The sequence below is a fragment of the Candidatus Dadabacteria bacterium genome (genome assembly GCA_009840385.1).
Lineage (GTDB): Bacteria > Desulfobacterota_D > UBA1144 > Nemesobacterales > Nemesobacteraceae > Nemesobacter > Nemesobacter australis.
In genome coordinates this window covers 1-55,062 of the sequence record VXNX01000011.1, presented here as the reverse complement: position 1 = coordinate 55,062, position 55,062 = coordinate 1, and the positions used below count along the sequence as shown (strand labels likewise).

At 50.3% G+C, this 55,062-nt stretch carries 46 protein-coding genes and 1 pseudogene; 21 read left to right on the top strand and 26 right to left on the bottom strand.

What is annotated here, in order from left to right; all coding sequences use genetic code 11:
* The 7 genes from F4X55_04440 to F4X55_04410 all read right to left on the bottom strand — a co-directional run.
* The coding region (locus F4X55_04440; GenBank protein ID MYC40245.1) for a hypothetical protein at positions 1 to 1,101 on the bottom strand (1,101 nt) is incomplete at its 3' end.
* A gap of 40 nt (positions 1,102 to 1,141) precedes the next feature.
* Positions 1,142 to 2,233, bottom strand: coding sequence for a hypothetical protein (locus F4X55_04435; GenBank protein ID MYC40244.1), 1,092 nt, complete (start codon positions 2,231 to 2,233; stop codon positions 1,142 to 1,144).
* A 444-nt stretch (positions 2,234 to 2,677) separates the two neighbouring features.
* Positions 2,678 to 3,490: a hypothetical protein gene (locus tag F4X55_04430; protein MYC40243.1), complete on the bottom strand. Its 813-nt coding sequence runs from the start codon at positions 3,488 to 3,490 to the stop codon at positions 2,678 to 2,680.
* 464 nt (positions 3,491 to 3,954) lie between these two features.
* Positions 3,955 to 9,069 (bottom strand): hypothetical protein, encoded by a 5,115-nt coding sequence (locus F4X55_04425; GenBank protein ID MYC40242.1) that lies wholly within the window; start codon positions 9,067 to 9,069, stop codon positions 3,955 to 3,957.
* 285 nt (positions 9,070 to 9,354) lie between these two features.
* Complete coding sequence (locus F4X55_04420) at positions 9,355 to 9,918, bottom strand: hypothetical protein (GenBank protein MYC40241.1); 564 nt, start codon at positions 9,916 to 9,918, stop codon at positions 9,355 to 9,357.
* 200 nt (positions 9,919 to 10,118) lie between these two features.
* Positions 10,119 to 16,238, bottom strand: a complete 6,120-nt coding sequence (locus F4X55_04415; GenBank protein MYC40240.1) for a tape measure protein — start codon at positions 16,236 to 16,238, stop codon at positions 10,119 to 10,121.
* A gap of 175 nt (positions 16,239 to 16,413) precedes the next feature.
* Positions 16,414 to 17,403 carry a hypothetical protein gene (locus F4X55_04410; GenBank protein ID MYC40239.1) on the bottom strand — a complete coding sequence of 330 codons (990 nt, stop codon included), beginning with the start codon at positions 17,401 to 17,403 and terminating at the stop codon, positions 16,414 to 16,416.
* A gap of 271 nt (positions 17,404 to 17,674) precedes the next feature.
* On the opposite strand from F4X55_04410, the gene F4X55_04405 reads away from it, so the two are divergent.
* Positions 17,675 to 18,625, top strand: a complete 951-nt coding sequence (locus tag F4X55_04405) for a hypothetical protein (protein ID MYC40238.1) — start codon at positions 17,675 to 17,677, stop codon at positions 18,623 to 18,625.
* 15 nt (positions 18,626 to 18,640) lie between these two features.
* Here F4X55_04405 and F4X55_04400 read toward each other — a convergent pair whose 3' ends face one another.
* The 12 genes from F4X55_04400 to F4X55_04345 all read right to left on the bottom strand — a co-directional run bounded on the left by F4X55_04400 (position 18,641) and on the right by F4X55_04345 (position 30,182).
* A complete protein-coding gene (locus F4X55_04400; protein ID MYC40237.1) occupies positions 18,641 to 20,680 on the bottom strand; it encodes a hypothetical protein in 2,040 nt (679 codons plus the stop codon).
* Between the two features lie 80 nt (positions 20,681 to 20,760).
* Entirely contained in the window at positions 20,761 to 21,288 is a 528-nt protein-coding gene (locus F4X55_04395) for a hypothetical protein (GenBank protein MYC40236.1), read from the bottom strand.
* A 57-nt stretch (positions 21,289 to 21,345) separates the two neighbouring features.
* A complete protein-coding gene (locus F4X55_04390) occupies positions 21,346 to 21,933 on the bottom strand; it encodes a hypothetical protein (protein ID MYC40235.1) in 588 nt (195 codons plus the stop codon).
* Entirely contained in the window at positions 21,923 to 22,159 is a 237-nt protein-coding gene (locus tag F4X55_04385; GenBank protein MYC40234.1) for a hypothetical protein, read from the bottom strand. Before F4X55_04385 ends, F4X55_04390 begins: the two co-directional genes overlap by 11 nt.
* A 13-nt stretch (positions 22,160 to 22,172) precedes the next feature.
* The gene (locus F4X55_04380; protein ID MYC40233.1) at positions 22,173 to 22,514 is read right to left on the bottom strand and encodes a hypothetical protein; all 342 of its coding nucleotides are present in this window, start codon (positions 22,512 to 22,514) and stop codon (positions 22,173 to 22,175) included.
* 305 nt (positions 22,515 to 22,819) lie between these two features.
* A complete protein-coding gene (locus F4X55_04375; GenBank protein MYC40232.1) occupies positions 22,820 to 23,380 on the bottom strand; it encodes a hypothetical protein in 561 nt (186 codons plus the stop codon).
* Positions 23,381 to 23,774: 394 nt separating this feature from the next.
* Complete coding sequence (locus F4X55_04370; protein ID MYC40231.1) at positions 23,775 to 24,275, bottom strand: hypothetical protein; 501 nt, start codon at positions 24,273 to 24,275, stop codon at positions 23,775 to 23,777.
* Between the two features lie 88 nt (positions 24,276 to 24,363).
* Entirely contained in the window at positions 24,364 to 25,725 is a 1,362-nt protein-coding gene (locus F4X55_04365) for a hypothetical protein (protein MYC40230.1), read from the bottom strand.
* Positions 25,726 to 26,063: 338 nt separating this feature from the next.
* Positions 26,064 to 26,597, bottom strand: a complete 534-nt coding sequence (locus F4X55_04360; protein MYC40229.1) for a hypothetical protein — start codon at positions 26,595 to 26,597, stop codon at positions 26,064 to 26,066.
* Positions 26,598 to 26,714: 117 nt separating this feature from the next.
* Positions 26,715 to 28,076, bottom strand: coding sequence for a methyl-accepting chemotaxis protein (locus F4X55_04355; GenBank protein ID MYC40228.1), 1,362 nt, complete (start codon positions 28,074 to 28,076; stop codon positions 26,715 to 26,717).
* Positions 28,077 to 28,193: 117 nt separating this feature from the next.
* Positions 28,194 to 29,609 carry a hypothetical protein gene (locus tag F4X55_04350; protein MYC40227.1) on the bottom strand — a complete coding sequence of 472 codons (1,416 nt, stop codon included), beginning with the start codon at positions 29,607 to 29,609 and terminating at the stop codon, positions 28,194 to 28,196.
* 3 nt (positions 29,610 to 29,612) lie between these two features.
* Positions 29,613 to 30,182: a hypothetical protein gene (locus F4X55_04345; protein MYC40226.1), complete on the bottom strand. Its 570-nt coding sequence runs from the start codon at positions 30,180 to 30,182 to the stop codon at positions 29,613 to 29,615.
* Between the two features lie 196 nt (positions 30,183 to 30,378).
* On the opposite strand from F4X55_04345, the pseudogene F4X55_04340 reads away from it, so the two are divergent.
* Positions 30,379 to 30,456: pseudogene (locus F4X55_04340) on the top strand (PEP-CTERM sorting domain-containing protein).
* Positions 30,457 to 30,873: 417 nt separating this feature from the next.
* Here F4X55_04340 and F4X55_04335 read toward each other — a convergent pair.
* From F4X55_04335 to F4X55_04325, 3 genes are all read right to left on the bottom strand, one after another.
* Positions 30,874 to 31,461, bottom strand: coding sequence for a hypothetical protein (locus F4X55_04335; GenBank protein MYC40225.1), 588 nt, complete (start codon positions 31,459 to 31,461; stop codon positions 30,874 to 30,876).
* Positions 31,462 to 31,474: 13 nt separating this feature from the next.
* Positions 31,475 to 32,884, bottom strand: a complete 1,410-nt coding sequence (locus tag F4X55_04330) for a hypothetical protein (GenBank protein MYC40224.1) — start codon at positions 32,882 to 32,884, stop codon at positions 31,475 to 31,477.
* 66 nt (positions 32,885 to 32,950) lie between these two features.
* Complete coding sequence (locus tag F4X55_04325; protein MYC40223.1) at positions 32,951 to 33,526, bottom strand: HTH domain-containing protein; 576 nt, start codon at positions 33,524 to 33,526, stop codon at positions 32,951 to 32,953.
* Positions 33,527 to 33,939: 413 nt separating this feature from the next.
* On the opposite strand from F4X55_04325, the gene F4X55_04320 reads away from it, so the two are divergent.
* The 10 genes from F4X55_04320 (at position 33,940) to F4X55_04275 (ending at position 39,716) form a co-directional block, all read left to right on the top strand.
* Entirely contained in the window at positions 33,940 to 34,218 is a 279-nt protein-coding gene (locus F4X55_04320; GenBank protein MYC40222.1) for a hypothetical protein, read from the top strand.
* A 69-nt stretch (positions 34,219 to 34,287) separates the two neighbouring features.
* Positions 34,288 to 34,635, top strand: coding sequence for a hypothetical protein (locus tag F4X55_04315; protein MYC40221.1), 348 nt, complete (start codon positions 34,288 to 34,290; stop codon positions 34,633 to 34,635).
* Between the two features lie 14 nt (positions 34,636 to 34,649).
* Positions 34,650 to 34,928: a hypothetical protein gene (locus F4X55_04310; protein MYC40220.1), complete on the top strand. Its 279-nt coding sequence runs from the start codon at positions 34,650 to 34,652 to the stop codon at positions 34,926 to 34,928.
* Positions 34,929 to 35,161: 233 nt separating this feature from the next.
* Entirely contained in the window at positions 35,162 to 35,374 is a 213-nt protein-coding gene (locus F4X55_04305) for a hypothetical protein (GenBank protein MYC40219.1), read from the top strand.
* Between the two features lie 173 nt (positions 35,375 to 35,547).
* Entirely contained in the window at positions 35,548 to 36,531 is a 984-nt protein-coding gene (locus F4X55_04300; GenBank protein ID MYC40218.1) for a hypothetical protein, read from the top strand.
* Positions 36,532 to 36,860: 329 nt separating this feature from the next.
* On the top strand, positions 36,861 to 37,520 hold the full coding sequence (locus F4X55_04295) for a hypothetical protein (GenBank protein MYC40217.1): 660 nt from the start codon (positions 36,861 to 36,863) through the stop codon (positions 37,518 to 37,520).
* 31 nt (positions 37,521 to 37,551) lie between these two features.
* On the top strand, positions 37,552 to 37,968 hold the full coding sequence (locus F4X55_04290) for a hypothetical protein (protein MYC40216.1): 417 nt from the start codon (positions 37,552 to 37,554) through the stop codon (positions 37,966 to 37,968).
* Positions 37,969 to 38,134: 166 nt separating this feature from the next.
* Positions 38,135 to 38,512 carry a hypothetical protein gene (locus tag F4X55_04285; GenBank protein ID MYC40215.1) on the top strand — a complete coding sequence of 126 codons (378 nt, stop codon included), beginning with the start codon at positions 38,135 to 38,137 and terminating at the stop codon, positions 38,510 to 38,512.
* 247 nt (positions 38,513 to 38,759) lie between these two features.
* Positions 38,760 to 39,062 carry a hypothetical protein gene (locus F4X55_04280; GenBank protein ID MYC40214.1) on the top strand — a complete coding sequence of 101 codons (303 nt, stop codon included), beginning with the start codon at positions 38,760 to 38,762 and terminating at the stop codon, positions 39,060 to 39,062.
* Between the two features lie 12 nt (positions 39,063 to 39,074).
* Positions 39,075 to 39,716, top strand: a complete 642-nt coding sequence (locus F4X55_04275; protein ID MYC40213.1) for a hypothetical protein — start codon at positions 39,075 to 39,077, stop codon at positions 39,714 to 39,716.
* 474 nt (positions 39,717 to 40,190) lie between these two features.
* Here the strand turns inward: F4X55_04275 and F4X55_04270 are convergent, their stop codons facing one another.
* Positions 40,191 to 40,943: a hypothetical protein gene (locus tag F4X55_04270; GenBank protein ID MYC40212.1), complete on the bottom strand. Its 753-nt coding sequence runs from the start codon at positions 40,941 to 40,943 to the stop codon at positions 40,191 to 40,193.
* A 466-nt stretch (positions 40,944 to 41,409) separates the two neighbouring features.
* Here F4X55_04270 and F4X55_04265 point away from each other — a divergent pair, with 466 nt between their 5' ends.
* The 9 genes from F4X55_04265 (at position 41,410) to F4X55_04225 (ending at position 50,535) form a co-directional block, all read left to right on the top strand.
* Positions 41,410 to 42,030 (top strand): hypothetical protein, encoded by a 621-nt coding sequence (locus tag F4X55_04265; protein MYC40211.1) that lies wholly within the window; start codon positions 41,410 to 41,412, stop codon positions 42,028 to 42,030.
* Positions 42,031 to 43,569: 1,539 nt separating this feature from the next.
* The gene (locus F4X55_04260) at positions 43,570 to 44,094 is read left to right on the top strand and encodes a hypothetical protein (GenBank protein ID MYC40210.1); all 525 of its coding nucleotides are present in this window, start codon (positions 43,570 to 43,572) and stop codon (positions 44,092 to 44,094) included.
* Positions 44,091 to 44,651 carry a hypothetical protein gene (locus F4X55_04255; protein MYC40209.1) on the top strand — a complete coding sequence of 187 codons (561 nt, stop codon included), beginning with the start codon at positions 44,091 to 44,093 and terminating at the stop codon, positions 44,649 to 44,651. The genes F4X55_04260 and F4X55_04255 overlap by 4 nt, the downstream gene beginning before the upstream one ends.
* A 197-nt stretch (positions 44,652 to 44,848) precedes the next feature.
* The gene (locus F4X55_04250; protein MYC40208.1) at positions 44,849 to 45,139 is read left to right on the top strand and encodes a hypothetical protein; all 291 of its coding nucleotides are present in this window, start codon (positions 44,849 to 44,851) and stop codon (positions 45,137 to 45,139) included.
* 155 nt (positions 45,140 to 45,294) lie between these two features.
* Positions 45,295 to 45,708: a hypothetical protein gene (locus F4X55_04245; protein MYC40207.1), complete on the top strand. Its 414-nt coding sequence runs from the start codon at positions 45,295 to 45,297 to the stop codon at positions 45,706 to 45,708.
* 395 nt (positions 45,709 to 46,103) lie between these two features.
* Positions 46,104 to 47,777 carry a hypothetical protein gene (locus F4X55_04240; GenBank protein ID MYC40206.1) on the top strand — a complete coding sequence of 558 codons (1,674 nt, stop codon included), beginning with the start codon at positions 46,104 to 46,106 and terminating at the stop codon, positions 47,775 to 47,777.
* 54 nt (positions 47,778 to 47,831) lie between these two features.
* Positions 47,832 to 48,173 carry a hypothetical protein gene (locus F4X55_04235; protein MYC40205.1) on the top strand — a complete coding sequence of 114 codons (342 nt, stop codon included), beginning with the start codon at positions 47,832 to 47,834 and terminating at the stop codon, positions 48,171 to 48,173.
* A 1,087-nt stretch (positions 48,174 to 49,260) separates the two neighbouring features.
* Positions 49,261 to 49,866 carry a TIGR02391 family protein gene (locus F4X55_04230; protein MYC40204.1) on the top strand — a complete coding sequence of 202 codons (606 nt, stop codon included), beginning with the start codon at positions 49,261 to 49,263 and terminating at the stop codon, positions 49,864 to 49,866.
* Between the two features lie 87 nt (positions 49,867 to 49,953).
* Positions 49,954 to 50,535, top strand: a complete 582-nt coding sequence (locus tag F4X55_04225; protein MYC40203.1) for a hypothetical protein — start codon at positions 49,954 to 49,956, stop codon at positions 50,533 to 50,535.
* A 34-nt stretch (positions 50,536 to 50,569) separates the two neighbouring features.
* Here the strand turns inward: F4X55_04225 and F4X55_04220 are convergent, their stop codons facing one another.
* The 3 genes from F4X55_04220 to F4X55_04210 all read right to left on the bottom strand — a co-directional run bounded on the left by F4X55_04220 (position 50,570) and on the right by F4X55_04210 (position 54,904).
* Positions 50,570 to 50,932, bottom strand: coding sequence for a transposase (locus tag F4X55_04220; protein ID MYC40202.1), 363 nt, complete (start codon positions 50,930 to 50,932; stop codon positions 50,570 to 50,572).
* Positions 50,933 to 51,197: 265 nt separating this feature from the next.
* Positions 51,198 to 52,529 carry a hypothetical protein gene (locus F4X55_04215; GenBank protein MYC40201.1) on the bottom strand — a complete coding sequence of 444 codons (1,332 nt, stop codon included), beginning with the start codon at positions 52,527 to 52,529 and terminating at the stop codon, positions 51,198 to 51,200.
* A 98-nt stretch (positions 52,530 to 52,627) separates the two neighbouring features.
* The gene (locus tag F4X55_04210; GenBank protein MYC40200.1) at positions 52,628 to 54,904 is read right to left on the bottom strand and encodes an N-6 DNA methylase; all 2,277 of its coding nucleotides are present in this window, start codon (positions 54,902 to 54,904) and stop codon (positions 52,628 to 52,630) included.
* Between the last annotated feature and the right edge of the window lie 158 nt (positions 54,905 to 55,062).

Here is a 55,062-nt window from a genome sequence, read left to right as displayed (position 1 = left end):
TTCGGGGTTGCCTTGGGTGGCGGCGTCTTCGGCTAACGTGATCTTCGCCGTGCCACTCCCGGACGCGGGGGCAGTCCACGTGATCCGATATACCTTCGCAGAGACTTTCTTCAAACCTGACAGTGTGCCGACATCTGCGGTGAAATCATCGAGGGCGATCCCCGTAACATCTTTGTTGAACGTTGCTGTGACGGTTGCGTCACGAGCTATATTCACCAAGGTCGGCACTGCTGTGAGTGTGACCGTTGCGGGTGTCGGATAGGTGAGGCTGAGCGTGGCTTCGGGGTTGCCTTGGGTGGCAGCGTCTTCCGCTAATGTGATCGTCGCCGTGCCACTCCCGGACGCGGGGGCCGTCCATGTGATTTCATAAATAAGGTCGGAGACTTTCTTGAACCCCGACAGCGTGCCGACAGTTGCGGTGAAATCTGCCGCATTTATTCCCGTGACCGCCCGGTTAAACGTCGCTGTGAGTTTCACAGTGCCGCTATAATCTATGATATCGTCTGCGTCGTCATCGGTGAATACTACGCTCACAGGCGAATACGTGATGTCGACGGTTTCTTCGGTATTGCCTTCCGTCGCGGCGTTCTCGGCAAGCTTAACGGTGACGGTGCCGCTCCCCGATGACGGCATCACGGCGTCGATCGTATAGCGCGATGCATCTGTGGAATCCGCCTGAAAATTTTCAAGCGTTACGGCAGTGCCATCGGCATCGGTGGCGGAAAAATCGGCAGCCGTCACCCCTGTCACATCGCTTTCAAAATCAGCGGTGAGGGTGACCTTCGTGCCAGGCTCGGAAAGCGTCTTGCTTGCAGTAAGGGTGACGGCTATCCCGAAAGTCCCCCATTGCACCGACCCTTCTTTGTTCCCTTGAGTGGCGGCATCCTTGGCGACCGTTATCTTTAATCCCAGCTCGCCCGAGTCGACGTTTACCCAAAGAAACGTAGTGTTCGATAAAGAAACCAACGCGGAGATCGTTCCGCCTTTGACGGTAATATCCGACTGGGTCACCCCTGTTACGACTTGATCCCAAACTATTCTGACGAGAAAGCCCCGCTGACCTGCTCTCGGGGTGCTGCTGCTAAATGAAAAGCTTGCCATTTGCTGTTTCCCTTACGCTCAACAAAACAGAAGGGTTAAATCACTTGACTTGTTTCCAAGCGGTGTCCCGTTCTTTTGCTGACACCCGCTGCTCTGCTTCTCTTGAAGTCGCCCGAACTGACGGCTTCCCTGACTTGATGAACTCTTTTGGATTGTTCCGTTGCTTAATTGCAGAAACTGCCACAACTATCGGGTCGGCTTCCGACGCTTCCGCCTCACGCATATCAGGGGGATCCATCAGTGCATCACTCTCATCAAGATACGCAGGTCTTGTCGATAAATCATACGCCCATTCTACGCCTTCTATGAAGTTGATAGCCGTGTCCAATGCACCCCAAAATCCCAATTGCTTGAGTCCTATGTAAGCCGTGCCGTAGACCGCCGCACCTGTCAAATAAACAGAAGTAAACTCAAGCGGACGCTCCCAATTCGGTGTATTTGGATCTCCCCAAGCGTCTATGTCAGGATGCCTTGAAGTGCCACCACTCCATGAATCGTTGTATTCTTGGTGTCTCGTCCAAAGCGTCCCTTGCAACTGATAATCAATCGTCGGGTGTGAATCGCTGAAAAGGAGAGACCACTCAAATTTCATACCTTCTGGACTCACACACTCTATTTTCCATCGATTCCCTATAGGCGTTATTTTCCGACCCCGGTACACAAAGGGTTCGCTGCTCCCCTTACCTGCAATTTTCCCTTCAAGGATTATGCTGTCGTCCTTGTCGGGTTTCAGCCAATAGCATTTATACGGCTTCGTTGTTTCACTTATGACTTGCGGGATATGATATTCTCGTTTTTCCCCGCGCCGTCCAACACTCCAAAACTTGCGAGGTAACCCTATATCCAACGGGAGCTCAGCAATCTCTGTAAGCAATGCTTCTATATTCGCGTATCGACGTGGACGCAAATTCCATAGCGGTGCCATTTCATATTTATCATTGAGTTCCGGCCTCGGCCACGGTTCGCCTTTCGCTGGACGCTTAATAACCTTGTTTCCGTAAAGGTCGGAACGCCAGTTGTTACCTGTATCCGTCAACGCCTTCGGGATGTCCACATCCACCCTGTTAGGTTCAGGTAAGACGATTTTCATCCGCGCTTCTACAAATTCTTTTGTCGGTATTTTTAATTCCATTGTTTTTTTACCTCCAGATTTTATACCACCTCTAAAAGTTTATATCGCATTAACCGAGATATTCATCCAGACCCGGTAGGTGCGGTTTCATGAAGATTAATTTATTAATTCGGTAATTATCGTAGGGGCGGGGTCCCCCCGCCCGTCCCCGTTTGTAGTAGGGCAACCCTGCGCAAGTCGCGTGTGGACTTGCGGGACAATGCCCGTCTATTACCGATTTATTTTCTGAAACTTCATCTAACCGCACGGAACATAACCAAAAACGGTAGGAAACCCTTTTATAGTAGATTCTAAAAATAAGTTTACACTTGTAGCATAGGCTGTTAGCCTGTGCATCCGTGAGATGCCCGTTTACAAGTTCAGGTAACGATGTGAGTGTGTAAGTAATTATGGGATCTACTATAAGAGAAATCATCAATTAGAAATGGTATAACTTCCGCCGTTTCATTGTTCGGAGATGCTGAAGTTCAATATCTCCCCACCTGTTTTATCGTCTGTTCTGTAGCGAACCGGCACCCGTTCCCCTACGAACGTCGCTGGGAAAATCCGCCAGGGGAATCGCGACGGCTCCTGTGCATGTACATGATTCCGGTTCTCCGACCGCCAATACAAAAACTCTTTGGGCGTTTCCAAAAGCGTTTTCCCAGGCACGACCTTCACGGCGTATTCTATCTCCCATTTATCGCGCCCCGCCCCCAGCAGAGTCCCGTAACCGAGACTGCCCCCGGGTGCTGAATGAATCTCGCCACTCCGATCCACAAAGTCGGCGTTGATCTCCGTAAAGTCACCGTTCGCATCTATGGAAATCCCGAACTCCAGGAGCATCACCTCAGCGATCTTGACGTCCGTCCCCGTGAACGTCAGCCGCACCGATGTCGCCGTGAAATGCGCATCCAACAGATACAAGTCGTGCTGGAACCCGTTCACGAGGGTGTTGACATCCGTGCCTTCCCAATTTTTCACTGTTGCCGGCATCCTGCGATTGCTATACCCCGATCCAGAGCCACCGGTAGGCGTCGCACTGTGCCCTTCAATCCCGATCCCCTTCACGAAGACAGCGTCCACCCGCGTCGGGTTCCCGTTCACTGCGATGTTGATGTCGTAATCCGTTTCCGTCGAAAACGTCCTGTAATCGTTGTCCGAAACCGCACGGATGATATTCGCTGCGTTCCCATGCTCACTGACCCGCACCCCGTCATCCAAATAGCTGACGCATTCCTTAAAGAACAACGCATTGTGTAAAGAGAAACCCTTCATCTATCAACCCCTCCTGACCGAACCGCAGGGCATTTTTTTAACGATTGCTCTTGGGCTGCTGCGTCCGTTGTCCTTGCAGAGTCCCAATTGCGAACAGACCTTTCATAACCTAAAGTAGGTTTCTTAACTTAACCGAAAACCATCGTGGAACGAAGTGGAACGATGCCCAGACGCACATAGTTTAAAAACCAATTTTAGATCGGCGTTGACAACGGAAACGCCGCCCAGACGCACATAATTAAAAAACCGAACCGCAAGGAAAGTTTATAGTGGATCCGAAAAATAAATGGACACTTTCCGCCCCCGGTAGGTTCGGTTTCCTAACCGAACCGGCACAGGATGTCCTATTAATTCTAAACTTTACTATAAAAACCAAAGCGCGTAGCCTGCAACAACGGCGCAGGCGGATATACGCAAAGGGACATAAAAATTATTAACCTACCTCACCGAACCGCAAGGAAAGTTTAAAAACCGTGCCAGCGGATAAGGGTACCTGCGCCATCCGCGAAAAACGAAGTCCCCGCACCATCCGTCGTCCGACGGGGTGCTTGCACGGCGGGTTTCACTTCGAGTGCCAACGGCAACGTGATCACCTGCCCCTCAGCATCCATCGCCGTATAAACGTAATCCGTCTCCGGCATCACCGCAACCGGCGTCCCGCCGAGCGTCCGGGTCCTCGGATCAAACCGCAACCCTTTCCCGAGCGCCGGTGAAAAGGCATAGGTAAACGGGTTCCCGATCGGACTCATCCCCGCAGGCAGCACGACAGGCGTCATCTCCGCATACTGCACCAGCGTCAGTTTCGGGAGTTGAGACACCTCAAAAGTCGGAGCCACATCGAAATAGAGTGCATCCCCGAAATAGAGCGGCGGATTCCCTGCACCGTCCACCAAAAGCGGGGTCCCCGCACCATCCGTCGTCAGATAATGCCGTGTCAGGTCCGCCATCCGCACGACTTCCGGCGTAACCACAGGTGTCACCTGCCGCCCCCGAATCGTCGTGAATTCGCTACCCGTCCGCACCGACATCACCTGCATCGCGATGAGATACCCGTCAACTTCCGGGGCATCCGCGAGATACTTAAAACAGACAATCTCGCCTAAGTTCACGGCATAAAACGCACGCACCCGGACATTGATGAGATACGCTAAATCCTTGAAACGCTCCAGATACTGCTTAGAGATAAACTCGACCCAGGGCAGCTCGTGTTCCGTTGTGCTTAACGCCAACTGCAACGGGTTCGACCCGAATTGCGACTGACTCGCTGCGTCTAACACTCGACTCCGCACAGGCGAGCCCTCTTCAATCGAGTTATACAGGTGATCGGAATCCAAAGAGACGGTTACCTCCAAATACGGTTCGGACGACCGAATCGTGTTCCGCGCCTCAATCGGTCTATGGACAAACGTAATCAGCGAATCCTCCGCATGTGTGGCGATACGTGTCGCCAGTTCACCGCGCGAGATACCCGTGAAATGCGTCGCTGTTCGACCCGTATACCGCACCAATTCCGAACCGATGAGCAGATACCCCGTCGTCGGGAACGCATGATTCGCAAACGCATACGCTATTTCTGTGTCGGCTTTCCCTACATCCGCCGCCACGAACGCGCCGCGGGCACGCCGGTTCTGTAAACTTAAGATATTCTTGTCAATGGAGACCGTCGCACCAACGGTCGTCGCCAGCGATGTCAAGACCTCCGAGATAGCACCCGATGTAGGGAGCACCGGCACTTTGTAACGGTATTTCTTCCCAAACGAGAACCATTGCCAATTCTCAGGTCGAGACGCATCGCTTTCGGGCTGCCCTATCGAGGCAGGATCCCCGTATCCCATCACGAAATGTAAATCGTCGTCGAAACTCAAGCCCCGCATCGGGAGATGTTCGCGGTAGGCACGATCGTTGTCAAAATAGACGTTCCCAAGTGTTTCGATCTCGCCTGTCGCGTGGATACGTTTCAAAAAGCCTTTCGCCTCGGACGCATCAAACGCAACATCGCGATTGCGCGCCGCAAACAGATAAGACACCGCAGGCGACTCTACGAAATAGATATACCCGTCGTGTTTCGTGAGCATACACGGTCCATACTGCACGAAATCATACTTCGCTAATACCTGGAGCTGCAACGTCACCTGATTATACCGATACAGTATCACACCCGCATCCGTGCTGATGTCCCGACCGTTACGACTCACCGGCACGATCAGGTAGATGTTATGCCCATCCACAAGCACTTCATGCACCCCAAGCCACGCACCGTCTTCGTCGTTAAACGCCCCGAACTGATACAGCAGTGCTGTCCGCTCGAAAACCGTCTCTGTTGTCCCGTCTGTCCATTTCTCGATCGTCAATGTGCTGGTCGTGTCCGTCCCTTCTACCGACGCAAAGAAGACCTCCCCAGCATCCGTCACATCGAAAGCGAAATTCAGGTGGTTCTGATACGCATCTTTATTGTGTGTGAAGAGTGCCGATACACGCCCGTCCGGTTCCCGACGCGCCAGACCGAATTCTGTCCCCTTCGCATACCGATACACGAAACTCCCATCTGTCCCTTGAGACCGAAACCCGCCGCGCACGCCATGCGTGATCCCGCGCCATGTGTAATCCAGACCGCTCACACCGACCCAGTAATGTAATCCCATCTGTGGACGGAAGTCTGTCTCTTTCTCGATAAGCGTCTTATAGCGATGCACGCTCTGCTGGTATGAGACGATCTGCGTGTTCTCGGATACACTCGCGTCATACCCCAGAACCACCGATTGTGGAGTTTTCGGCGCAGGGTCCACGCTCCGATCGAAGTCCGTCGCATCCGTTACGATTACCGCGAAGGTGTCAAAATCTGAACTCGCGAAACTCACGACTGCGAGTTCCGGATCGAATTCATATAGAACCTGGTGCGTCTCCTTTTTTACGTCGTAGCACACCAACGCATCCGATATATAATTGACAGGGTTCGAGAGCAGGTAATAAAATGCCTCGTTCTCAGCGTCTACGATCCAATCTACTGGATACCGCAGCAATCTACCCCGTTCTACTGGGAAGGCGAGGTTCCCGTTTGAACGGATATGCGCCGCGCCTGTCGCTTCGGGTTCCGTGGCGTGCACCGTCAGTAAGATGGGTTCCTGTTTGACGAGTTTCTCTACGGCTGCCTGCGGGGAGAGATACCGATGCGGGCTTTGCGTTTTCACCAATACGGGGATCGGGGTCCTGTCTTCTGATACCGATAGATACCCGCCCTGGGTTCGCACCTCCGACTCGGTCATAAATGCCGTGTCGTCTTCCGTTACGCCTTCGGGCGCGTTCTGGATCGCTTTCAGGGTCAATCCCGTTGTGTGAACGTCTGCAGCCGACCCCTTCGGGATCATCGCTCCAAACGTGTCTTCCACCGTATAGCGTCCCTCCGCAACGGAAACCTCCTGCGTCTCTTCATCGGCAGCGGTGAGCGCCAGTAGCTTCGGCACACCCGCAACCGTATCGGAGACCTGGAGGTTCTTCAAAACATAACTCGAATCTATGCACTGTAAACCGACACTACCTACGCCTAACCGGTCATCCACTTCGAAGATAACGCCTTTAAAAATTTCTTTCGACTGGACGCTCCCATCGGGTAACCGGAGATTCACAAACACTTGCACCTCGTTGAGATACCCGCTCTCGTTGAGCGAATGCGTCTTCCAAAACGAGTCCGGGTTCGTTTCATTGAAATACCCGCCGTTCTCGGAATCGCTACGCAGTGTCACCACGCACCGTCCACGCGTGAACTGGTTCAGCCGCACCCAGTCTAAGTTGTTGCTTATCTCCGGGAGGTTCTCGCCATCGAGGTGTGCCGTTACGTCTATCCCCTCGATAAAGACTTCATACCCCTGAACGTCCGTTATGGATACCGATTCCGGTTCCGATAGCACGGTTACCCCAAATGCTGCGTCCGCAAAGAACCCGCGTCGCGTTCCTGCACGCAACGATACTTGATGGGTCCCGGTGATGTCTGATCCCGATGCGACCCGTAGCACACTGTCGTCTACCAATTCCAAACCTTCAGGCACCCTCGACCCATACACCCATTCTACGAAATCCGCGCCCTCTACATACTCCAAAAGGTTGACTGCTTGCGTAGCAGCGAGCGTCATTGTAGATATTTCTTTCCAGACAGGGACCTCTGCCCCCGTGACGCTCACATAGAAGCTACAGGCGTTCAACTCGCTACTCCCGACGCTGTTGATGCCCCGTAATTGCACATACCCCGCCCCGTCAATAGGCGCGTCTTCCGAAATCACCAAATATCGGTTCCCTTCTATGGATAACCAGTCCGGTTTCTCGGAACCGACATCGAAGACCACGTCTGTCGCGTTGTGCATGAATTTGAATAGGTCTAACCGTTCTCCGGGGACAACTTCCTGTGGATAGATCGCACCAATAGGCTGCGGCAACGTCCATACCGAGACATCAAGATACTGTAGATCGCCACGCGCGTTATACCGAAACAGCAACCCTCGAAAATAAAACAGAGACAGCGGCGCAGGGGTGATGAATTTGCTCGGCATCGGTATCCACCGACTCGGCACGGATTGATACGCATCATCGTAGACACGGATGTAATGGTCCCCGGTCCTCCGACTTTCAATAAACACTGCATCGGGACCACTCGCCAGATGCCATAACGCCTTATCCCCCAGGGGCTCCGCCTGTTCCTCCTCGGAAAGTGATACCGATGCCAACGGGGTCGCTTCTAAATCCAGGTTCTTCGCGATCCCGACATGGACGCTTTCTATCGGGAGTTCCGTGATTTGAGTCGTGTCTTCAGCCGTCGCCGAGCGTCGGACAATGAGGAGCCGCCCATCTTCTGTCAACGTCCATGACCGAGTGGTACCTGTGTTTCGCAGGATGTCCGCGGAGTGCCAGATCGGTGTGTGATCCTTGTAGAGGATGAGTTTCCGGTGTAAAGCGACGAGAAACGTCTCCGCATCTAACCGGAGTGCCAGGGTGTTTTCTCCGGTGGCTGTTGCTAGGCTTGTCTCGCGTGCTGCGATCCGGGTCCCACCCCAATCGTAGACATGGATATTCTGACGATACCGTAAGTAGATATGCTCGTTATCGATGGACACGATCTGGTGGTATGTTTGCAGGCCACCGGTGTCAGGGGCAGCATCCGCGCGAAACAGCGTCCCCCACTCCGATACCGGAAAATCATCGCTGTAGCCGACCGTCGCCACTGTTTCAGGGTTACCTTCCGCGACGCTATCCGCAAGCACCCGCACCGTCACCTGCCCCGCACCGCCAGACCCCGGAAACCGCAAGGTCGCCCCGTAGACGCAGCCCTTGCCCGTCAGCCCACCCACAAACGACACCTCCTCCGAGATGTCGTTGCCCCGGGCATCTTCAGCCGCCAACGTCACAGTCGTCAGCGAGAAGTCTGTCACATTCGCCTCAAACACGAACAGCACCGGAATATCGTTTTTCTCTAACGGGTCGGGCGGATCCGCGCGCAGATCCACCTCCGTCAGATACAATCTGGGAAGGCTTAGGTCCCTCGGTGCCCTCGGCAGTGGAAGTGTAAGAATTTGCAGTGTCGTGGTTTCCATATTGCCCCCGTAGGGGCGGGGTCCCCCCGCCCGTTCCCTATACCCTGTGCATGTTAAACCTGTCGCATAAACTTTAGTCTGTGCCTCTTGCCCCCGTAGCATAGACTGTTAGTCTGTGCATGCCTCTTTGTAGCACAAACTTCAGTTTGTGTTCTAAGAACGCTTGTGTTCCTTTTGCGTCCCTCCCCACCGCTTGCGTCCCTCCCCACCGCTTGCGGGGGGGGATAAAGGGGGTTTCCCCTGTGGGAGGAGTTTCCAACCCCGACCCCCTCCCCTTCTTCCCCCCTACGGCGTTTTCAAGCGCAGCTCAAGTTTATGTCCAACCACCTTGTAGGTATAAGTATTGCCCCTAGGTGGACCATAGACCAAAAAACTTGTGTCAGACGCTTTCCAAAGCTGACGCGTTGAAGTTGCGGAACCGATCCGAATGATCTCACCCCCTGCTTTTTGTGTGGCAAACCATTTCCCTTTTGTGACGAACTGCTGGTATTGATGGTAAAACCGATCCGGATTGGGGCTGGTAAACCGGGATCGTCCTAGAAAGAACGTAAACCCAAAATACCCATCATTGAAATTGTGGCGGGTTACGCCTGTCTTGATATCCAACTGAACAGGCGTGCTTAGACTGACGGCAGGCAGATCGCCTGAAGTTGTCCGTTCATATAGCACCACATCTTCAACCGTGATTTGCAACGGGTTCACCGCTTGCAGTGCCTGATGCAACAGTGCGATCCCTAACTGCCGCGCCCTGCCGCCCGCCGTCCCATCGGAGATCGCACCCAGAATCGCTTTCGCAAATTCACTATCAGAAAGCGTCGGTTCATCTTTTAGCGGTCTTTGCTGACTCATTGTATCCCCCTCTCTTCGTAGCGCAAACTTTATAGTTTGCGTCCTTTCTTGACTGTAAGTCTCCTGTTCTCGTAGGGGCGAGGTCGCCTCGCCCGTTTCCTGAGAATAACCAAAGCGCGTAGCTCGTAATGTAATGGAGAGCGGATCTACGGAGAGGCACTTCATCTATCAAACCCTCCTGAACGAACCGCAAGGTAAAATTAAATATTAACGCGAGCCGTCAACTGCTCCGTCCGAGACTGTTGCTCCAACAGAATATTGTCGTTCAACGTCACAGGCACCGTAATCTCAATCGTTTGCGGGGACGCAGCGGCAGGCCCACCCGTAGAGGCGAGGTCCCCTCGCCCCCCCGACACATGCACCGTGTTCCCCGACACACTGATCGTATCCGCAGTCAACCCCGACGGAGGCGCGGGCTCCGAAAACATAGATACCGCGTCTTCGATTTTCGCTGTCAATTCTGACGGGTCTACCGTTAGGTCTCCCATATCCAGGTTTCCTTCCGCAGTGCCTTGCGAAACCGCTGCGGCGAGCGTCGATTCCGTTTCCGGTGAAAGCGTGATGCCTAACGTGTCGCCGTCCAACGCATTCGCAAGCACATCCTTGAGGGCTGCCCCATCCGGTCCCAACCCTACACCCTCACTTGCCAGACTAAACACGAATTCAAACGTCTCTTTCAACCCTTCGCTGAGCAGATTGAAATTGCCGACCGCACGCGTCAGTTCCGCCAAATCCAGATCAGACAGCCCTTCCACCGTTGCCCTTAAATCCGCCGCAGGTGCCCCGATCGCATCTACAATATTACTGAATGTCTCCGAGACCGTCTCAATACGCCCCAAGGGTTCAACAATATCCGGCAACGTCCCAACGGCTGCGTTTGCTGCCGTCGCTGCATCTCTTGACGCAATCGCCGCATCGTTTGCGGCTGTCGCTGCATCTTTTGACGCAACCGCGGCATCTGAAGATATCCGCACCGTCTCCGATTCAGGTTGCAAGAGCGGCGCGAGTGCCTCGCGCAGTGCCATCGCCGTCGCTTGTGCCTCTGCTTCGATGTCCGCAGTCCGTTCAGCCGTCTGTTCTTCCAAATCCGCGACCGATCGCTGGTTCTGTAGATACTCATCCAGTCCGCGCCGTCCAAACACCCGTTCAATAAAGTTCTCATCCGTCAACGCACCGCTTTCTAACTCTTGCCGATAGAAGTCGTATCCTGAACTCCCCGGGGTCAGGATACCGAACTCCGTTTGGAAGTCCTGGACATCCCGATGCAGCTGACGGTTCAAATCAAAAAGTTCCCGCTGATACGTGCTATCTGACTCCACTTGCTGCTGTTGCGCCCCTGACAACTCACCGAACTCCGTATCGAACAACCGCCGCGCCGTCTCTGTTTGTAAATCTTGGAGATCGCGCTGATATTCCCGGTGGATGTCCTCTGCCGTCTGATTCCGATCCCGTTGTAAGTCGTCAAGGTCTTCATGGAACTGTTCTTCCAACGCAAGAAGACGGTCCTTGTGATCTTCGTTCAATTTCTCAATCGCGTCTAAACGGTCTGCCTCGTTCTCTATCTGCGCGTCGCGCACCTCTTCAATCTCATCTTGCCGACGTGCCTCACGTGCGATCGCATCCTCGCGGAGTCGCTCTATCTCGGCTTGCGCACTCTCTTCGTCCCGGAGCCGATCCCGCGTAAACTGGTTCTGGGCAGTCGTCGCTCTACGCAACGCTTGTTCACGCAGCAACTGGTTGTCTTGGCGTAAGTTTTCCAGTTCTGTCTCTGATAACGCTAATTCATTGATACGTTTCAGCTCATTGTCATAGAAAGCATCGATCGCACGGATCAGTGAACGCCTCGCATCTTCAAAGCCTCGTTCCGTCGTCGCACCTGTCAGATTGAAACGCGCCCGGGCAACCGCGTTTTCCAATAGATTCGATTCAGGGGTATCTTCAAGACGCGTGCGTGGCGGTGCGACCTCTGCTGTAGGGGTTTCTGTTGATGTGGGGTCTTCTGTGGGGTCTTCCGTCGGGACTTCAGGGACCGGGATTCGACGGACGGCTAATGCCGTGCCTTGTAGAAATCCTGAAGCCTCTGTAAATGCGTTCTCTAACGCAAAACCGATATCCTCGAGATTGGAAACCAACCGCAGATTCGCATCAAAAAGTCGATCGGTGAACTCGTTGGTATACCTTGTCCGCGCATTCGCTAACGCATCCTCCGTAAAGATACCCACACCCGCTTCTATGAACGCTAACTGCTGATCCCGATACGCGGTTTCTGCCGCACCGAGTCGCGTATACGCCGATGTGATGGTTTCCGCCGTGCTGTCTTCGCCTAATAAACGGATGGCGTTCTCTGCGGACGTAATATCGCCTTGCAATGTGCGAAGGATGTCTCGCTGTTGTGCCGAGAATCGGAAAACCTCTGTCGGGGGTTCCTGTTCGAGAACTTGGGGTGTTTCCGTTGGAAACCCGTCTCCAATCGACTCCACAACCGCCTGCTCAGGTGCCTGAACGTCAACAATCTCTTCAGGAATCCGTTGCACCTGGAGTGCCGCCCCTGAAAGGATGCCCGACATGTTTCGGATCGCCGTCACTAACTGGAATCCAACGGCTTCCAAAGCATCTAAGAGTTCGCCGTTGGCATCTTCAATCTCGTTCCCGAACTGCTGACCTGATAGGGTCAACGCCCGTTGTCTCGCGTCTTCCGTGATGTGCGTCGCGTTCGTGATGAAAGCAACGATTTGCGTCTGGACTGCCGCCTGCGCAGTCGCTAAATCCGTGTAGGCATCGGTAATCTCTTGGGGCGTGCTGGTGGCATCGAGGTCATCCACAACGCCTTGGGCGATCGCGACGGTTTCCTCAAGGGGTGCTAACACCTGCCGCTGCTCCGGTGAAAGCCTGAAAATGTTTTCGAGTGCCTCGGTCGCCGATGCTACTGTCTCTTCAACCACCGCGCCGACATCCGCAACAACATCCGCAACAACATCCGCAACGCCCGTCCCTTGGGCTGCTGCGACTTCCGCCTCATACGCCGTTTCACCATACTGCGCACGAGCGACATCTTCTATCGCTTGTCTGTCCGTGCCAGTGGCTTCAGCGATCTGACGCGCAGTCAACTCACCGCTTTGTCCCTCGCTTTGGAGCTGACGGATGGTGTTTAGTTGCTCGTTCCGCGCGTCGTTGAGCTCCTGGATGACATCAAATTGTTGGGTGCCGAACAGCGCATTGAAGATGTTCATCGCTTCCTGCTGCGCATCGAAAAATTGGTTCGTCGCATGCAGTGCCCTGTTCCTGAAATGGTCGACATTCTCACCCGTGGCAAGCGCGTCTTCATAATCCGATACCGCGGCGTTCATCGCTTGCTGCAATTGCGTGGCGATCGGGTCAAAGATGTTCCGAAGATGTGTTTCGATGACATCTATATCCGTAATGCCGATCAGTTGCTCCAAAAGCGACTGGATAATCTGTCCATCGAAGTTCGTAGTCCCGCCAGCCGTCTCTTGCGCCGATCGAACCCCCCGCGCAAAATGCCTGACGTTCGCCAATTCTGCCTGATTGTCCTCGAAAGCGTCCCGGTTGCTCGCTTCAAAGTCTCTGCGCGCCTGCCTCGCTTCTTCGCCTTGTCTGAAAATGTTGTAGGGGAGTAGCACGGCTTGGGAAATGTCGCCTTGCGCAAACTTTGCGAGACTCTCGACGTTCTCCGCAACATCCGATAACGCACTCCCGGAATCAAACGCAACATCCGCAAACGCCGTCGCAAGTTTACCTAACGCATCAATCGCCTCTCCGATCGGGTCTTCTAAATCTCGGAACTTGTCACCCGCATCCGCCGTGCCGTCTGCAACTTCAGCCACGACTGTATCTAAACTCTCAAAAGCACGCTCGGTGAGTTCCGCACCCTGTTTCGTTTCATCCAGCGCAGTCGTCAAGTCCTCAACAGCAGGGGTTGTCTCTCTGTCTACGATATCCGTAAAGTCGATATGACTTCTTTTTGACGTATCCAGGGCATCACTGTAATCGTAAAGCCGTGCCTCCGCTTGCCGAAAATCCGCAGTCCCTGTCTTGACGGTCTCGCTGACTTGGTTTAAAGGACCAAGCGCGGCGTCCGCCGCAACCGATGTCGCTTCCAACTCAGCAACATACGCCGCAAGCGGATCGTCTAACCCATCAAAGAACCCAGCCGTGTGCAACGCTTCTAACTCGGCTTGATGGTCGACCACCGAAACCGTCGCTAAGTCGACCGCTGTCGTGTATTCACCGACTTCACCCGCCGCAACTCGCCAGAAATCGTCGAAACCTTCTAATTCTTGGTTGAGATTCTCAAATTCCTGGATATGCCGCTGCGCCGCTGAAATCACACCCAAATATTCTGTGAACGCAACCGCGGCAGTCTTGACGGCTGTTCCCTGTTCTTCTGTCGCGGCTGTCGTTGCATCCGTCCCGTCTTTCAGTGTGCCTAACCGGGATGTCGCCTTGTCGATCTCCGTGTTGAGTTCAGATTGGCGATCTTTCGCAGCACCCAATTGACGCTCATATTGCTGAATCGCAGGGTTCGTCTCACCGACTGCCGTGTCTTTCGCATTCTGGAGCAGCCCTTCATACCGTTCGATCTCCGCATTCGCACTCCGAAGCTCTGTCTGTAAGTCCGAAAGCCGCGCCTGCTGCTCCTGTGCTAACGTCGCATTTTCACCTAACGCCGCCGATGCACCCCCGAACGCCATCTCCAGTTTCTCGATCTCTGCTGTCAATTCCGGGACACGCGCACGTGCCGTTTCAAGCAGCCGCGCAAACTGTTCCGTTGACTGATTCGAGATACCAGCTGCCGATGCTTTCCGCAGCTCTTCCTCATACCTCGCGATATTCGCAGTCGTCTGCTCCAGTTCAGTTCGTAAGTCCTTGAGTCTCGCACGCCCCACATCGCCTGCAGTCGCATGCTCTCCGAGTGCCGCCGTCGCTGATGCCACCGATTGCGTCAACCGATCCGTCGACTCGGACGCTTGGTCCCCCTCGTCGCGCCAGAAACTTATGAACTCTACAGTCTCTGCTACCCCGCTGATGAAAGCCGCCAGATGCTCCGAAAGTTGTGCTATTCCTGCCCCAAGCACGCCTACGGCATACGCTGTCCCCTGTATCAAAGGATTCAAGAGATTCACCAGCGCACCCGTAAGTTCTAAGACTTCGGCTAACAATCCGCCAAGTGAACCCGCTAATGCACCAACAGGGGGTCCCAGTATCCGAGTCAACGCACCCCCGAGCTCCAGCAACGCCTCAAACAAGGACTGCGCACCCGCAACGATCTCCTGTATCGGTTCCGGCAACGTCGAAACGTCTTTCGTGCCAACACGAACCACATCCAAGAATTCCGATAACACACGCGCAGCATTCGTAACGGTCGGGAGGAACAGGTCCCCAATTGCCGCTTGGGTCAGCAGTATCGAGTTCTGGAGTGTGTCCATTACAACGATATAACTGTCCGCGGGTGGTGCCTCAAAACGTCTTGATAACTCGTCAAACGTCGGGATCAACAGATCCCGGATGCTCCCGCCAACTCTCCGATACGCCGCATGCAAGCCCTCGATGTTCGCTTCTACACCGTGAACATCCGCCAATGTTTCGAGAAACGAAGGAATTTGTTGCACGATGGTGCGAAAGTCTCTGAAATCGACTTTTCCCAGTTGCACTGCTTGGATCAGCTGCTCCATCGCCAGAGAAGCCGTCGACGCATTGCCACCTAACGACACAATCGTCTGACCGACCGTCAACAGGATCTTGTCCGTGTCCTCCGCACCTAACCCCGCCGCACGGAGTCTATTGGAGTAACGCGTTAACGATTCAAAGTTCAACCCCGGCAAATTCGCAATCTCAATCAGAGACTCAAGCCGTTTCTCTGCTGCTTCCGAACTCCCTTCAATCTGTGTGATCGCCCGTGTGTATTGCTCTAACCGACCCGCGGCTTGAATGCTTTCAATCCCGAAACGACCGATCTGCTGCGTCGCCACCGCAAACCCTAACGCCCCCAGCACGCTCCCCGCGCCACTCAGCGAACGCGTAAATACACCAACCCCCCGGTTCGCGAATCCGATCGCACCCGTGAGTTCTGTTGCACCTCTGCCCGTGCGCCGAACCTGATTCCCAAGACTCCCGACTTCACGCGCCGTTTCACGCGCCTCGTCGCCCAGCTTGTCAACGCCCGTCGCCGCGTTCGTCGCAGCACCCTGCGTCTGACCCAATTGTTGACGCAGTTCACGCACCTCACCCTGGAGTTGCTCGATCTCGTTGCGGGCTTTCCTTGAGTCGACCCTGAAGCGAATTTGTACATCAGCAGGCATAGTAAATCCTTGTAGCGTGGACGGGTCATCTGCCCCGGGGGTTACGTGTAGCACAAACTTTCCAGTTTGTGGCACTTTCTATTTCTTCCGTTTTTTGTTGATTTCCTGACAATATGCGCTAAAAAACAAGTTATTATACGAAAGCTTGTAATTTATATCACGCCCCGGACACATTTCATCCGCGGGCGTTGTCCCCAGTTCCTTGAACATTGCGAACTGGTTCGCCATCCGAATTCTCGCTTGTGGATGTGTCTCCAGAAGCTCGTAGAAATCGTCGAAGAGATGCCACCCCCGCGGCTGGGACATTGACAACACGATGCGCCTCAAAGAATGTGCGCAGGAATCTCTCAGAGAGTAAGCCAACGGGATACGGCACATTCTCATCCGACCCATGGGAGGGGTTTTCAACCCCGATGTCCTCCGTATACGAGAGTTGCGGATCCACAATCATCGCTGGTACTAACGCACGACGCCTCGCCGTATTCCGTACCATCTCCGCAGACAACTCTTCACTCGACATCTCTAAATACTTCTTCTGTTTCCCGACCGGGTAGAATTCAAACGTTTCTCCGCCCGTGATCGCAAAGGCATCCGCAGGCACCCCGCGACGGACGGTCACTTGATAGATCGCATCGGTTTCGAGTTGATTCACCACAGAAAACGCCTCAGCAAACGAATCCAGCATCACGCGAGACCGCGTCTCAATCGGAATCCCTTCACCCCGCCCTCGATACGAAAACTGGGGATCTACTATCATGCCGGAGAGCAGCAACCGTGAGAGCTCTATATTCCGTTCCTCTTTCACGACCGGATCCTTTTCCCTATCCGCGTACTCCGTCATTAAGCGCAATTGCTGAATTTCGAGTTCTAACGGAATTCCATCACGGACTGACACTTGGAAGAATGAATCCTCAAAAAAAAGCTCTACTGTTTTGATGGGCTTCCCCAGCGTCTCTAAAACGTCTCGCGTGATTTTCGGGGCATCCGAGGCCTCTACCACCCTTGCCGACATCTCACGAAAATTCACTTCTACGAGAGCCGTTTCCCGCTCGTCGTGGTCAAAAATATCGGGCGTAAAGGTGGGCAAATCCGAGGCCTCTACCACCTGGGCAGCCCTTCGCGATGAGATTCGAGCATCTAATTGGGATTGAATATCTTTGTTCATAGATTCCTTGTAGCATAGGCTGTTAGCCTGTGCAGCATAAGGCATCACCTGCTAAAGTGCGCCGCGCCTTCGTGATTTTTTCTCTTGCAAAATAGTGGGGAAAATGGTATACTATAGGAAGGTAGTGGAAAGGGGACGTAACCCCTCCCCGCTGCCAGAAACAATCAACTTTTGCGCAAACATCGGAATCTTGCTTTGGCACTCTCATTTTAACACACTTCCTTTTGAAATGTCAAGCGAGGCCCCCAAACCTACAGGAGCTTGACATAGTATGGGATCCATCTATAAAATTACGAACACTCTCAGCGGTATGGCATACATCGGTAAAACTGTCCATGATGCCGAGAAAACTCGAAAACGCAATCATCTGAGTGGCAGGGGCAATAAACCCCTTAAGGACGATATTGACAAATACGGAGAAGATGTTTTTACGTTTGAGATCCTCCATGATGGTATCATCCCTGAATTCTTGGATACCCTTGAGCGGGAAGAGATTGCGAAACACAATACCATGAAACCATATGGCTATAATCAGAACAGAGGCGGTGGCGGTGTCTGTTCGCATTCAGAAGAAACTCGTCAGAAGATGTCTGAGGCACTGAAGGGCAAACCCGCATGGAATAAAGGTAAACCCCATTCAGAAGGAACCCGTCGGAAACTTTCTGAAGCAAACATAGGCAAAACGCATTCAGAAGAAACTCGTCAGAAAATATCTGAAGTCACCGCAGGTAAAAAAAATCCTAACTATGGCAAATCCCATTCAGAAGAAACTCTCCGGAGAATTTCAGAAAACAACGCAATGAAACGCCCTGAAGTTCGTCAGAAAATATCTGGTGAAAACAGCCCAACAAAACGCCCTGAAGTTCGTCAGAAAATATCTAAGGCACTGAAGGGCAAACCCGCATGGAATAAAGGTAAACCTCATTCAGAGGAAGCCAAACAGAAGATGTCTGAGGCACTCAAAGGCAACCCTGCGTGGAATAAAGGTAAACCTCATTCAGAAGAAACCAAACAGAAAATATCAAGAGCCAATAAAGGCAGAAAACATTCAGAAGAAACCCGTCGGAAAAACTCTAAAGTCAAACTTGGCATGAGCCCAGAGGCACTCACAATCCTTATCGACTGGTTGTTGCGCGCCGGCTGGTCTAAAACCAAGATAACGCGTGAACTTCGGAAAAGCCAAAATACAATCCGAAAATATGCCCCTCACGTTTCCAAGTGACTGGACACAAGATACTTAACCCATCCATTGGTCATCAGAAATTATTGTGACCACCAATTCCCCATCTGTTGCACCGTCCAGGGGCACGGCTTTTAATTCAATATTTACGTCGATGGATCCAGGCCCCGTCACGGGGACACGTACCGGACTTGTGATCTCACAATTCGGCATTTCATAAATTATCGCGAGTTGTTTTCCGTTTCCGAGCCACTGATACGTCACGATCCGCACAGATACCGATTCGTTGTTCCTAAATTTCTCGTCCCATCTCACGAAGATGTCCTCTTCCGCGGTCCCCGATTCATACTTCGTCTGGACACTCGAGGTTACATTCCGCCGCGCTGTCGGTTCGGTACTCCGTCGGAAACGTCCCGGTAGCTTGCCTTGCGCAAAATCATAATTATGAGCGATGGAAATCGGCGCACTATCACAAATAACGGGCTCACCGTCAATCTCCAAAAATCTGCCATACCCCGAAAAGAACCGCCGCCCCACAAACGGAAACTCGTCCGGATGTTGTACTGCCGTTGGGATAAACTGCTCCTCATCGCCACCTTCGATCGTCCGGCGTTTGTCCACACGGTTGGAGAGTATATCAATCGTCGCGCCGATACTTTCACCGACCTCAATTTCAGCCCCGATCGGGACCCCTCTCGTGACCAACCACGGCTCACCGCCAACTTCAGGCTCCAATGTCCACCCTGGGAACTCGTCATTCACCGTCTTTAACGTCGTCTCATAACCCCCCGGTTCCGCTATCATCTCTATCTTCCCGGAGGGACTACCAACAACAGCACCGTTCGCATCCTTGATGATAACCTTACTGATCTTGTGGAAATGCTTCTCAGAGAGGACATCCGAACCCAGTGAGATTTCTTCTCTCAACGGAAGTGTGTCGTTGGAAGCGAGTCCCACACGCCGCACCCCTCTGATCAGAAGTGTATGGTCGGTGAGACCCCCTGTGTATTTCACGCGAAGCCGACCCGGACGATTCGGTTCAGGATTCCGCGCTAAATTCGCAGCAATCGACGGCATCGTGATGGAGAATTTCCCTGCCTTCCAGCCGGTTGTGGTCACCTCTGTAATCGTCGCTCCCGCAGGGAGTTCCGTCGTCTGTGGATCGGTTTTCGCGGCATTCGCGAAACTCAACGACAACATCCCCGTCTGATCATCGGCATCGGTATACGTGATTACGACCGTCCCCGGCGTGTTGTCATCCGTCAACGCCGCAGAACCGTTCGGCGTAACCGTCAACGTCAACGCTCGTGAATATCCACTCAAGCCATTCGCAATCATTTTCTTTACGACGCGGGTTGTGATGTCAAAAGTACCGGCATTCCAGCCGGTCGTGGTCACCTTTGTAATCGTCGCTCCCGCAGGGAGTTCCGTCGTCTGCGGATCGGTTTTCGCGGCATTCGCGAAGGATAACGACAACATCCCCGTCTGATCATCGGCATCGGTATACGTGATTACGACCGTCCCCGGCGTGTTGGTATCCGTCAACGCCGCAGAACCGTTCGGCGTAACCGTCAGCGTCAACGCTTCCGCGTAGCCGCTTAAGTTGTCCACTATCGTCTTGGCACCTGCTCCAGATAGGTTTTGACCGTCAACGACGTTTACCGTCTTGACTGCTAAATCATCTTCATCTACAGCCTTTACCGTAATATCCGCAGCATTCGTGAAATAATTATCTGCGACGACATCACTCAGATTCGTCTTCTTCGGGACCAGGGTTTTGTCGGGAATCTTAACACTCACAGGGTTCGGATCCGCCAGCACGCCTTGAATAATATCCAAAAACCCCGATTCTGAAGGTATCTCTATCTCTACGTTGCCCGAGCCCCAGAGGTAGCCATCCTCTCCGAAGACATCTGCACGCCCCGCACGCAGCGCATCGCTCGATTGCTTCTCTGAATCCTCGTCGTGGTTCCACGCCGTGATGACATACCGGCGCTGCACGGCTTGGGTCCGATCCGTAACAGGGCTACCTGTGCTTTCATTTTCACGCGCAATGATAAATGACGTTCTCTCGGCCTGGCGCCTTTCAACTGCCATTGTCTTTCTCCTCCTGTAGAGGGTGGGGACTGAAGATGAAGAATTGAATAAACCTCATACCCCAACCCAAATTGATAAAACTATACGCTCTGATTTGACGGATAGATATGCGTCACAATTATCCGGAACCTCGCAATTTCGAAAGGTGTGCCCTGAAGCGCAGTTATCCGTCCTGCACTTGTGTGCACTTCCGCAATGCGGGTCCGATAGACACCCTCGACATCTAAATCCGGTGTGCCGTTGATGAGGCTTTCAATCGTATAAATCGCATCCGATACCTGATCTGTCAGTGCCCTCGGCGTGACCGGCGACTCCTTCAACACTACATCAAGCGCGATCGGGAGATACTCTTCTGTCTCTCCCAATGCCGCAAATTCTGTATTCGCACCCCCATCGCGTTTGCGGAGCACCTCATCAAAATTCAAGAGTAAAGCCGGAATCGCGCCCTGCTGCTCCAAAACTGTCCAATGCCGATACCGTTTCTGAACCGTCTTGACCTGAAGCGGAAACGCGTCACCATAAGACGCGTCTGAATCCGCACGCAGCGGTTCACAGAGATCATATAAGGCATCAATGATCTGCGCCCGTCGGTGTTTATGTGCCGCCATTTTGTGCCTCCGGCATGGATCGCAGTGCCATAAATCAACTGAACTTTTTCATTTAATTTAAACCAACTCGTAACCCTTCGGACACCGACAGGCTACCAATTCAGCGTTCTGTTTATACCACGCGAGATTGCTTCTTTTCACGCTGTCGCCTTGATTCCCGCCAAAAAGCTTGTCGTCGTCCACTTTCACACCAACGTGACTGACACGGTATCTTGACCCCTGTTTCGGCTGGAACACCAAGATCGCACCGTTGACTTCCTCGCAGTCGGATCCGAAGTTCGCGAAAGACATCGCAGATAAATCAAGACCTTGTGTGTCGATCCCGCATTCCTCAAGAATCCGTTTCAGAAACCCGGCACACCAAGACAAGCCGTCGGGGTCATCATCATTCGGGTTGAAGCCGAGAAAACCTTTCAGCTCCTCCTCATCATAGACTTCGCTTTTACCGTCCCATTGAAGCATTTTCAATACCCACGGGGCTTCCATGCCAGAGACTTGAATCAGGTCCGCGTCCTCCGCGAACGAGTTTTCACCAGCAAGGGCGATTGTCGGACCAACAGAAGTCTTTTCCACGATCTCCTTGAGCCGCATATCAATGCTTTCAAGAAACTTCAGTTGCTTTATCTGGAATTCATTAGCTCTCACTTTGCTTACCTCCATTCGGTTGTTGTTTTCGCTGAAAGAAATAGGTAACACTGCTCCCGATCCAGCCAAGTGGCGCACCGATCAGAATACCAACAAGCGTTGGGGTAAGGTAGATTTTTTCAAACCAAAAATCACCAACAAATAACGCCCCGGTCAGCAACGTTGCATATACAAATATCCCAATATTCGTTACCGTTGAATCAAGTTCGTCTGTTTTTCTTGCCATGAGCGGGTTTCCCTTAAAAAAACTTACTTAATAGGTATGCGACGATAACCGAGCCGATTGCCGAAATACTTTGGAAGAGCGCAAATCTGTTTCGCACGCTTTCTTCAAAAGCCTTTTTCCATTCCTTGAGTGCCGCGAGTTCCTCTCGGTGGCTATCCAGTTCTTTTGAATGGGCATCTAATCGCTTCGTATCCGTCTCGATGGAGCGGTCTAACTTCTCAGCAAGTGCCTTGTGCTGGTCGTCATTATGCTCACGCATCGCACGAATTTCACCTTGCAGCTCAACGATCTTGACATCAAGGGCATGGATACTCTCAAGCGTTTTATCCACAAGTTGATGTTCCATTTCATTCATCTCAAACTCCTTTCTAATTTAGTGAAGTTCAGCGGCGTGCGAAAATAAAACGGGATGCGACTAACAAAAAACGACTTAAGGACGGAACGCATCATTTCCTCGGCGAGAACAACCCAAGCCACGCCCGCAAACGCAAACGGCAAAAAGCCGAATGGTGCTATATCATTGCTCTGTCTCGGTTTTGGTATGAAATTCACGATTATACCCTCAAACGTCGCTCTGAATTCCTCTGTAGAGACATTCCCAATATGTCGAACGCCGAACAAGAATATTTGTTTGAGTGACGCATTAATTTCAGGAAACCTTCATCGGTTGCCTCTCTCTGCAGCGGCGATTTCCTCTTGGAGATACTTATCGCCGAGTTGACCAACCCGTTCCTCAAATCGTTCACCCGCCGCAATGAGTTCGTAAACAGGACGCGCCGATAGATTCGTTTCGTCATTCCCTTCCTCATGCAACGCAGGGTAATTCGCACCGAACCGCGACTCGAAATATCCGCCACTCACACCCAGGACCAATTCCTGCGCACTGTATTCCGCAATAGAACCCGGACGATTCGGATGTGTCGCCGCATCCCGATAGCTGCCTTCACGCTCCAAAATCCCTTTCCCCGGATGCGTAACGCCTTTCCGTGCCGCATACAACGGATCCAGTCCCGCCCATCGACCATTACCTTCACTGTCGAAAATATCGTCGATCTCGTCCCAAATAAAGGGCGCAAGGAAATCTGTCCAGAACCGCGTCGCATCTGTCAACCGCGTTTCGACCCTCTCAACGAAAGCCTCTGTTCTCAGGAGTGCGTCAAAATGAATGTGAATCATGTTCAGCGTCCTCTTTTTCTTTTTCTCTAAGGTTTCTGACAGCAAGACCTGTTTTAGCGGCTCTACAAGACTCCCTGCCCTCTGAGATATAATCTTTGGACAAAGCTGCCTTTCACCTGCAAAACGTCCACCACACGGAACTCACTCGCATCAGAACGCACCAAGAAATCGCCTTTCGCAATATCCGGGTTCGGTTTCGAGAGCAACGCGATTGCCTCCGTTTGTTGCACTGCCACATTCGACCGGAGCTGCGTCGCCTCCCGTTGCGGAATCCCAGAAGTAAGCGGTTGGATCATGCAGGTCACATCCTCTGCAACCGGCGTCTCATCCGTGGCTTCATACGCCGATTTTCGCACGATTGTCACCATTTCCCTATGGTGTGGGGGAATCCGAAAACGCATCTATATATCCCGTAGGGGCGAGGTCGCCTCGCCCGTATCTAATCATTGTAGGTAGGAACGCGCCGATACGGATACCTCGGTTCCCCGACCTCGCGCCGCTCCCGCCCGGCCGCACCAAACGGAAGCCGCCGTTTTGTTTGAGAGACCACTGGAGACGCCGCTTGCACTTCTATAACGACATCCGAAACCTTCTCGGTGACCTTCGCCTGATGAAACGCACGCTTCTCTTTCCAGTTAATTTCTTGGACACGCGTGCCAATTTCAATCTGGTCTGACTGAAGGATTTGGGCAGCGACGACGCATAACTCCGAAGCGGCCTGGTGTATCATCGCTAACCGAGCCACCGCTAACGCCTCACCTGTCAATGCGTCGGCATCAATGTTCTCCGATCGTAAGCGTTTACGCACCTCGCGTTCAGCGTCCGGCGCGAAGGGCTGCTGCGATAGATACGCATCGGAGATATGATCCGCAGTGACATCCGGGGCAATCAGCCCACGCACCGCATCGTAATGTTGGGAAGTCAGTATCGTCGCCGGCATAAAGAACTCCATAAGCCTCGTCAGGTGTCGTAGGGGCGAGATCACCTCGCCCTTTACTGACTGACAACTGGTAACTGAAAACTGGTAACTATTCTAAAACCTTCAGTGCCTTGGCACCTGTTTCGCCCAACACGACGATGTAGATCGCTTTCTTCGGCTGATACGAAATCCAGCCCCAGATCTCGGAGCAGACGATGTATTCGACCTGCTTGAGCATGTCCCGCGTCGTCTCGATGATGTCTGTGTTCATTTGGGAAACGTACTCGACCGCTTTCCGCTTGTCATACACAACAAACGCATTGTGCTTCGTAGCAGCGCCCCCAGACCCAGCCTGAATCCGATTCTGAAGGTAGTCGTGCCACCCGACACGAACCCCCTGTGCCAACTGGTTCATCACGGAGAAACTTCCGCCATACCCGCTCATGACAGCGTTGGGACGCTCGTTCATGTTCACCAGCATCACATTCGTGCCAGCAACTTTTGCCAACTGGAGATCCGTGATATCCGGGTCATACCCGATCGCTGAAGTCAACATATAGGAACGTTTGAACTTCTTCTGGATCGAGAGCCACGCTTTCGGGGTCATCGTATCCGTCGCCTCTTTGTCCAACTCCTGCAGCCGAATCAGCGTGCCACCGAGGTCGTCACCACCCGCACCATGAAACATCGTCTCAAGCCCTTCATCCACTTTCGCCATGATCCGCTGGACAGCGATCTCCTCAACGTGCTCCATCGCTTTGTCAATGAACTCGACTTCCCGGAGGTGTTCGTATGTGAACGGAATCGCTAACATCCGTTTTTTCGGCTGGATGGGGCGCTCAGAGGTATCAAAGGTCGCCATCGGAGGATCCGCACCAGGGGTCCGCTGCTCTTCACGGAAGGCGTTTTCATCATACTCAAGGATCGTGGCACGGTAGTCTTTCTTGCTCGTCTCTGCCATGCGCGTCGTCAATTCTTCAAGCGCGATATCCACTTCCACGTCTTCGTCCCAGTGTGCCGCCGCATCGTAGTAAGGGGTGATCGTTGAGCCAGGCGGGGTATCATGCACATCTTGGAAAGTGCCAGCGCGTTCCCAACGCGCACGTCTTTCGGCTTTCCGTGCCGCCGCTTCGATCTGCGGACGATACACCGTACTCCGATACGCGTTCAAACACATCTCTTTGAGTGCTAACTCTTTCCCAGGATCCCCAATCACGTCCTCACAGCGAGTCGGCCAGACACCCGCAGCAGGATTACAGACAGTGGTCATCTCCAAGTCGTCAAGCACAACCTCAAACGCTGAAAGCCGTTCGTCATCCGCACCCAACTCGCCGTCTTTCTCCGGGTCATATTGGGAATCAATATACGCAGAAAACGGCATGCCCGCATCCGCCGCTTGCTCGACAAGCCCAGCACGCTGCGATGGATTCCCATACCTTTCTACGATTTCTCGTGTCGTCATTAAAGACATTCGTTCTTCCTCCTGTGTAAACTGTGTAAAGTCTGGTAAAGTGTTCGTAAGTTAAGAAAGTCTCCTAAAGTGTTCTAAGGTTGTAAAGTCTGTAAAGTTGCAAGAGAAAAAGAAAGTTTCAAAGTCTCCTAAAGTGCCTAAAGTCTGTAAAGTTGCAAGAGGCACTTGGATGTTCCAAACATAAGTTCGAACTTCCGAACTTGCAAACTTTAGTACACTTCAAAACTTTTCCTGCTTTAGTACACTTCGAAACTTCTCCCGTTTCTTCGAACTTCCGAACTTGCAAACTTTAGTACACTTCAAAACTTTTTCCTGCTTTAGTACACTTCGAAACTTCTTTAGCCCGGCATTGTGATCAGGGCGTGTGTCGTGTCAAATTCCAGCACCGAGCCTTTGCCCTTTAAAGCGTCAATGAGATCTGCAACCGTTGCCGAGACGCTGTTAATCTGGGTGCGTCCTGCATTTTCAGCCGTTGTGATATCCGCAGCATTGCCAACATCCCCAGCGGTAACACCGGTTAAGTCCGCCGGTAACGCCGCAGGTGCACTCACGGCTTTCACGAAGCCCTTCGCACTGCTCGGCCCAAGTCCTGCAACCAATTTATCGCCACGCTTGACGGTCGCGTTATTCGCAAGCGGGACACGCAACCCACCGAACAGGTACGCACCGGTGATCTGTGTGCCGTCAACAGCGATGATAACGCCATCGAACGCTTCGCCATCCGCGGGTAATTCGGCTCTGCCCTCGGCATTGATCTTATAGACTTTGCCAACTGCCGTGCTACGGTGCTTGGCGGTTATGTCGTATGTGATCGTCTTCTTATCATGCAGGATACTCGTCGCCACTACATGCGGGTGTTCCTTTAAAGCCATCGTTGAAATTCCTCCTTTGTAAAGTCGGGTAAAGTGTTCGTAAGTGCCTAAAGTTTCAAGAGATGCTTTCAACTTCGCAACTATCAAACTTTAGTACACTTCAAAACTTTCTTCCTCTTACCGCCATTTCCGCTTCCGTTGACGCGGGGTCCGTTTCGTTCGCTCTGGGGGCGGTTCATGGGCGTCGGTCGATCTTCTGCCCGCCGGTAACGCCGCATCCCCTTTCTTCTTGTTGTGTGCGATATGATCTTCGAGTTTCTCTAACGGCATGTCGCCGTAATACTCGCGGTGATACTCCTCATCGAATTCGTCACCATACGCACGGTTACCCTGCTTGATCGCCTCTTCAACACGCGCTTCGCGATACGCCTCGCCGTCCTCGGCAGCTTTCGTCAGATCCGCGATCTCGTCTTTCTGCGTTTCGACCTTCTCGCGGAGACTCGTCACCTCACTGGTCACTTTTTCTAAGACCGTCTCCGGCTCATCTGTCGAACGCACGTCCTTGAGATCCAAATCCTCTCGCAACGTCGTGACGAGCTGCTGACGCGCCGTGTCCACATCCTGTGAGGCGTTCGTGAGATCCGCGATCTCGTCTTTCTGGGTTGAAACGGTCGTGCGAAGGGTCGATACCTCGGTCTCCAGTGCCTTCACAACGTCATCGGGTTCGTCCGTCGAACGGATACCCGGGACTTTTAGCGCATCGCGCAACTTCTCAATCCACTCATGATCTGTCACTGTAAATTCCTCCATAAATCTTCGCATCTGAGCAGCAGCCTCATCAGGCATGTCGGTAGGCATTGGGTTACCTAACCCGTAAGTGGTGGGGTCACCCCACCCGTACATGAGGAATCGCTGTTTCTCGATGGAAGTGTGTCGGTTAGACCCAAACTCAACGAGGGAGACCTCCTTGAGCCGAGCATCAAAAATAGTATAGGTGGCAGTCTCCATTTTGCCATCTTTGTTTTCGTACTTCTTACCCATCTTGTGAGTGCATTGCCCCTCACGTTCGGGTTCCCAATCCCAATAAGAGTACCGGCGGATGGGAAGGTTACATAAATTACAGATCTCACGGGCATCGTAGAATCCGATAGAGACCTGGTTGATTAACTCGTGTTCAATTGCCCTGATCAATTTCTCAGAAGTTCGGAACTCACGACTGCCGCCGTCGTATTCCATGTTCTTGAGAATGAAGAAATCGATCAGCAACTCGTTCTTGTCATTCAACATCGCATTTGCCGACCGTCCATACCCGAACGATCGCCACGCATGATGATCTTTGAGAGCAATCCCAGGCTTCGTTTTCGCATCTTTCTCAAAGTTTTTGAGAGTGGTCTTGGGATCCATAATCGAGTTGTGGCGGTCCAATTTGTCATTACTTGCCGTGATGCGAACCCAATATCGATCATCATCCTCTTCGGGCAAATCCGCATGCATCGCACGGGTGCCAATCGTAACAGGGAACAGCCTTATATCTTCCATAATTAACCTCCTTTCAATCGTTGATTTAACTCTGTCCACGCCCTCTTTTTTTGACGGATGCTGTCAAACGCCGAACAGGAATACCTGTTTGACAATCAGACCTGCGATGCCGCATCGTTAATTGACGATGCCCTCTCTGACTTGCATCCAGTCTAAACTTCCATACGTCCGGAGTCCCGCCGAGTGCCTGTTTTTTTCCGATTTGAACTTCTCAAGAGCGTCTTGATAGTCCTTGTCGTCAATACCCTCTATATCCTGCAGCTCCTTAAGTTTCTTGAGGTTATCGATCTTGACACCCTCCGCTTCTGCTATCTGTCGGATATCCATGGGATCAGGAGTATTCTCAAAATAGAACATGACTTTCCCTTGCCGACCCTCAGCCCGTAGCACATATCCCAAAAGGGTTGAAAAAACCCCCGCTACCGTAGATTGAATACTGGATATATTGATCCGGTAATCTTTTCTTTGTTCTGTCGCGTGAGATTCCGCGACGGATTCGTTACTGTGTTGCTTAATCGGGGTTGAACCTGTTGCTCTCCCAACCCGACGGTCATATAACCGCATCAGTCCATCGACCAGCCCGAAGAACGACGTCTGCATCTGCCCGCCCTTCGGCATTTCGACTTCCACGATGTCTAAATACGCATACCCTTCGTTCGGCTTTAAACTTGAGTACCGCTGGTTGATACCCGCAAGGAAGTCCTGGATGAATTCGTCTTCCTTATCAACATCACCCCTAACATCCGCTGGCATGAAGTCTCGCAACTTTTCCGAATCCACCTTAAACCCTGCGCGTGCCCAGCCTTGTGATTCCAAGACCCTCCGAAAATCGTGCATCACCCCTAACATCCGAATCACGTCTAACGGTGCCGATTCCAACATAGACCTGCCGAAGGGTTCATTCGGGCCCGCATTGAACGGCACATACATCACCGTCGGATCGTCCTGTAGGGATACCCATTTCCCCTGCTGCCATTGACCGAGCTCCCAGTCGTGGTTTCCGTGACGGTTGAAACGCGCTACGTATGGATCCATCACCGCAATGTCCATCGCCATGTCCGCCGCTTCGTTGAGTTCTAACTCCCAAAAAATAGCACCGCCTTTGTAGATGCCGGCAAACACTCTGTCAATCAACACGTCCGGGTCATGATGTTTCGCCGCAAGCCTGTCAAAGAAAGCATCGATAACCGGGGTGGCACCCTTCGGCTTTACTTGGTAACCCCAAGATTCGTTCGCGTTCCGCAAGAAATCATCGTATGCTTTTTTGACCTCCGGGCTGATGCTCGTGACGAGTTTCATGAACTGATCGACCGGTAGATGTAGCAGTTCTTCTTCTGTCCAGTTTTTCAGCTGCCATACACTTCGCGACCGTTCCGGCGGCGCAACATGATACATCGTGTGCTGCCGATGCGGATCCTGCATCGAGACGCGACCGCCACTCAATGCCCGTGTGTTACGGTGCTTCGCAATCGCTTTTGGGTCCCTACCGAAAACCCGTTTGTTGAAGGTCTTTAAAGTGCGTTGTAGGTTCATTCGCTATTTTTCCGACTTTTTCAATGCCCCCCAAAGCAGTACCCGTTTCGGTCTCACGAGATGCGGTGCTTTCGGCGCGACATCGACATGATAGCCAGGCGGATTGCCCGCATCCCAACGATTGCCGTAGTAGATAGGCGCATCTCCGGTATAAGGCTCACTCGGTATCACATCAACGGCTTTGCGATACGCACCTTTCCCAAAAGGACCCCGCTCATGTTTTCCCCAGCCGTGATTCCAATGCGCAGTCCGTCTATAGATTTCTTTGCCAGCGGGATCCGTGAGCACCCAGTTATTTTTTAAGTTCAGTATATCCGCATCGATATACACCTTTTCAACACCTTCAGAATGACCCCACAAATGCCCCAGGCGATGCCCGACACGCTGACGCGCGACAATCATCGTCTCGCCGGATGCCAATGGGCAGTCTTTGAGTACAATTATGACTTTGCCCCCACCTTTGGGGAAGAATGTCAACTGAAAGCCTTTCACAGTCCCATCACCCCCGCGATTGTGGAGTTCAAACCACTGCGGAAGTCCACCGCCACCCGCAGATGTCCAGTCATGAAACATCACCTGCGTCAAAACAATATCGCTTTCTCGGACGATACCGACACCAGGGACCGCGCCCTCCCCAGGGACATCGGAGACCTCTACCACACGTGAAGACGCTACCGGTAACCGAGATGACCCGACGCCGGTATCTGCTTGACTTTTCGGAGATACAGAGACGACGGGATCCGGGGTCTGTGGGGAAACCGTGTGCGTTTCGGTTTCCGGCGGTTCGACAACAACAGGCGGTTCAACGACAACAGGCGGTTCAACGACAACAACGGGTGGATCCACAGCGACGCTATGAGGCGGTTGCCCGTATTCTACCGGGTACCATGCCGGCCACCAACCCGCTTGATTCCCGTTGCCTTGTATGGTGTCGTAACACCAAGCATGAAAGTGGAGATTTTCGCCATCCTCGTTTTCGCGTTCACCATGTTCCTCTAAGCGAGGGGACTTGGGAATTATCTCGGCAGGCGGCGTGATGGTATGTCCAAAAGCAAAAGTGTTTAAGACAAGGATGTAGCAGGATATAAAGAGGTATTTCATTTTTCGCGTTCCTCCCGGATATGCTCTCGGCGCTCGTGCTTCATGCCCTCGATTTCGGTCTTCATTTCTATATCGAGGTGTCAACAAGCAAGAAATCAGCAACGCATTTACAAATAAGAGCAGGTCTAAAAGCACTGCCCACGTCGGTGTATCTCCAAACATGTTAGTCCCCCCAGTTCCACTCCGGTTTCGTCCCACCGTCGTAAAATTTGGCGTGCCCTTTTTGAATCAGGTAAGTGGCAACGTCTACCTCATTGACGTGAACATCTGCAACCGTCCGACCCGCATATTTCCCATGTATCGGATCGGAGATGGAAAAGTGGTTACCATTGGATTTCAACATAAGTATCAGTGCCTGACGACTCGCAGCCGCTGCGGCTTTTTCTCGCTGGCGACTTGCTTGCGATCGGGGACTCCCATCCGCGTTTTTTGTGGATGTTCGTTTCTCGGGGGTATCGATGCCAGCAATACGGATGTCTGTTTGGATCTCAACCCCTCGCTCGGTGATATGCACCCCGGGCCAATACTCACCGAGTTGCCATTTCTCAAAGTCCTGCTCCAGCAATAACACCCGAACATCTTTGATCGTGTCGCCATCGTAGACCTGCACGTCGGCATCCGAGAGAATACAGTTGTATGCATCTATAAAAAGTGGACTCTCACCAAATACACATTGATGGCACAACACCAACGTGAACGCCATCAACAGGAACACAACTCCCCATAAGATTGAATACAAAAGCCTACTCATTGACTTACCTCCTTTATCGCATCTTCACGCTACCATGGATAACTCGCCCGCTGCCGATGCTACGGGGGCCTTTTTGCAGGGTCCGCACCAGATAACTTGTGCCATCGATGCCATGCTTTTCGCCGTCTGTGTCGGCATCGTCCTTTTGCGGGTTACCCGTCCGTTTCTCGCTGTAACTCAAACTCAAAAACTCATCAGTGACCTCAACAGGTAGATATTTTTCTTTCAGGTTTTCATCTGGGGGATGCACCAGCCGATCCCGTAAGAAAAAAATCGCCGGTTGACCGGTCTCGTCAATTTTCAACCGTTTCTGCACGGATTGAATCTGGGCAACTCTGTCTTTGGGCGGTTCGTTCACCCGAAAGCCAGCGAGCTCCAACTGCGCCACGCCGTCCTGGTCGGCAGAGTCTACCGCGGCATACCGAATCTTCTTCTTCTCTTCTCTATCACAGTTGTCTGTTATCAACTGGATCAAGTCGGGTTTTATCAGTCCCGTTTTGTATATCTCCTTATAGGCATAGAGTCTATCATCCGGAGCGTGCGCCCACCAAATCACGCTCGCCGCATCCCGATACCCCCAATCGACACTCAGATAGCGCGGCCAATTCGGCATGATCGATGCAATCGTTTTATCGAGGATGTGGACCTCAGGGTCAAACCCTTCAAAGACTAAATCCTCACCCGATGCCCAGAGTCCGAGGAACCCCCGTTTGAAACGCAATCCTTCGAGATTCTTGAGCTTCTCTACACGCCGTTCGCCCGATCGGGTGAACAAGTGTTCGATCTTCTTGAGAAGTTTCGGATCCGGGTTGTTTCTAAATTCTATTTTGAACTCGGATAATTCTGGTGAACCTTGCTCGATAATCTCAGGGTTGTCTAAGAACGACATCCGATAAAACTTAAGTTTCCCTTCCTTCGCTTGCTGGCGGATCCAGTGATTCGGCACGCTTGGGTTACAATCGCCAAACAGATACGCAACCGGCATGATTCCCGCGCGTTCGGAAACACGCGCCGTCAATTCGTCCCACGCCGCGAAAGGTAAAAGCTCGGCTTGATTGACAAAGCCCGCATCAAAGAAATCGGATAACAGGTTCTGCGGCTTGTCTAACCCGTTCATGTAGATCCGAGTACCATTTCCATACTCGAAAAACTCTGGACGCTCCCCCCCAAACCGTGTGACTTCCCGACCCATCGGATTATCATCACGACTCGGAGGCGTATACCCCAGAAACTTTATATACGTCGGGACGATGTTCCGATACACACGGTTCAAACTCCGATGCACGAATGTCATCCGCGCACCCGCATACTTCAATGCCAGCATGTGCATGTAAGCAAGGAGTCCGTATGTTTTCCCCGCGTCATACGTCCCGCCCGCTATCTTTACACTCACATCTAATGAGGTGGTAAAGAGTTTCAGCATCTCCCCGTAGGGATAATAATGCTGATCATTCTGTCCCCAAGAGATTACTCGCTGTCTCTGCATCCATCACACCGTTTTAGATGTTTTCTCTGCCTCCGGTAACGCGTCCCACAACGTTTTCAGTTCCGAATGAAAGTGTCCAACCTCTATGAGCTGATCCTCAGGCGGCGCATTTTCAAGGTCTTGTTTTTCACGTTCTACGGTCTTGTGCTTTGCGTCCTCCGAAGCTTGTTGTGTGTTGCTATCATACCCTTGGGTCAATACATTCCAGCGTTTTAGGAGTCTATCTATTGAGAGTGCTAATGTTTTGATACAGTCTAAGAGCATTTGTGTTTCGTCTGGATCCGGGTTTTCCTGACCGAGGAGGATGTTTAAACGTTTGCGATAAATGGAGAGGGTGTCTCTTTGAAAAAGGATAAGATCCTTGATGATTTTCCTATTCTCTAAAGGTGTTAAGGGTCTGTAGTCTTCATGGAGATCGTATTTCCCTTTCCGCGCGCTTACAACCTTCTCCTCTGCAATGAGAAGGTTGACATATTTTCGTGCTGTGTTTATAGAAACACCGAGGTTTTCACGAATCTCTTCCATCGATCTTTCGCCCGAATTCAGAATTTCGAGAATTTTGTTAAGTTGTTTGTGCATCAGGAACGACTCCTATAGACGCGTAAGTAACATCTACGTACCACGAAAACACCACCTATGTCCCACAAAAACATCACTCTATATTTGACTCAGTTCAGTTTCCAAACATCTGTTGAGGGACTATTCAACGATGGACACGCAGATGGCAATCGGAACTTGATGAATAGTATACGCTGCTAAACCTAACCCCTGAAACTACATTCAACATCCCGATATGCTGATTTACAATACATACACAATAAAATAGGAAAAAAGTGGTCAGAGGCAGGGAAATCCGTCGATTGTTACCAAAAATCTCTTGTAACTGATAACTGAAAACTATTAAACACTTGAAAATCTATATTGCTTATGATAAAATAATACACTATAAAAAGACTAATTGTCATCGCCTGCCCATGGAGCACACACACTGAATGCCTAAACTCGAACGCACTACCTTTACACTCACCCAACAGCAGAACGAATGGATCGACGAACAGAGTAAGAAAACCGGACTCCTCAAAGCTGAAATCATGCGACGCGCAGTCGACCAGTACGCAGAACAGGAAGAAGCGAAAGAGGAACGCCAGTTTTTTACACCCGAGCAGCGGAGAGATATCAAAGAGATCGCACGGGCGAAAGGTGTTTCAGAACTCTCTGTTATCCGCAGAGCCATTGACCGCGAGTTAAATAGATTTTTTCGGAGATACTAATTCGGAGATACTCACCTGTAGCACAAACTTTTAGTTTGTGCATTCCCCAAAAAAGGAGATTTTACAGAAATGCGAGAAGAGATTTATCACGACGATTACATCACAGTTATCGTAACAGACGAAAAAGGTGCCGGTGGTGCACACCACACATACGAGATTCTCAACAGAGAGACTGGCGAAGTGTTGAATACTGTTTCTTTTCAGAAGGGGCCCATCGCTGACAATGGCGTGAACGGATCCACAAACGAGGCGTATTTGGCAATCGTTGGGCATCGGCTTGAATGTTTTCAGTCCGGTCCCTTCCCATCACATTGGAGTGTGAAAGCACAGCACGGTGTGGATTTCGCGCGGTCTACCTTGGAAATGCGAACAACAGAACGCAAAGCACGCGGTGTTGAAGGCAAGGATATTGCCTAAAGGAAGGAATCGGAATGAAAAATAGAATGGATGTCGCTGAAGAATATGAACCCGTGCTACCAGGGAAAGTCAAAGCACATCTGGCAAAGAAGCAAGCAAAAACGGATAACTCACTTCTCACACAGACTGTGATCGCAGTCGGGAAAGTCATCGCAATGCTACAGGACTCGCCAAACCCCAACCGGTTCGTTGTCGATAACCTCACACCCGAGCAACTCCGGCAACTTAAATCCGCATGTGTGAACCACCTTGCACACCTTATTCCCGGCATAGAGGAAGAGATAATAGAGTGATAGACCCCCGAAAAAGACAGGATGGATTAAGTTTTCTCGGTTTCCCATTGTCGCACCCAACGTCGGATAGTGCTTTTGTCAACTTCTGAAAATTCAGCATAGAGTTTTTTTCGTATTTCTTTGAGAGTCATATCATCAGATCCAGAAAACGAAGGCGCGCTGATGATACCCTTCCAACAGGAAGCCACCTTTACCATCCAGGACGGCACCATGCTACCAAACCGAGGCAACTGATGGACAAAATCACAATTGATAAACACACGTTCGCCTGCGTGCTCTCTGAACTCGCATTCACGGTGGGGACCCTCAAAGGCATCAATGGCGCATTAGAGACGTTGGGCGAGCGAATAGACCGCAATAAACTGAAAGAGATTATCGGGGACACACATCAACGCTCAGAAAAAGCCCTGGAATCACTGCGTCAACTGCTTTTCGAGGAGGGATAGAGGAAAGAAAGTTTCAAAGTCTCCTAAAGTGCCTAAAGTCTGTAAAGTTGCAAGAGGCACTTGGATGTTCCAAACATAAATTCGAACTTCCGAACTTGCAAACTTTAGTACACTCGCAAACTTTTTCCTGCTTACGCACATTTTACCCGACTTGCTTAAGGAATAATTAAAATATGAATGACCTACGTACACGACTCCCGGAGTGCCCGCTTGAATACCAGGTCCCGCACATTCCGGCTTCACACACCGCACTCGTGATTGAGATCAACGCCGCCGACATCGAGTGGCAAGAGAAGATGCTTCCCTGGACACTCGCCGGGCTTATCAATAACACCGACATCGTGATGAAAGGCGTGCATCTCTATATCGCTTGTGAGGACGGCACCCAGGAACGCATCAGAACCGCACTCAAGAAGATCGATCTGCCACCCGGCACCCTCATCACGAAAGACCCCGAAAGCAATCAACCGCTCATCCTCTTTGGAAATTACGGACACAGGTACGATTCCGTCTGTCTCCTTGATGTTAACTATTGGGCGTTCCGTGGTATCGGTAAACGCCATGAAGCCGACATCAAACTCCCCTTCGGACACGTCCTACGACACACATGGAACTGGGCAGCCGCAAACTACAGCTTCAATTCCGCAAACAATATCTATTTAAAAGATACCTGGGTCGGTATGTCAAAACCCGTGCATCTCACCGGTGGCGATTCCCCAAAGCAACGGAAACGCATCGCAGGTGCACTCATAGAGGCTTCTAAACGCGCACACTATTTACACACTGCCAACACCGCCGTCTATGGCGAAGACTATAAAAAGCGGAACACAAACGTCGCCGCCTATTTCTTCAATGAAACCGAATCCAACTGGCACCTCGATGCCTCTATCCTGAAATATAGTGCCTCCGAAGTGAATAACTACTTCACGGAATGGGCACTTGAATGGAAACACCTCAGCACTGATGCACTCATCGCGCTCTGGTTGCTCAAGACCCAACAACACGCCCATAACCTCGCGGATTCTGTCATGATAGAGTCCAGTTATGCTCGCAAAGAATACCCCAGACTCTGCAACATGCAGTTCTCCAGTATAGAGCAATTCAACTACGCCATGCAGGAATTGATGGCCGCGCAGCTCAATATCGCGATGAATTGAACTGTAGCGCAAACTTTCCAGTTTGCGTCCTCTGATAAGGGAGGTTCCTTGTAGCGCAAACTTTTAGTTTGCGTCCTCTAGGTCGCCCAACCTATTTGCGCATTTATAGAACTCTCAATCGTAGTTTAGTGGGTGCTACGGATTGTAGAAGCAGGGGTTAAATTCCCGCCTAAAAGAAAGAAGGTTCGGCTCCCCCAGCGGTGCCTTGAGCGCGTATGCATGTGAGAAATCATAGGTAGTTTAAAGGGTAGAGGCGAGGTCACCTCGCCCGTACACTAACCCCGTCTACTTATGAGGAGAACGCTATAAAACCGCTGGACCCACATTTTATGATAGATTTAACACCTCAGCAAATCCTACACGTCCGATTACACGACGCTGGTTTCCGATATGCGAAATTACTCAGACAGAATGCCGGGCATCCCGATGGGGTCATCTATGTGATTCAGGGCATTTGGGGCGATGAGATCGCTAACATCGTTAAAAGCACGCAGGACACAGGATACGAGTTGCCAAAACACATCTTTGAAGGGAAACCAAACAACATGTCAAATCACCAAACGCAATCCCCCGATACGCTTAGCAACGAGGCAGCACCTATCGAGGAAAATCCTGAGTGTGAGACTCCCGATGCACTGGCGCGAAAAGTGGAACGTCTCGAACGCAGAACATCAACGCTTGAGCTGCTACTCAATGACATCATGATACACATAGATAACCCCTCTAAAAGTGAGAATCAATTTGCATCGAAACAAAAACCGAAACCGAAGCAGAAGATGAACGCTCCAGATATTAAAGAGAGGATCTTAGCGTATCTCAGCACAGAAACGACACCGAAGGGCACGCGTGTGATTGCACAAGCGATTCGATCAAAGTTTCAAGAGACAAAAATTGCGCTTCGCCAACTTCGGGATTCTCAAAAAATTATCTACATCGAAAATGAAGGATACCAACGAAAGGATCGGACAGGATGGCAAACGAGGACATAGAAACCAAACGCGCACGACACGCAGAAATTGGATGGCCCACATGAACGAAATCAAACTCCGAAACGAAAACAAATTCCGCACTCCCATCTACGGACGCAACTTCCAAGGCACGACCACCTGCGTCGGCGCGCTTTACCCCGAAGGCAACGTCCAAGTCTACTGGACCTGGAAATGGTTCGATTTTCAAAAGGATGCGGTGTTCAGACAGGGGTCTCGATACTGCGGGTTCCAATTCCAGAACATAGGACACCTCATCGGGATGTGGGATACCCGTGAGATTATCACTGGGCTGCCCTACGACTTCTCGCATCTCATCACGACACATTTCGCGGAGTTTTACAAAAAGCATCAAACAACCTTCGTCCTCTCCGAGAAAGAACGCGAGGCACTCGGTATTCCTGACGAGGAATACATCCACGCCAATAAAACCGTTTGGGGCGAAAAATAGCAGGATTCAGAAACTTAACTGAAAACTGACTCGTAGCGCAAACTTTCCAGTTTGCGTGCCTCTTTCGTAGCATAACCTGTTAGGTTGTGCATCTTGTAGCATAGGAAATCACAAGTCTCCTGTTCGTAGTCGTGCGATTCATTGCACGTTAAGGAAAGTTTAAAAGATGAAACACTATAAAGCAGACATCTCCGTCCGACGTGTCGGCATCACGACCGCACCGAAAATACCGCCCGACCATCCAAACGTCCGATTCTCAACCTGCCTTCACCGTGAAAGCTTTCCAGCAGCCGACATCACCGAAGCACGCCAGCGCGCCATCCATCTCGTCGAGAACCCAAGCATCCCCGAATTCACAGAATGCCTCGACTTCTACTTTGTGCCATTCAAAATCCTGGAGTGGCACGACTGGACAGATCCCATCGAACCCGAAGGCGAAACGCAGATCCATTCCTGCAGCAGCCATCCCTTCCTCGTCGGCGTTTTCAAATGGATCGTCACACTCCTCGTTTATGAAGTTGACGCGCCGGAAACCTACCGCTAAATCACAGTCTCCCCTCACAGTCTATCATAACTCACCACAGTCAATCACAGTTCAGACGCTTTCTCTTGAAATATATTGTTTTCTTATTGTAAATCGGCATCATGTCCTGCTGAATTCACGCCAGCGCGGACGATCGCATCAAGTATACTTATATGCATAGACCGTAGCCTGCAACAATCCGCAGACATACGGAATGGAACGAGAATATCCCAACCCTCCTGACCGAACCGCAAGGAAAATTAAAAAAATGGCACATACGATCCTACTCAGCACAGAAACGCGGACGCCTGATACCCAAATCCTCGGCAAAGACTGGGCGGGCGAATACCAACTCCTCTGCACAACCTATGCTTCAGACGCAGTCGTCCTGCAAGTACGACCCTGCGGCACGACGACCTGGAACACCGCCAAATTCAACGGTCGAGAGATCAAACTCACCGCAGCAGGGGATGTCCTTGATGTCAGGCTCGTCAGAGACTACGAGTACCGGCTCATGACCGCAAACGCTGGGGCGGAAGTCGTCATCGCAAAACATGACGTTCACGGATAGAAGGAAAAACAGATGATACAGGGTGGAATTGTCAGCGGGTATTACGGCAGCAGCGCATCTGTCGCTTTTGTGTACCTCAAAGGTCGAACAAACATCGGGAATCCTATTACGATAGGAATCTTGAAGAATCAAGATGACAGATTCATGGGCGGCGGTGTTCACCATCCGTTCGTTACGAAGGGGCAGGCTTACGCCATCGGCTTCTCTGGTCAGATTGATGAACACGAGTTCGGCGGCAATAGCATCCCACTCATATTCACCGACATCGTTGACGAAACCAACAGCGACATCACCGCAGTTGCCAACACACAACGCACCGAGAATGAAGTGATTCAATTCCCGGATGGACTCTACAACATCGACCTGCATTTCGATATCACCCTTCAAGGCGAAGCGGAAACCAGAACCCTCGAAGTCCAACTCCGTCAAATTATGGAGAATACAGACGATGTTATCGTTGATTTCGCACCCGGACAAGGCGGGTACGGTGCCGGGAACGGAGATATAACCGTCGACTTCCGGTTTGATTACTGGCGACCTAAACGTAACGCAAAATACTACTTCGCTGTCGTCGCGAAACGCGAAGCCTATCGACTCAAAGATTGGAGAACCCGAGGACTGGAAGGCTTTTTACAGATCGTCAAGCAAGACTAAAAGGGGTGAAAGAAAGGTCGCAGCACTCCTCGCCTACGAGGGTTCCGAACTCTCGCTCCTCACCATCGAACCGCAGAACGATAAGATTATCATCAACCGAAGCGGTATGTACGCCGCACAACAAGGTTTCCTGTTACTATGAAACTTTTCAACGACTGGTGGCAGCTCGAAAAAGCGAAACTCGCATTCATGGCGGAACACTATGGCATCTACCTCGTCCTCGGGATCGGTCTTATCTGCTTGTGTGTTTACGTCTATTTTTCCAAGGATGATGACAATGAACTATAGATATAAACGCGCCCAGCAACGCAATTGGGAGATTGATATCCAGCAGTGGTTCCGGCTTTTTATGGAGTTTCTCTGGAAATTACAGGATAAAAGATCATGAAAGGCACCGTTCATATAAAGAAAATATACATATCCAGCACGATATGTATAAAAATTCGGAAAAAGTATACATAGGAGAATGGTATCTTAGGTCTTTTTAAGAAGTGAGGCGATGTCTTTGTATTTGTGAACAGTCGAGGAAGGTATTCTAAGCCCTTTTGCAATACGGCGAAATGACCACCGCGCTCGCAAGAACAAATTTATTCTGATATGAAAGGCAAGGAGAGGCATTCCCAAACGTTTTTCAAATGCCTTCCCTTTTGTTTTGGATATTTTCCCACATGTTTTGGCAGAACGTGTTTTCCCTTTATTGGGTGAGGATTTCCCTTTTTGTGCTTCAGATATTCGCCGACGAGTTTCAGTGGTATGCTTTCTCCCTTTACCGGCTTCTCCGATTTTGAGGCGGGTTTCAGTGGTATGCTTTCTCCCTTTACCGGCTTCTCCGATTTTGAGGCGAGTTTCAGGAGAGTGCTTTTTACCAAAAAAACTATTTTTTTCTCCCTTACGGGTTTCAGAAAGTCTGCGTCGTTGTTCAGCAGAAAATCTATAGCCAAGTGTGCCCTCACCCCCATGTGTCAGGTTATAACCCAAAGGGGTAATGGTTTGATACTTCTTGATATACGCTATCTCAAGATCAGGCAAGAGTTCAGGGAAGATATTGTTCTCAAGGATTTCATACGTGAATGCGTCTCTACCATACTTTTTCACAGCGTTGGAAATGATACAGTTGCCATACCCCGAAAGATGGTTTCTTATTCTACCTTTTCCAGGCGGATGGATGGAGATGCCAATGTAAGATTTATCGTTGATAGTATTGGTGATTTTATAGATGTAGCCCATTGGAGTATCTCACTGTCTCACTTTTTAACCCCCGCTAAGTAGGTGGTGGACAACCTACCATGCGGTAGGTCTTAGCGTGTCCACCAGTGAGATTTAATTAGTATAACATTTTATGAGTTTTTTATCAAGTAAAAAACGGAGGCAAATGAAAGTTACTTTTCACGATATTACTATCAGATGCCCCAAGCACGGCAAAGTCCCCTACACCGCAACCTCCGATCCTGGCGGTGAGGTGATAACCCTGTACTGCCCGCGGTGTGAAGATGAAGTCCGTCAGCAGCATAAGCATCAAAATTCACCGTATCCACTCCAGGGTACATCACCCTCTCTGATTGAATCGTGCAACCGTGGCGACTGAGGATAACACACATCGACCGTCGGTCGACCGTAGTATCTCTTTGTAGCACAAACTTTCCAGTTTGTGCCTTCTATTAGGCATCGTTAATTAACGAAAGGAGCAACCCAAATGAAGAAAGTGAGAATATCTTGTGATGTGGCTCTGAAAGTGCGTCAACATCTCGACGCACACGCCCAGGAAAACGGTATCTCCAGAGCGAAATTCATTGAGACCGCCGTGGAAGACAAAATTGAAGGCTTCAACGTCCACAAAGAGAACAAGCGACTCACGCAGGCACACGCCCAGGCAGAACGGGACATCTTCGCCGAAGAACAGCGCGCCGCCAAACTCAAAGAGCAGCGCGACGGCTTGGCATCCGAGAAAGAGCAACTCACCGTCAAACACACCGATCGCATCAAAGAGATCGCCTCCGCCCTCGGTGTCCCCGACACGATCGGGCACATCAAGCAACGCATTGCCGAACTCAACGAGAAATGTGAGCAGCTGGAACGCGAGAAAACCGAACGCACCGAACAGCGTGACGAATTCGAGAGGCTCCTACACGCCGAAACAGATGCATACAATAAATGCTATGAACGCGCCGAATCGCTGAAAAATGAACGCAATCGCTTCAAAGCACAGGCGGAAGAAGTGAAATCCAAATTCGACACCTGTGAAGAGAAACTCACGCGCCTCCTGATGCGCAACTGGTGGGCCCGTCTCTGGAATAAACTGCCGTGGATAGCATGAAAAATCCCCTCCACTTCCGATACACGCACACATGTTACAATCGCGAGGGCGGAGTCATCGCGCACGACACCGGTACGCTTGAGGGGTATACTCTGAAATCCATCAAGCTCACCCTCGTGAAAAGATTTCGACTCCAGGGCACCGGTGGTAACTGGACCTGCCTCCCCAACGGCACTCACAAACGCTCACACAGAAGCACCGCCACCGGAGAACGCAGCACCCTTATTCTCGAACCCCTCTTGGAATAACCCACCCACACGCCCTGTCAGGTGCAGGAACGGTCGGCAGCGGGACTGCTTTTTCTCTCAGCGACGATCCGTTTGATTTCACCGCAGGCGTTTCACTGGCACTGTGGCAAAATAGAACCGCAAGGCGGGGAGTGTCAATAGCAAAGTTCCCCACACCTCCCGCTATTCTTGCGTTTCTTCGCATCCCGTGCCAATAGCAAAGCCCGCACAGAAGCGTTTGCCATGCGCCAATGCCCCGCGCTGCTCACATATCTCTCCAGAGAAGCCACCCGCGTCTATCCGCCCCGCACGTTCGTAGATACCCACACCTGCCACCTACTCACCCCAACGCCATCGGTCGCTTAACCGTTTTCGCTCCGATTCAAGGGATTGGTTCGGGTCAGCGTTCGCTGAATCGTGTTGGCAGAGCCATATCAAGCATTGTCTCTCGGCACTGTGTCTGTCGCCTGTGGGGGCGGTTTTCAAAAAGCGTTGGTCAAGTAAGTGTGTAGTTTGTGGCGGTTTTCGGTTCAGATTGGGCGGGGTCTGGGGCATTTGCGGTGGGTCGCGTTCGCTTGCATGGGCCTCTGGACTGCCCGCGCCGTTGTTGCGGGCAGGTTTTCGGTTCACTCGCGACTGGGTTTGGGAATCTGGCACGGAAAAAAGAAAAAACGTCAGAAATACGTCAACACCTGTAATCCTGCGCTGCTTACCGCGGCGCGCGTTTTCTCGCGATTTTGCCGCTAATTCCTCTCAATTTACATCATATCACAGAATAAAAAGAGTCGTTCTTCACGCTTTTTTTGTAAAAAAACATCAAAAATCGGTGAATTTGGCGATTTTTCCTAAAAAATTATGCATTTTAATTTGACATTTCCCTAAAAACCTGGTATAATATTAAGTAACAGTGTGAGGGGCGTTGCAGCGCCCCCCGAACCAAAAACCTAAGAACCAACTTTGGCTTGGCTTTTTTATTTTATCAGAAGCCTCGCCATAAAATCAAGAGGTTTCTCATGAAAGATCAGAATTCCCCTAATACCCCAACCGCTGAAATGCTTGCAGACGCATGGCGAAAGCATTACGCCTTCGGCACATGGCATTGGCACGATGGACAGTGGGTATGGCTCTCCCCAAACGGCAACGGCTATTCCCGATGCGGTTCACCGGTCCCGCCACCAGCACCCGACAAGATAAAGCCGTATCACCAGTTGCGCTGGTCACGGTGCAAAGTGTGTAACGCAATCAAACCCTGGGGCGGATGTGGAAGCAAAAGCATCAGCACCTACAACAACACGTGGTAAAGGGGAAACCGATGAAAAAATTGACAATCACGCTTTTCGGTGCAACAGGCACCCGCACCCTTGAAATCACACCGCGCGGCGGATTCCCAACTCGGCACGTCAAAGCACCCCGTGAAACCGGGTCTCCGTCCCTCTTTGAACCGGAAACCCCGCAAGAGGTTTCCCCTGCTGCCGATCGGACACCCAAACCCGATACGCCGCCAACGTCCACGACCGAGAAAAGCAGTGTTCCCTCTCCTGCGGAAGCACCGCCCACGCTCTTGGAAGTCATCCGGTTCATGCACGCCTCGGACAACCACAGCGGTTGGCTGATTCTCGACGAAATCCTTTTCGTCGCGACGACCCACTACAAAATGAAATTCAATCAGCAAACCCTGCTTGATGCCCTGCGGGAACTCTACACGCAAGGCGGGTTAGCATACCGGCTGAACGGCTTCGATCAACACACCTTCCAACTGATCGAAAATCAGGAACCCTCCCTGAAAATGCTACTCGCTGAAGTGGACACGCTGATGGGGAAAGGCGGTGTCGCATGAGAAGGAAACCACCGATGTTCATGTGGTACCGGCACAGACAGCGTGAACGGGAACACCAGATCAGAACCGCGTTCAACCTCAAATTCAATGACCAGCACTACGCCATCGCCACGCCAGAATTCTGGGACGCGTGGCGCGTCGACAAGAGCCGGACACTTTGTAAGCAATACGCCCCCGCAAAATACCCCGCTGACCAACTCGGACTGCCCGGTAAAAAACCCGTCTGGGTCGTTTTCGTGAGTCGTGCCGCGAAACAGGCGTTTGAAGCCAACCACGCTGCACCGGAAGCACGCGAAGCAGCAAACACCGACGGTAAGATTCAGGGGTTGGGGTGGCAATCGACACGCGTTAACACCGGTATGTTCCTCGACGATCGACACAGAACCTACCGCTCCCAACGCGCCCCCGTCGTCGCGTGGCTCAACTACAATCAGGGTCGCTATTCCGTCAACGTCGTTCACAGTGCTTTCAAACTGACGCGTCCGATCCCCGCCGCTATCACCGACCTCGGTGATGCAGTGGCTTGGGTCTATCAGAATTCGGTGTGGAGAGGGTGAACATCGTGATACTCAACTTTTACCTGCGCAAACACCCACCGAAAGGGGCAATGCGCACCGTGGAAAAACAGAACCTTGCGAACGTGCGCGCCTTGCTCAAAAAGCGGGGCGTGCCAAACGTCAGCAGATTGGACTACCACGAAGCGATCCAAACGCTTGCGAAACGAATAGCAGCAGAAGGAGAAAGACATTGAAATATGATTAAGCAGGTCTGGAACGATAAACTTAAATTTCATCTGCTCCGGCACTGGTACGGTGTGACGCTGGATGGGTATATCGTAGCCGTTTTTGAAAGCGAAGCGGAAGGCGAACACTTTCTAAAAGCTGTCCGGGTTCTCAATAGCAACGGAATCCCGCACGGGCTTGTGAATAGGCGGTGGATGGTCAAATCCGCTGAACTCGAAACCGTCCTCGGCATTGAAGAAATAGATGACTACATCTCGATAACGAGAGCGGCAAATCTCATCGCTGAAAGGAAAAACGCATGAAAAGGTTTCTCATTTTCATTCTCAAGATGGTAGCGTTTATCATTAGGACATTGATCACCATCTTCAAAAAGTATCCAAAGAACCACCGATATTAACCCGTAATCTAACCGCCGCGGTCCCCAGTGTCCGCGGCACAATCCAAGAAAGGAGACATTTTGAAACTCGCAAACCTCATTAGACTTCACGTCGCGGCGTTCCACTTCGCGAAGACACCCGACTGCACAGCACAGGTGTTAGCGCACGTGACGGACGTGAAAATCAAAACCGTTTATGGATGGGTGCGACGCCCCGAATGGCACGCCGCACTTGATGCCCTCCATTTCACAGGGACGCGCGCTTTCGCTCGCAAACCGACTCGCGATATTATCCGCGATGCCGGTGGGTTAGTCGAACAAGCGTTCGAGATATACAAGACAGCGCGCACGGACGGACACACCCCGAAAAAAGCCGTCACCGAAGTCGTCAACGCACTGGAACTCAACCGTCGTCGTATCAATACCTGGGCGAAACGCTACCAGTGGGAGTCCGCTCTACAGACCGGCAACCACGAAGGCGAACCGAGACAGTAGGGGTGTTTTTGATAGGGTATTTCCCCTAAGTTTCCCAACCCGTACAGAGAAAGGGCAGTGCGCCAACACCGCCCATGACAACAAACCAACCCTAACGCCAATTAAGGAGGAGTGCGCCATTTGCAATTATACTGCAAGCGGCGCGTAAAGTCAAAAATGCGTAAACTTCAAGTCAAACGCAGCAGTTTCTTGATTGAACCTGCCAACCGATCGATCCAAACATTCGTAGGGGCGAGGTCGCCTCGCCCGTCCACCTGTAGAGGCGAGGTCACCTCGCTCCTGCTTGAAACTCTTGGCGAGATTCTCAGCATCCTCTCGATCTTCATTATCGGCTGGATCGCTTATGTAGTTTTATAGAAAAGGAGACGGGGCAGGCGACTGTCCCCTATAATGCAATGATGGAAACTATGTGGATCAAACCCGCCGCGATTGAAGATGTTTGGGTCGTCAATAACCGGAAAGAGAACCCTGGACATATTGAGAGCCTCGCGGAATCCATGCGCCAAAACGGTTACCTGCGCAAATACCCGGTCATCGTTTTCAAGGCAGCGAACATCCCTGTTGAAACCGATAAGCCCTATCTCATGGCGTGTGGACACCACCGCAGGAAAGCCGCAATTGCAGCAGAGATAGACCGCATTTTCGCGGAAGTCCACGACGGCACCGAAGAAGAATGGATCGAGATGATGTCGCTGGACAACTTCCAGTTTGACGTTGCCTCGAACCCCGGCATCGGCTTGGCGTTCACCGAGCAGGAGCGCCGCTCCGCCTGTACCCAACTCCTGCTCCTGCCGAAATACCTGCGGAAAACCAGCGTTTCATTGGCGAATTCATGGAAAGTCTCTGAAGGCACCGTCCGCCGCTGGCGTAAGGAGGCGGAATCGTTAATTGACGAAGGGATGTCCGCAGTGCAGGAATTAGGTGTTTCACCGGATCGGTTTGAACGATTGAAGGAAGTCATTGCCGATCCGCATCGTGAGAACGAGGCGGGCGAAACCGTTGCTGTCCGTCAGAAACCGAAGGAACTGACAAACGAGGAACGCTTTGAACTTTGGCAGGAGATCAAAACCGCTGCCCTCTTCGACCAACGTTCAGACGGCACCCGTTACCTGGATCGGAACGGTTTCCAGTTTGAAACCTTCAGGGCGTATGTCTGTCAACGGTATAACATCCAAGACAGCGACATACCCCATAAACTCAAAAGGGGACAACTCCAAAATATCTATAACTGGATAGCAGGCGAGGACCCAGAGGTGATCGCTCGGTGTAAGGAACTCCAGCGTCAAACCGACCTCATCAGTAGAGCCCGTCAGCAGTGCGCTCACTTACACGATGAGGTCATCCGTGCCTTTGATGAGAATCTGAGTCCCACGCCCGGCAATACCTACTCACCTGCCCGTAAGGCGTGTCTCAAGGAATTCCAAAAGGTTGTCAAGCAACGGTTTGACGGCTTCGATTTCGACGATCGACACAGCGCAACGACAGAAGACGCGCTTATGAGCGTCCAGCAGACATTTTCCGACATCTGTGCAGATATTGAAATGAAAGAAGAGTGGGTGCTGACCTTCAAAGCGAAGTTTTCCGATAAAGCCCGGCAGGACCGCAAGGCACTGGAACAGGCATGGGCAGATGCCCGCAAGGAGATGTTCACTGCGCTTTCCGAATACCCGCGCAATGTCAGCGAAGTTGCGTTCTGCAACCGGTTTGATGAACGGTTCGGTCACCCCAGCGATAGGACCCGCGAGTTCACCGAACCTACGCCCGCGATTACCGATGAAACCCTGACCGCAGACATCCGTCATTTCAAGGCTGCCACCGCAGACATTCACGCAGATACCGAGTGGATGCAAGCGATGCCGGAGCCACTGCGAATAATTGACGCGCTCAGACTCACAGAACGCATCACAGAACTCGTTATCAAGGTGGAGGGAGGCCGTCGAGAAATCCGTATCGCTGAATTCAATGCCGAGACCGTCGCAGAATGGATACCCGCGGATATGCAGGCGGAACTCATCAAAATCGCTGATCAGTTCATCTATTCGGATAATCGGTTCACCAACTCCGATTAGCAATCGATAACTATTAACAAGGAGACGGGGGCGAGCAATCGCTCCCGGAATATCATGAGAATCAGAAACTTGACCAACACCGGTATCATCCTGGCACTGGGCACCGAACGGCTATACCTCGAACCGACGCGTGAGCCTGCGATCGTGCGATGGACGCAAAAAATGACCGGAGACCACCTACACATCGAGTTCGGCGCGTCCTACCAATGTTTGCAGGTCCCTATCCTCAAGGACATTGCACACGTCGAGGGGGTACCCGATCCAGAGCCTGGTATCATCTTCCTCGTAGATCAGCATGTTTTTGATAACTACGATCGCCCGGACGTTTTCACTTACAACGACGAGAAAGACGATGGCAACGGAAACGTGATTATTGGGTATTTGGTCGGGAAATAAAAAGGTTAGCAGCCAAAAGGACAGATTTTCCTGCCACATCGGAGGGCCACCACACGATGCGAATGTGCGTATAGCCTGTGATTCTGGGCATCCCCAAGAAAAATTTGACAAAGCCTTTAAAATGTGTTATAATGCAAGTAACATAAAGGTGGCGTAGGCGATTCCAAACGCTTACGCCACCAACGATCTACAAACCGTCTCATAAATAGGTGATTTTGCCGAATCGTATTTATGAGAGAGGTTCTAAGCAATAAGGAGAGGCAAGGCGACGCGCTTTTGCTTCTAAGGGCATTGTTGTATCAGATTTAATGCCTAAATCGGCTTCCTGACTTCCTGATCCGATAGGTATGCCCACGTGCTCAGCTTGCACTCCTATAGTGAGAGTTACTCCCCTGGCGGGGGCAGTACTTTAAACTGTCCTCATTTGTTAGCTTTAATAGCTTAACCAGGACCGTTAATGTTACTCTCGATAATAATTATAACACTAATTCGACTAGATGTCAAATTAAAAATCGAATTAGATCTAGTTAACCGGTTAAGTGCATATATAATCCGCGATTAATTCGCGTAACCCGCTACGGTTAACCTCGCGGTGGGCCATCAACCATCAATTTTAGCTTTAGCGCGGGGTCCACTCTGTAAATCAGGTGATATTATCGAGATATAAAAAACATTGACGGTCATTTTAACCACTTTTTCACTCAAGTTGGGCAGACAGGACACTCGAGGTGTCGTTTGCCCAATAAAAGTTGGAGGAAACAATGCTTTACAACAAATTCAAGAAAAGAAACGGCTTTAACGACCCGAAATCTATAACCTATCCGACTCATTGTCGCTACTGTGGCGAGAAGGTGTTTTACTACAAGAAAGAACATCCCTCAGGCCGGAAATCTAAAGTTTTCTTTGAGAAACTGGGCAAACCGTGGCCAAGACACTTCTGCCACAAGTTCTTGAACACAGACAAGGGAAATATTTTAGATTCATAACCCTGGAAACGTACTGCCATCGGAAATTGAGACAGTGCCCCAAATTTCCGATGGCAGTACAGAAACACTTTCAACTCAAACCCTATGATAGAGGAAAGTAAATGAGTAATGAAAAAAGAGCGATAATTGCTCAAGTTCATACAAACAAATATTCCACTACAGAAGACGATGAAATTCGATCGCTTTGGTGGTCTGCATGGAGCATCAAAAACGGTGAAACAGTTCGTTGGCAACATATAAATCTTCCAGGTGGGTCATTTCATCAAAAAATATCTGTTCCATATGGTGATACGTCAACTGAAACTCCTAAAGTTTTAGAAGCTAAGCTGATACCTAATCACCCTATATTACAACAAAAGGTTTTACCTATTTTTTTTCAAGGTGATTACGATACTGCTGTTTTTCAGGCATTCAAACAGGTTGAAATCGCCGTCCGAGAGGCAGGAGGCTATGAGGCAACAGACTACGGAACTGACCTAATGCGTAAGGCGTTCCATGTCGACAGAGGTAAGTTAACTGACTTAAATCAACCCCCCACAGAAAGACAAGCACGATCAGACCTGTTTGCAGGTGGGATCGGGGCATATAAAAACCCCAGTAGTCACCGAAATGCAGAATTTACCGCGGAAGAAGCAGTTGAAGTGATAATTTTGGCAGGACATCTTCTTCGGATAGTTGATTTCCGTAATCAGCCTGAGGTGAGTTAGCGTAAATGCAGGTTTTGCCATGAATCACTACAATATTATTAGTTGTGAACCACAAACCAAATCTGAAAAGGAGTAATAATAGTGGATATGGAAAAATTGGTTTCGGAAGAATTACCAAAGGTAATTGCTACCCAAACGGCTAAATTGACTTTTAACTACCTTATGAGGTGTGTAAAAGAGCGTGTTGAACGTAGTGTGAAGTTGATGTCAAAATATATGGACGAAAAAGTCGCTCAAGGCGACACATGGAGAAATGATTGGTTCGCTGAAAATGAAGTATCTAATCGTCACATTCCACTTCAATTATTGGAGAAAACCATAAAAGAGATTATCAACGACTCTCAGGAAAGAAAAAGTGTGCACATTGCTAAATTCTGGGTAAATGTTTGTGGTACATCTAATTCTAATATAGATGAAGCAACTGCTTTTTCATATTTTAAAGTAATAGAGTCATTATCGTGGAGACAATTATGTATAATCAGACTTATAGTGCTATGCAGAAATCAGGCAGTAGATCTTCGTCATATATCTGGTGAGGATGTAGAACAAATGCCTCAGGATGAGCAGGCACGTTTTTATTTTATTAGCAGAGAGTACGAAGAATTGATGGATAATCACTACATTGAATCGGCATCCATTATGAGATCTTCAGAAAGCAATGACATGTAGTGCCAACGTTTATTCAGACCACAATTTCGCAAAGTTAAGAGAAGGTTTGTCTTTGAAATTCCATAGGTGTCAGATCCCCTAACGCCGAATGCGGGCGTTTTTGGTGATACACCTGTGTGATAAAATGACCGATACGATCTCTCGCTTCATGGATGTTCTGATAGTCGTTGAGATGAACTTCTGCCTCCTTGAGAGTTCGGATGAGGCGTTCAGCATAACCATTCTCCCAAGGACGGTCTCCTCTGTGTGCTAATGAAACCTCAATCCCATGACACCTGAGAGTCGAGATATAAGCACTTGAAAGATACTGCACGCCTTGATCAGAGTGGTGGATCTCTGGAACGCTTTGGAAACCCAACGCTTCTTGGAGCGGTTTGAGCATCAGAGATTGGTTCAAGTGCTAACTCAGAGGTTCTCCAGGCTTTGATCATTCGGGTGAAGACATCCATGAGCAGAGCGACATAGATGATGTGAACTTTCGCCGCTAAGTGCCTCAAGAACGACAATCTTGGTTTAGAGAGTGGCCCGAATTTCCGGTGGCAGTACAAAAATTCTGTTCAACCTACTCTCCTTCTACCAGTCCCATCAATCTATTGCTAAAACCTTCAATTGCGGTTTTAGATACACCATTCACCCAAGAAGGGATATGATCCAAAATATCCTTACGCTTCCGACAGTAGAATCCGCTCGACTCTCTCTTTCGCTTCTTCCACAATGGCATCGCCTTCTTGTTGTAAACGTTTTGCATAGCCGCGAATTTCGGTAATATGGTTGACAATTTCAGTCTGTTTTTCTTCGTCAGGCATTATTATCTTTAATCTCCTCACAACACCTTTTGTTATCCCAGTAACTGTACCTCCGGTTATCTCTCTTTGTATTTGTAACTGACCAAGACACGAATTCAAAAAGTTAAGCAGGTAGACAGGGTTTACATTATCCCTTGTTCTCAGTAAGAACAGATGCTCATTTATATTCTGTCCTATATGTGTTGGATTACTGACGATTCCAATTTTTCCGGTAGTCGCGCCATCTTTTACTAAAAGGAGATCATTCAGTTGCGTTTCTGTTTTGTTATGTAGATAATGGAATTCCCATGGAACGTATCTCGGCGTGCTGACTTCTATCTCGCACTGATTATTTATATGTTCACCACCGAAACTTAAAACGCCAGATTCTATATTGGCAACTCCGCCTTCTGGACGCATTCCGCTTCCTATTAACTGCAACAAACCAATAAGACTTTCTACATTATCTAAGCCGTTTAATAGATTTTGCAAAACTTTATAGTGTTCTTGATAGTAGAAGGAATCAATACGCCTGCCCGCTGTTTCACCAGTATAAACTACAAAACACCTTTTTTCTTCAGTGATTGGTATCTCAACGCCCAACTCTGCCAGCATATAGTCATCAATTGAATCTAAAATTGCGTCCGCCTCCTGATCCTTCTGCTTTTTTGCCGTATAAGCGGCTTGCATAATCTCAATGATGTCATTTTGGATGCTCAGTGCTGGCAGGATAACTTTGAGGGAACGCAAGGCTTTATAATCAAGTGCGGGGCGAGTTCCACCCGTTATTTCTCGAATTGACAAAGATCGACCTAAAGTTGAATTAAGAAAAGCAGCTATGTAACGTGGGCTAGTGATGTTTGCAAATTGGGAGTTGAGTTGAAACCGAACAGAATGCTGGTTTATATTTCCCTCAAAGTTATCAGGTATAACTGCAACACTTCCGATGCGTCCTGTTATTGTAAATGCCAAATCGTCCTTTTTAAGTTTAGACCGTCTGAGCATACTGTTATGTACTTCTGTCGTGATAAATTTTGCATCACTCAGATCAATTCCATATTCCGTAACATTTTGGACTCTTAAAAACGGTACACCAGAGGCATCTGTATAGTAATTTTCATCAACCTTTGGTGTGGCTCCACTGGAAAGGTCCCTTATTAAGGTTCCCAAATTCATCACATCAAATTGAACCTTTCCCACCGTTTGCATAATAGCCTTAAATTTTGGTTGGTAATAGTAGGAATCAATCCGCTGATTAATTGTTTCGCCCCGATAGGTGAGGAAAATTTGGTTTTCCCTATCAGGGCTTACCCGAAAAAATCCAGGACTTCCGTGCTTATGAACCTTCGATATTCCTCGTAGATCATGTCAAGGTCGTTAACACTGTCCTTTCGTCCTGTTGCGTCATAGCCGATACGCTCAGCTACTGCCATAAAGATGGGATGATTGGCGTTTTCTTGCACCCACTCGCGGATATCTTCCCCATTTTTATCTGCCAACTCCTCTTTTATGGTGTCAATCTTTTCCTTGTATTCCGCTTTGATTTCGCTTTCCCATTCTGAGTCAGCAGCCGCTTTAAATTCCGTCTTGTATTCCTTCTCCAGCACATCGAGATCTTTTTTTTGTGTCTTAAGTTGCGCATTTGCCGATTTCTTGTGGATAAGTTCAAATTCTGATGAATCTTTGAGTGGTGTGTCCCGAACAAACCGCTCGCGCAAACGTAAAAACTTTTGTGTTGGGCTTTTTCCCAATTTACGATTCAGGTCTTCAATGTTATCCAAAATCCCTCGAAATTGGGGCTGATAGAGATCTGTCACTGCGACTTGCGCGGGACAGCCCCGCTCACCAATAACCTTGCTCTTCTCATCCTCAAGTTCTTCAACCCGTGGGATATAAACTGCCTCATTCTCCCCTGTGATCCGGTTTATATTGGCTTGATAGAGGCTATATTCCGTTTCCGAAAACTTTTGGAGCAATAGAATAGAGGGTTTCACACCTGCCTCATAATACTTGAAAGCAAACCGTGGCAGCGAAACAACAGCGAGAATTTTGAACCGCTGTTCAATATAATCCCGGACATATTGCAAAGACGAATTGTTTAGAATCCCATCAGGCAAGATAATTGCGAGTTTACCTGTTTCCCACTTGAGAAAATCAAAGCAGCGTTCAAGAAATAGAATTTCTGTCTTTTGAGAATTTCTCCGTTTTCCGAGTTCGTAATCATCAAGATAATCTGATTCTTCCTTTTTGACCACAGCACCAAAGGGCGGATTGGTAAGGATTATATCAAATTCCTCTTTTTCAAAATCTCTGTGCTGGTCATGAATTTTATTAAAGCCGATGAGGGCATCGCTACCAATGACATTACTATGTCCATCATCATGGAGGATCATATTCATTTTGGCCACGCGAGCGATTGCATCATTCACTTCAATCCCAAACAACTTATCTCTGGCGAAATCGTGCCAGTGAGAACGGTGTTCATGGCTTTCTTCATCGTAAAATTCGGATGCCTGTCTCTGGATGTGCTCCATCGCATATAACAAAAAACCCCCCGATCCACACGCGGGGTCAAGAATTCGTTCCTCATGGTGCGGTTCAATCATTTTGATTATGAACTCAACTAACTCACGTGGTGTGAAATATTGTCCCATATCACCCCTGAAATAACTTCCTAAGAACCGCTCGAATGCAAGTCCTTTCACGTCCAACTCAGTTGCGTTGAGGTTAATGCCTTGCAAGTGATTAACGACTGAAAAGACCGTTCTGTCATCAATATCAATTTCTCTCGTAAAGACTTCTGGGTCTTGCGCTTTTGCTTCCTGATACAATACTTTAATCCGATCCGCAACCGAATTCGGAGTTTCATGCGTTTTAATCTGGAAATTGTAAGGATTACCGGCCCGCCTCGGTTTTTTTTCATCTCGAAGTTTGATAAATAAAATCTTAGAAAGTTCATCAAACGCCTCGGCTGGGGCAAGTTGCCCTGAATTCCGAAGTGTATTGTGGCATTTATCAAGAACACGGATAAGATCTCTCCGTCCAACTGCTTGTATATCCCAATCTTCATCATCTTTTTTATACCGCCACTCCTGGATCTTACCATATCTGACCGGAATATCCGCGATGACATTCTGATCCCTTTCTCCTTGTGCAAAATCTTTGACATTAAAAAAACGTCGCGTATTGCCTGCAATAACAGCCGTATATTCTCCACGTAAAGCGTTACAGTTACCAAAAGCCTGGTCAACTGCCTGGCTGAATTCTGCTTCAGAAGTTTCGTCTTTTTTGCACTCAACGACAATGAACGGATCTTTCTTGTCATTATCTCGGAAAACCACAACGTCAGCGAAAACGTACGGAGTTCGCCCTGGAACAGACACTTCCAGATCAATCCTATTTTCAGGATATTGATACCGCTCAATCAACTCAACATAGTACCGCGCTCGGACCTGTTCCTCAGGGTCAGTAAATTTATATTTCTTATCGGGAGCAACATAGTGAATTGTTGTCCCTTCGTTAAAGATCTTAATATAACCTTTCTGCTCTCCGATCTGGAGGAAATCTATTTGTTTGTTACTCATTTGGAAAACTTGCTCCTATAATAAAATTGACAATTATCAGAAGTCTTAACAGCAATTTCTTTTATTTTTGAATCTTCATCATTAGTTTTAGGACTTACGCAGCAGCGATTTATATCGCAGAGGATTTCAGTTGTTGACAAAGGTATTCAGAAAGTAAT

Bases quoted from the DNA above. Each gene is read 5' to 3' on its own strand.
- F4X55_04435 (MYC40244.1), bottom strand. From the start codon at position 2,233: ATGGAATTAAAAATACCGACAAAAGAATTTGTAGAAGCGCGGATGAAA.
- F4X55_04430 (MYC40243.1), bottom strand. From the start codon at position 3,490: ATGAAGGGTTTCTCTTTACACAATGCGTTGTTCTTTAAGGAATGCGTC.
- F4X55_04425 (MYC40242.1), bottom strand. From the start codon at position 9,069: ATGGAAACCACGACACTGCAAATTCTTACACTTCCACTGCCGAGGGCA.
- F4X55_04420 (MYC40241.1), bottom strand. From the start codon at position 9,918: ATGAGTCAGCAAAGACCGCTAAAAGATGAACCGACGCTTTCTGATAGT.
- F4X55_04415 (MYC40240.1), bottom strand. From the start codon at position 16,238: ATGCCTGCTGATGTACAAATTCGCTTCAGGGTCGACTCAAGGAAAGCC.
- F4X55_04410 (MYC40239.1), bottom strand. From the start codon at position 17,403: ATGAACAAAGATATTCAATCCCAATTAGATGCTCGAATCTCATCGCGA.
- F4X55_04405 (MYC40238.1), top strand. From the start codon at position 17,675: ATGGGATCCATCTATAAAATTACGAACACTCTCAGCGGTATGGCATAC.
- F4X55_04400 (MYC40237.1), bottom strand. From the start codon at position 20,680: ATGGCAGTTGAAAGGCGCCAGGCCGAGAGAACGTCATTTATCATTGCG.
- F4X55_04395 (MYC40236.1), bottom strand. From the start codon at position 21,288: ATGGCGGCACATAAACACCGACGGGCGCAGATCATTGATGCCTTATAT.
- F4X55_04385 (MYC40234.1), bottom strand. From the start codon at position 22,159: ATGGCAAGAAAAACAGACGAACTTGATTCAACGGTAACGAATATTGGG.
- F4X55_04380 (MYC40233.1), bottom strand. From the start codon at position 22,514: ATGAATGAAATGGAACATCAACTTGTGGATAAAACGCTTGAGAGTATC.
- F4X55_04370 (MYC40231.1), bottom strand. From the start codon at position 24,275: ATGCCGGCGACGATACTGACTTCCCAACATTACGATGCGGTGCGTGGG.
- F4X55_04365 (MYC40230.1), bottom strand. From the start codon at position 25,725: ATGTCTTTAATGACGACACGAGAAATCGTAGAAAGGTATGGGAATCCA.
- F4X55_04360 (MYC40229.1), bottom strand. From the start codon at position 26,597: ATGGCTTTAAAGGAACACCCGCATGTAGTGGCGACGAGTATCCTGCAT.
- F4X55_04355 (MYC40228.1), bottom strand. From the start codon at position 28,076: ATGGAAGATATAAGGCTGTTCCCTGTTACGATTGGCACCCGTGCGATG.
- F4X55_04350 (MYC40227.1), bottom strand. From the start codon at position 29,609: ATGAACCTACAACGCACTTTAAAGACCTTCAACAAACGGGTTTTCGGT.
- F4X55_04345 (MYC40226.1), bottom strand. From the start codon at position 30,182: ATGTTTCATGACTGGACATCTGCGGGTGGCGGTGGACTTCCGCAGTGG.
- F4X55_04335 (MYC40225.1), bottom strand. From the start codon at position 31,461: ATGAGTAGGCTTTTGTATTCAATCTTATGGGGAGTTGTGTTCCTGTTG.
- F4X55_04330 (MYC40224.1), bottom strand. From the start codon at position 32,884: ATGCTGAAACTCTTTACCACCTCATTAGATGTGAGTGTAAAGATAGCG.
- F4X55_04325 (MYC40223.1), bottom strand. From the start codon at position 33,526: ATGCACAAACAACTTAACAAAATTCTCGAAATTCTGAATTCGGGCGAA.
- F4X55_04320 (MYC40222.1), top strand. From the start codon at position 33,940: ATGCCTAAACTCGAACGCACTACCTTTACACTCACCCAACAGCAGAAC.
- F4X55_04315 (MYC40221.1), top strand. From the start codon at position 34,288: ATGCGAGAAGAGATTTATCACGACGATTACATCACAGTTATCGTAACA.
- F4X55_04310 (MYC40220.1), top strand. From the start codon at position 34,650: ATGAAAAATAGAATGGATGTCGCTGAAGAATATGAACCCGTGCTACCA.
- F4X55_04305 (MYC40219.1), top strand. From the start codon at position 35,162: ATGGACAAAATCACAATTGATAAACACACGTTCGCCTGCGTGCTCTCT.
- F4X55_04300 (MYC40218.1), top strand. From the start codon at position 35,548: ATGAATGACCTACGTACACGACTCCCGGAGTGCCCGCTTGAATACCAG.
- F4X55_04295 (MYC40217.1), top strand. From the start codon at position 36,861: ATGATAGATTTAACACCTCAGCAAATCCTACACGTCCGATTACACGAC.
- F4X55_04290 (MYC40216.1), top strand. From the start codon at position 37,552: ATGGCCCACATGAACGAAATCAAACTCCGAAACGAAAACAAATTCCGC.
- F4X55_04285 (MYC40215.1), top strand. From the start codon at position 38,135: ATGAAACACTATAAAGCAGACATCTCCGTCCGACGTGTCGGCATCACG.
- F4X55_04280 (MYC40214.1), top strand. From the start codon at position 38,760: ATGGCACATACGATCCTACTCAGCACAGAAACGCGGACGCCTGATACC.
- F4X55_04275 (MYC40213.1), top strand. From the start codon at position 39,075: ATGATACAGGGTGGAATTGTCAGCGGGTATTACGGCAGCAGCGCATCT.
- F4X55_04270 (MYC40212.1), bottom strand. From the start codon at position 40,943: ATGGGCTACATCTATAAAATCACCAATACTATCAACGATAAATCTTAC.
- F4X55_04265 (MYC40211.1), top strand. From the start codon at position 41,410: ATGAAGAAAGTGAGAATATCTTGTGATGTGGCTCTGAAAGTGCGTCAA.
- F4X55_04260 (MYC40210.1), top strand. From the start codon at position 43,570: ATGAAAAAATTGACAATCACGCTTTTCGGTGCAACAGGCACCCGCACC.
- F4X55_04255 (MYC40209.1), top strand. From the start codon at position 44,091: ATGAGAAGGAAACCACCGATGTTCATGTGGTACCGGCACAGACAGCGT.
- F4X55_04250 (MYC40208.1), top strand. From the start codon at position 44,849: ATGATTAAGCAGGTCTGGAACGATAAACTTAAATTTCATCTGCTCCGG.
- F4X55_04240 (MYC40206.1), top strand. From the start codon at position 46,104: ATGATGGAAACTATGTGGATCAAACCCGCCGCGATTGAAGATGTTTGG.
- F4X55_04235 (MYC40205.1), top strand. From the start codon at position 47,832: ATGAGAATCAGAAACTTGACCAACACCGGTATCATCCTGGCACTGGGC.
- F4X55_04230 (MYC40204.1), top strand. From the start codon at position 49,261: ATGAGTAATGAAAAAAGAGCGATAATTGCTCAAGTTCATACAAACAAA.
- F4X55_04225 (MYC40203.1), top strand. From the start codon at position 49,954: ATGGAAAAATTGGTTTCGGAAGAATTACCAAAGGTAATTGCTACCCAA.
- F4X55_04215 (MYC40201.1), bottom strand. From the start codon at position 52,529: ATGCAAACGGTGGGAAAGGTTCAATTTGATGTGATGAATTTGGGAACC.
- F4X55_04210 (MYC40200.1), bottom strand. From the start codon at position 54,904: ATGAGTAACAAACAAATAGATTTCCTCCAGATCGGAGAGCAGAAAGGT.